Consider the following 57671-nt stretch of genomic DNA (forward strand, 5'->3'; position numbering starts at 1 on the left):
CAAATTATCTATTATAATAGATTTAATATTTTTCTCTATTAAAATATTTTTAACTGCTTTTCTACATAAAGTAGATAATTCACGTTCTAAATTACGTACCCCAGACTCTCTAGTATAAAATCTAATTATGTCTATAATAGCTGTTTTATGTATTGTTAATTCATTTTTCTTTAAAGCATTTCTATTAAATTGTTTTGGTAATAAATATTTTTGAGCTATATTTAATTTTTCATCTTCAGTATATCCTGATAATCTAATAACTTCCATTCTATCTAATAAAGGTGATGGTATATTAATACATGAATTAGAAGTAGCCACAAACATAACATCAGATAAGTCATAATCAACTTCAAGATAATGATCATTAAAAGAAATATTTTGTTCTGGATCTAATACTTCTAATAATGCTGCAGCAGGATCACCTCTCATATCATATGATATTTTATCAATTTCATCTAATAAAAGAAGAGGATTTTTAACACCTGTTCTAGATATTTTTTGAATAATTTTACCAGGCATAGAACCTATATATGTACGTCTATGACCTCTTATTTCTCCTTCATCTCGAATTCCTCCTAATGCCATTCTAATAAATTTTCTTCCAGTTGTTTTAGCAATAGATTTTCCTAATGATGTTTTTCCTACTCCAGGTGGTCCTACTAAACATAAAATAGGTCCTCTTATCTTATTTGATCTATTTTGTACAGCTAAATATTCTAAAATACGTTCTTTTACATTTTCTAACCCAAAATGATCAGCATCTAATGTTTTTTTTGCTTTAGATAAATCTTTTTTTAATCTACTTTTATTATTCCATGGTATTTGTACTAACCATTCTATATAACCTCGAACTACTGTTGCTTCTGCTGACATTGGAGACATCATTTTTAATTTTTGTAATTCTGATTCAGCTTTTTCTTTAGCTTCATTCGGCATTTTAGCTAATTCTATTTTTTTTTTTAATATTTCATTTTCATCAGTACTATCATCCATTTCTCCTAATTCTTTTTGAATAGCTTTTATTTGTTCATTTAAATAATATTCTCTTTGACTTTTCTCCATTTGTTTTTTTACTCTATTACGAATTTTTTTTTCAACTTGTAATAAATCAATTTCTGATTCCATAAGAGCCATAAGATATTCTAATCTTTCATTAATATTAGACATTTCTAAGATTAATTGTTTATCTTTTAATTTTAAAGGCATATGTGAAGCAATAGTATCTGCTAATTTTGCTGCATTATTTATATTATTTAATGATGTTAATACTTCTGGAGGTATTTTTTTATTTAATTTAATATAACTTTCAAATTGATTAATAGCTGTTCTTACTAAAACTTTTTGTTCTTTTTCTTCAATATTTGGAGAAGTTATATAAATTACTTGAGCAGTAAAATAATTTCCATTATCGGAAAGAGTTATTATATGAGCTCTTTGTAATCCTTCTACTAATATTTTTACAGTACCATCTGGTAATTTTAACATTTGTAAAATAGAAGTAATAGTACCAACAGAAAATAAATCATCAATACCAGGATCATCATTTGATGCATCTTTTTGAGCAACTAACATAATTTTTTTATCATTCTCCATAGCAGTAGATAAACAACGAATAGATTTTTTTCTGCCAATAAATAAAGGAATGACCATATGAGGATATACTACAACATCACGTAATGGCAACACAGGTATTACAATACGTTCTGAATGCTCAGAGTTCATAGAGATCTCTCTTTATTTTTCTGATAAATTTTAAATGATATAATTTATAAAAATATTAATTTTACTTAAAAATTAAATAATACTCTTTAATATAGTTAATACTTTTATTATTTATATAAAAGTTATTTAAATATTATTTTTATAATAAATAATTGGTTTAGATAAATTATTAATTACTTTACTATTAATTATTACTTTTTTAATATTATTAACCGAAGGTATATCATACATTATATTTAATAATTTTTTTTCAATTACAGATCTTAATCCTCGAGCGCCAATATTTAATAACATTGCTTTTTTTGCAATAGCTTGAATAGCATTATTTGTAAATTCTAATTTTATATTTTCATATTCAAACAAAGCTTTATATTGCTTAATTAAAGCATTTTTAGGTTTTAATAAAATTTTTATTAATCCATTAATATCTATTTTTTCTAATGGAACAATAATTGGCAATCTTCCTATAAATTCAGGAATTAAACCAAATTTGATTAAATCATTAGAATTAACTTCAATAAAAGATTGTAATTTATCGTTTTTATAATTTATATTTTTTATATTAATATTAAAACCAATTTTATTAGAAATATTTAGTCTATTAGAAATAATTTTATCTAATCCATAAAATGATCCAGCACAAATAAATAATATATCTTTTGTATCTACTTGAATAAATTTTTGTTCTGGATGTTTTCTACCTCCTTTTGGAGGTACTGAAGATATTGTTCCTTCAATTAATTTTAATAAAGCTTGTTGTACTCCTTCACCAGAAACATCTCTAGTTATAGAAAGATTTTCTGATTTTTTTGATATTTTATCAATTTCATCAATATATATTATTCCTTTTTGTGCTTTTATTATATCATAATTAGCTTTTTGTAATAATTTTTGAATAATATTTTCTACATCTTCACCAACATATCCTGCTTCTGTTAAAGTTGTTGCATCAGTTATAACAAAAGGTACATCTAAAAATTTTGCTAATATTTTAGCTAAAAGAGTTTTACCGCATCCAGTAGGACCCAATAATAAAATATTACTTTTTTCTATTTCTATATTTTTATTATTACTATATAATCTTTTATAATGATTATAAACTGCTACTGCAAGAGTTTTTTTTGCTATTATTTGATTTATAACATAATTATCTAAAAAATGAAAAATTTCATGAGGTGTAGGTAATTTTTTATTATGTAAATAAATATTATTTTCTTCACTTTTAAATTCTTCTTTAATTATATTATTACATAAAGAAATACATTCATTACAAATATAAACTGAATTACCAGATATTAATTTATTAACTTCATTTTGATATTTTCCACAAAAAGAACAACATAAAATATTATTTGATTTCTCTTTGTTATTTATCATTAAAAACCTCATCTATAAATAATATAATAAATTTATATTTTAAATAAAATAAATTTTATTTCCGATTATATATAATATTATCTATTAAACCATATTTTACTGCTTCTTCAGCTGATAAAAATCTATCTCTATCAGTATCTTTTTCAATAATATCAATAGTTTGACCAGTATGAAATGACATTAATCTATTTATATGTTTTTTAATTCTTAAAATTTCTTGAGTATGTATTTCAATATCAGTTGCTTGGCCTTGATAACTACCTATTGGTTGATGTATCATCATTCTTGAATTCGGTAGACAAAATCTTTTATTTTTTTTTCCAGATGAAAGTAAAAAAGCAGCCATTGAACATGCTTGTCCTATACATATAGTACTAATATCAGGTTTAACAAATTGCATTGTATCATATATTGACATACCTGATGTTATGGTACCTCCTGGACTATTTATATAAATATAAATATCTTTTTCTGAATTTTCTGATTCTAAAAATAATATTTGCGCAACTATTAAATTTGCCATATTATCTTCAATATTTCCTATAAGAAAAATAATTCTTTCTTTTAATAATCTAGAAAAAATATCATAAGATCTTTCTCCTCTAGGAGTTTGTTCAATAACCATAGGAATCATATTTAATTTATTTTCTTTATATAACAACATTATTAATCCTTGATTTAAATATATATGTTTTCTATAAAGTAATTATATACATTTCATTTAATAGTTATATATATTTTTATAATATTTATTATTTCTTTTATAAAAATATAAATTTAGAAATTTATATTTTTATATTCATGTTTTATATCTTGATAACTATATTGTATTTTATTTATTAACATTGTTTTTATAATAGCTTGAATTGCTTGATATTCTAAAATAGAAAAATATAATTTTTGCATTAATTTTTTATCTGTTTTATAATATTTTATAATTTTATTAAATTGAGTATTATCATAATAATAAATAAAAGAAGATAATTCTTCATTAATAAAATTTGTTATTAAATTTTTATTTAATTTAATTTTAAAATCATTAATAATTTTATTAATTAAAATTTTTGCTAAAGTATATTTTTTAGCTTTATCATATAAATTTTTTGAACTTAATTTTTTAAATTGTTTTTTATTTTTTTTATAAATTTTATTTATAGAATTAAATTCTGAATTAATTAATAGTAATGGTAATTTTATTTGTTTATGTAAATTAATTAAAATATTAATTACTTTATATTTAATAATATAACGAATCATTTTATCTGTTTGAAATTGTAATTGTCTGTTAATAAAATTATATAATTTTTCAAAAGTAAAATTATTAGTTAAATTAGAATTAATTATATTTTTTTTACTTACAAATAGAATTTTATATTTTTCTACTTTTTTAATTAATATAGAAAAATTCTGTTTAGTTCCAATTAATTTTTTATTAGGATAATAATTAGAAATTAATATTGTAATATCAAATTTATCTCCATTTTTTTTTCCAATAATTTCTTTTTCTAAATTAGGTATTATTTTCCATTTATTAGATAATAATAATTTAATATTATTAAATATCTTATTTTTTTTATTATTTACATAAATAAATATATCAATAATTACTCTGTCTACTAAATTAGCTATTTGATTTTTTTTATCTAACCAAATAATATTTTTATTATAAAATTTTGAAATATAGTTATTAATATCATTATCATTAATTTTTACTATAGGTATATCAATTTTTACATTATTAAATTTTAATAAGTTAAATTCAGGATAACTTTGAAATATAACAGTAAATATAAAATCTTTACCTATTTCATATTTATTATAATTATATTGGGGTAATCCTATTATATTAATTTTTTTACATTTAATTTTTTGAAAAAAAATTTTTTCCATTAAATTATTTAATACATTTAATTGTATTGATTTTATATAAAGATTTTTAATAATATTCAAAGGAGCTTTACCTTTACGAAATCCTTTAATTATTTTATTTTTTGATATAAATTTTAATTTTTCTTGAATTTTATTTTCTATATTAATATTATCAAGCTTAAGAATAATTTTGTGATTTATATTTTGTAATGCTAAATTGTACATAATTTTATAACCTTATATATTATTATATGTAATAATTTATATTAGGAATAAATAAATTAAAATTTTTAATTAGTTATTATTTAATAATTTAAAATAGGTATTTATAGTTTTTTCCATTCTTTAATTGTATAAGTATGTAATGATAATGCATGAATATTATTTATTAATTCATCGGCTAAAACATTATATATAGATCTATGACGAGTAATAAAAGGTTGATTAATAAAATTATCACTTACTATTATAATATCAAAATGATATTTTGAAGTATTAAGTATATTATGCATATGATTACTACTATTAATTTTTAAATATACAGGATTAAATATAATTTGTAATTTATTTTTTATTTTAGCTCTTAACATAATTTTTACTCTATTTATTTAAATATAATTTATATTATAATAATTAATATTTTTAATAAAAAATATTATATTATAAAAATAATATTTTAAAATATATAGTTTAATTTTATTTACTAATATTTTGTATCTGAGATATAACAAATTTAATTATGGTAGAATTTCCAGCTAATATATTTTTTGAATATTTATAATTATAATTTCCTATAAGATCAGTTATTAATCCTCCTGATTCTTTTATAAGAAGTTCTCCTGCAATAAATTTATCAAAATTTATATTATTACCTATATAACAATTAATTTTATTAGAAGCTAAATATGCTAAATCTAAAGATAGTGAACCACTAATTCGAAAATTAATTAAATTTTTTATAAATAATTTAATTAAATTAATATTTATATTATTATCTAATATAAAATTTTCATTTATAGCAAATAATAAATTTTTATTATTTAAATAATTATTACAACGTAATCTATATCCATTTAATTGAGCATCTTGTCCTCTAATAGCTGTAAATAAATCATTTTTTAATGGATCATATATTAATGATATTTCTGTTTTACCTTTTATACAAATAGCTATAGAAACTGCAAAATGAGGTAATTTTTTTATAAAATTTATAATTCCATCTAAAGGGTTTATAATCCATTGAGTTTTTTTATATTTAAAAATTAATATTCCTTTTTTATTTAAAATAATAATTTTTGTTGAATATATATTTAAAAAATTTTGAAAAATAATATTTTTTATATTTTGATTTATTTTTTCTATAAAAATAGAAATATTTATTTTTTTATTAAAAATATTTATTGTTTGTATCTCATAATTTTTAATAATAATATCACCAATTAGACGAATTATACGTATAGCAACATTAAGCATTGGACGCATATATATTTCTCATTAATTATTGTATTATATAAATTAATAATTTATTTAATTTTTATTAAAATAAATAATTTAATATTTTTAAAATAGTTATTTAATATATAATATATTGTAATTTTATTTAAAAGATATTATAAAATATCTTTTATCATTAATAAATTTAATTAATTTTATGTTAAAACTTACTATTAAAGCAGAAAAATATCTTTATTATTTATTATCTTTTAGAAAAACAAAACAAATTAGAATTAAAATTCTTAATGATCAAAATAATTCTTTAAAAGGAAATGTTTATTTTTGTGATAAAAAAAAAATAAAAGATACTGATCTTGAAATTAAATTTAAAAATTTTTCTATATTTATTGAAAAAAATAATTCTAAATTATTACACACAGCAACAATAGATTTAATTAGTGATAATTTAAATAAAAAATTAGTATTTACAATAACACAAAATAATATAAATAAAAATAATAGAGATTTGATTTCTTTAAAAGAAAAAATAAATTTATTTTTAAAAGAAAAAATTAATCCTAATTTATTAAATCATGGAGGATATGTAATAGTAAAAAAAATTACTCAAGATTATTTAGTAATGTTAGAATTTTATGGTGGCTGTAAAGGTTGTTCTATGATTAATAATACTTTTAAAAATTGGATTGAAAAAGAATTATTAAGTAATTTTGCTGAATTAAAAGGAGTATTTGATATTACAAAACATGATATTAATAAATTTTCTTTTTATTAATAAATATTAAAATATTTACTAATAAATATATATTTTAAATAAATTTTTTGTCTAAATATTTTTTTAAAATAATTTTATATAAATATAACTTAAAGCTATATATTTTAAATAATTATAATATAAATTATAGTTTATTTTTTTAAAAATTAAAATATTTAGTTTTTTGTATTCAAATATATTAAAATATACAAAAAAAGGAATAAATATGTCAGTAATAGTTCCAGAAAAATTACCTGCTATTAATTTTTTAAAAAAAGAAAATATAATTTTATTAACAAAAACTAAAAATTATAAAAAAAGAACTGTATCTAAAAAAATTATTATTTTAAATCTTATGTTTAAAAAAATAGATACAGAAAATCAACTTATTAGATTATTATCTAATTCTCCTTTATTAATAGATTTATACTTATTAAGTATAAATGATTGTCATTCTAGTAATATAACTTCAATAAAACATATAAAAAAATTTTATTTTACTTTTGAAGAAATTTATAAAGAATATTTTGATGGATTAATTATTACTGGTGCTCCTTTAGGATTGATTAATTTTTCTGAAATTAGATATTGGAAAAAATTTATTCAAATAATAAAATGGGCGCAAAATCATGTTCATTCTATTTTATCTATATGTTGGTCAGTACAAGCAATATTAAATATATTATATGATATGCCTAAAAAAATTAATACATTTAAATTATCAGGAATATTTAAGCATAAAATTTTAATTAAAAATAATTTTTTAACAAAAGGATTTGATGATTATTTTTTTGTTCCACATTCAAGATATGCTGATTTTTCTATAGATATAATAAAAAATTATACAGATTTAAATATTTTATCTGATTCTGAACAAGCAGGAGCTTATATTTTAATGAGTAAAAATAAAAAGTATATTTTTATAACTGGTCATCCAGAATATGATGCTTGTACTATAGCAGAAGAATATACATATGATTATAATATTAATTTAAAACCTTCAATTCCATTTAATTATTTTCCTAATAACGATGTTACATTAATTCCTAAAGTTAATTGGAGATGTCATGGAAATTTATTATTTGCTAATTGGTTACATTATTTTGTTTGTTAATATAGTTTAAATTAAATTATAATAAAATATTCATAAATATTTAAAATTTTTATTAATAGGAAAAACTAATGTTAGCTAGTAAATATTTATTTTTTACATCAAAAATTACAATACCAAATAATAAAATAAATAGTTATTATTTAATGATAAAATCTGGGATGATTAGACAATTATCTTCAGGAATATATACTTGGTTACCAACAGGTTTAAAAGTAATTAAAAATTTTAAAAAAATAATACGTAATGAAATGAAAAAGATAAATTTTTTTGAAATTTTAATGCCTATAATACAACCTAGTAATATATGGGAAACAAGTGGTCGTGTTCATGATTATGGACATGAATTATTTAAAATTATAGATCGAAATCAACGAAATTTTTTTTTAGGACCTACTCATGAAGAAGTTATTTCATTTTTAATTAAAAATGAAATAAAATCTTATAAAAGATTACCTCTAAATTTATATCAAATTCAAGTAAAGTTTAGAGATGAAATTAGATCTCGTTTAGGAGTAGTACGTTCTAAAGAATTTTTAATGAAAGATGGATATTCTTTTCATATTAATGAAAAATCTTTAAAAAAAACATATAATATTATATTAAATACTTATAAAAAAATTTTTGATTTAATTAAATTAAAATATTATATTGTAGAAGGTGATAATAGCCTTATAGGCGGAAAAATTTCTCATGAATTTCATGTATTATCTAATAATGGAGAAGATTCAATTGCATTATCAGAATCTGGGTATGCATATAACATTGAATTAGCAAAATTTTTTATTCCTACAAGATTTAATATTAATGAAAGTATTTTTTTAAAAAAAAAATTATTATCAATTGATAAATCAATTAGTTTTGAATATATTGCTAAGAAATTTAATTCATCAACTAATAATATTATTAGAACAATTATAATTAAAACTACAGAAAAAATAAATCCTCTAATTGCTTTATTAATTAGAAGTGATTATCAAATAAATATTAGTAAAATAGAAAAAATAAATAAAAATATATTAAAACCATTAAATATATTATCTGAAAAAGAAATTACTAATATTTTTAAAGTCAATAGTTATTCTTTAGGACCTATGAACTTAAATATACCAATAATTGCAGATTATTCTATCATAAATATGAATAATTTTATTATAGGTTCAAATATTAAAAATAAATATTATATTAATATGAATTGGGAAAGAGATTTACCTATACCAGAAAATATTCAAGATATTCGAAAAATATGTAATAGAGATTTTACTCCTGATAATAAATATCCAATAACAATTAATAAAAGTATTGAAATAGCTCATATTTTTCAACTTGGTACAAAATATTCTCATTTAATGAATACTTACATACAAAACATAAAAGGAGAAAAAATTCCTTTATATATGGGATGTTATGGTATTGGTATTTCTCGTATAATTGCAGCAATTATTGAACAAAATCATGATATTAATGGTATATATTGGCCTTATTCTCTTGCTCCATTTAAAGTGGCAATAATACCAATTAATATGAATAAATATAGTTTAATTAAAAAAGTATGTTTTGATATTTATCAAAAATTTAATTCTATAGGAGTAGAAGTAATTTTAGATGATAGAAAAGAAAATCCTGGAGTTATGTTTACAGACATAGATCTTATTGGTGTACCACATATAATTATTATTAATAATAATAATATTATTAATAATAATGTTGAATATAAATCTAGAAAAACAGGTAAATATAATATAATTTCTATTAATTCAATTATTGATTTTATTTTAAATAAAGAAAAATTAAATTAAAGTTTTTTTATTAAAATTTTTATCCCAAAAAATAAAATTTTTTTCTTTATTATCGATTCCTTCTAGAGTTACTAAATTATTTTGTAATTCAGCGATAAATATATTATTATAAAACAATAATGGAATATTATCTCTGTTCCATTCAGGAATGTTAAGATTTTTCCATATATCGTGTATGTTAATTTTTTTTTTAATATTGTTAGAAAAATAATATTTACCAGAAATATGAAATTTTATATATACTATTTCTTCCTTTTTTGGTTTTCTTATTTTAAGAGTATTTTTTTTATATTTATTTAAAAAAAATAATTTACCTAAATGATTAGGTAATATTAATGGAAATAAAATATTCCATTTATAAATATTATTTTTTAAAGTAAAAAATTCTTTTATACAATATAAATTAAAATTATATTTTCTAATTTGATAATTCCCTATTTTCACATAAGATTTAAATTTTGATTTAGAACAAATAATATTTTTCCATATTATGGATAATATTTTTCTAGAAGGCATTTTACATTGATTATATTCTATCCATTTTCTAATTATAGCATTTCTTTTTATAATACTATAGTTATATAAAGGAATAAAAGATAAACTATTATCATTTTGTATTAATTCATTCATATTAGAACTTAATAATTCTGTTATTAGTTCTTCTTGTTCACGACAAATAGATGATGTTTTTAATACAGATTTTTTAAAATAAGGCCATCTATAATTTAATTGAGGTAAAATTATATTTCGTAAAAAATTACGATCATATTTATTATTTAAATTACTTTGATCTTCTATCCAATTTAAGTTATTGTTTATTGCATAATTTAATAATTGTTTACGACTTATATCTAATAAAGGACGGAATAATCGTAATTTATTTATAATATTTATTTGAGATATACCTGATAGTCCTTTTGGACCACTACCTCTTTTTAAAAATAATAAGATTGTTTCATATTGATCATCTAAATGATGAGCTGTTACTATAATTTCTTCTTTTTCAATAATTTTATTAAATATTTTATATCTTTCTATACGTGCTTTTTCTTCGATATTTCCTTTTTGATTATTTAAAGTTATATTTTTACATATAAATGGTATATTCCATTTTTGACATTGTAAAAAACATGTTTTAGACCAATGTTTTGAATAGTAATTTAAATTATGATTAATATGAATAGCTCTTAATTGTATACAGGAATATTTTTTACGTAATTTCATTAAATTATATAATAAAACTGTAGAATCTAATCCTCCACTATATGCTATTAATATTTTTTTATATTTATATAAAATTAGCTGTATTTGTTTTTTAAATATCATTTTTTGAATACAATTTTTTATTATATATATTTTATTTATTAAAATTAAAATTTAATTTTAATATATTTTTTCCTAATATATATTTTAATTTAGTTAATAAAATATTATTAATTAATATTTTATATATTTGATTATGATATATTTCAATTTTATTATCTTTATAATAAAAATATATAGGAACTCCTTCAATATTATTATTTTCCAATAAAAAATTTTTTAATTTTGAAAAAAATTTTTTATTAGAAAATATTTTAATTTCTTGAATAATTATTGATATACTAAATATATATTTTTTACGAAATGTTTCAATATTAATTATATTATTTCCTTTAAATTTAAATTTTTTTGTAAAATTATCAAAAAAAACTAATCCTTTTATAATAAGAATATTATCTAATTTTATTAAATAAAAAAATTTATTAAAAAGATCTAATGTCAGATTTACTTCTATTATTTCTGTATAATCATCAATATTAAAAGCTATTATTTTTTTTTTATTATTAATAATATAATGTATATTACTAATAATTCCTGCTATTTGTAATATATAATTATGTTTTTTAAAACATAATGATATATCTTTTATATAATTAATGTTAAAAAAATATTTTATTTCTTTTAAATATTCAGTAATAGGATGACCAGACAAATAAAATCCTAAAGTATTTTTTTCTTTTATAAGTTTTTCTTTTTCTGACCAAATTAAATTGAAATCATTTATAATATTCTGATCTTTATCAATTAATTTAAACATATCTATTTGACCACTTTTTTTTATCTTTAAATATTGTTGAGATATTTTTATAGTTTCATCTAATTTATTATATAAAATACCTCTATTATATTTAAAACAATCCATTGCACCAGAAGTTATTAATTTTTTTATAACACGTTTATTAATTTTTTTAAAATTTGTATTTATACAAAAATCTATTATTGATTTATAAGGACCATATTTTTTTCTAACATTTAAAATATGTTTAACTTGACTTTCTCCTATTCCTTTAATTGCTCCAAAACCATATATAATATTTCCTTTTTTATTTACATGAAATTCATATGTACTAGTATTAATATTAGGTGGTAATAAATTAATTTTAATATTCCAACATTCTTTTACTAAATTAATAATTTTTTCTGTATTATCCATTTCAGATGTTAATACTGAAGCCATAAATGCTTCTGGATAATATACTTTTAACCAAAGAGTTTGATATGATATCAATGCATATCCTACAGAATGAGATTTATTAAATCCATAAGCAGCAAAATTTTCTAGAAAATCAAAAATTTTCATTGATAAATTAGTATCAATATTAAATTTTTTTGATCCTTGTAAAAAATAAGATCTTTGTTTAGACATTTCTTTATGTTGTTTTTTACTAATTACCCTACGTAAAACATCAGCTTTTCCTAAACTATATCCAGCAAGAGTTTGAGCTATTTTCATAACTTGTTCTTGATATAAAATAATACCGTATGTAGGTTTTAATATTGGTTTTAATTTATCATGTTGCCATTTAATATCTGGATAAGAAATAATTTCTTTACCATGTTTTCTATTAATAAAATTATCAACCATTCCTGATTGTAAAGGTCCAGGACGAAAAAGAGCTAATAAAGAAATAATATCTTCAAAATTATCTGGTTTTAATCTTTTTATTAAATCTTTTATTCCTTTAGATTCTAATTGAAATATTGCAGTTGTATTAGCTTTTTTTAAATAAGAATAAACTTTTTTATCATTTAAATTAATAGAGTTAATATCAAGTGGTATTTTATTATTTTGTATATATTGTTTATTAATAATTTTTAATGTGTTATCAATAACAGTTAATGTTCTTAATCCTAAAAAATCAAATTTAACTAATCCAATATCTTCTATATCATTTTTATCAAATTGAGTAACTATATTTTTACCTTCACTATCACAATATATAGGAGTAAATTTTGTTATTTTAGATGGAGATATAACAATACCACCAGCATGTTTACCAACATTACGAATAGTACCTTCTAATTTTAAAGAAGTATTAACTAAATTTTTTACATTATTATCTAATTTATATAAATTAGATAATTTTTTATTTATAATAAAAGCTTTTTTTAAACTAATACCTACATCTAAAGGAATTAATTTTGAAATACGATTAACAAAATCATAAGAATATCCTAATACTCTTCCAACATCTCTAATTACTGCTTTAGCTGTCATAGTACCAAATGTTATAATTTGAGATACTTTTTCATAACCATATATATTTTTTACATGTTCAATAACTAAATCTCTTTTTTCCATACAAAAATCAATGTCAAAATCAGGTAAAGATATTCTTTCAGGATTCAAAAATCTTTCAAAAATTAAATCAAATCTAATAGGATCTATATTAGTAATATTTAAACAATAAGCAACTAGTGATCCAGCTCCTGAACCTCTAGCAGGTCCAATAGGTATATTATTATCTTTAGACCATTGTACAAATTCCATAACTATAAGAAAATAACTAGGAAAACCCATTTTATTAATAACATCTAATTCTTTTAATAATCTTTGTTTATATATATTTTTTTTAACATTTCTTATTTTAATATCAGGAAATAAATTTCTTAAACGTTTTTTTAAGCCATTTTTTGATTTTATAATGAGATAATCTTGATTATTTATACAATTATTAAATATAGGTAAATAATATTTTCCTAATTTTAAAAAAACACTGCATCTTTTTGCTATTTCTATACTATTTTCTAATGATTCAGGAATATCATAAAATAATTTAGACATTTCTTTAGCACTTCGAAAAAATTGTTCAGAACTATAATTAGATTTTTTTTTAAATTGATTTAAAGTATAACCTTTATTAATAGATACACGAATTTCATGAGCAAGAAAATCTTTTTTATCTAAAAAACAAACTTCATTAGTTGCAACAACTGGTAAATTAAAATCACTAGCTATATTTAAAGCTAAATATATATATTTCTCTTCATTAATACGATTTGTACGAGTTAATTCTAAATAAAAATTATTAGGAAAATATTTTTTATAAAAATTAATAATTTTTTTAACTAAATAGATATTATTATTTAAAATATTTTTTCCTATATCTCCTTGAACTCCTCCTGATAATATAATTAATCCTTTATGATATTTTATTAACATATTATATGTTATAAAAGGTCCAATAAAATTATTATAACCATTTTTATAAGCATCAGAAATTAATAATTTCAAATTATGATAACCACTATTATTTTTTGCTAAAATAATTATTTTCGTAAAATAATTATTTAAATGAATACAATTTTTTATTATAAATTCAGATCCAATAATTGCCTTAATTCCTAAATTATGAGATTTTTTATAAAATTTTATTAAACCAAATATATTTGTAATATCAGTAATTGCTATTGCAGGCATATTAAATTCAGAGGTTCTTTTAATTAAATGTTCAATCTTTGCTAATCCATCTTTCATAGAATAATCACTATGAACATGTAAATGAATAAATTTTTTATAGTTCATTTTATATAGAAACTTTAATTAATACTATTTAATATGATTTAATTAATATTAAATTTAATGCTAAAATTTATTTAGCATTAAATAAATAATTATACAAGAATTTTATTATTTAATTAGAAGTTTATCTTGAGATAAAACTTCATTAGTTATATCTTTAACATTCTTTATATAAAGAATAAAAGTAGAATCAAAAACTATATTATAATGTTCTTTTTTTGCAATTATATTTATTAATTTTTGAATATGATTTAGTATTACATTACGTGCTTCAATTTGTCTTTTATTATTTTCTTTTTTAAATTTTTCTACTTTTTTTATTAAAATATTTCTAAGATTTTTTATATCTTTTTCTAGTTTTATTCTTTCTGAAGGTATCATAGATATACCTTGATTTTGTATTTTTTTTATTTTTAAATTTAATTCATTTTGTAATTGTTGAAGTTTAATTAATTGGGGTTTTAAATCATTTTCTAATTGTTTACTACAAAGTTTTTTTAAAGGTATTTGTTCAAAAATTTTTGCAATATTAACTACTGCAATTTTATTGCAACAAAAAGTTTGGGTACTTAATACTGTAAAAAACAATCCTATAAAAATTTTTAAAAAAAATTTCATTTATTGTTACCTTCTATAATATATATGAATGTTATTTAAAACAGAATTAAAATAAATTATTATTGAATTTTTCCTATATTAAATTGAAATTGTTCAATTTGATCTTGATCATATTTTATTAAAGGATATGCATAAGAAAAAATTATTGTTCCAAAAGGGGAATACCATTTAAAAGCAATACCAATAGAAGATCTCATATTAGTTAATATATTAGTTTTAGAAATTTTATATAATTGCATTAAATAATTATTTTTTAGTAAAGTATCCCAAAGATTTCCAATATCAAAAAAAATAGATGTACGTATATTTTTTTTATATTTTTCCTGTATAAAAGGAATAGGAATAATTAATTCAGTACTAAAATTAGTTATAGCATTTCCACCAATATAATCATTAGATGTACAAATTATATGTTTATTAGTACAAAAATATTTAGATGAATTATAATATATTGCTTTTGGACCTATATAATTTATTTTAAAACCACGTAATGTTTCTGCACCACCTAAAAAAAAATTTTTATTAAAAGGAAAAGTTCCATTTTCAAAACTATTACCATATCCAATATTACTTTTTAATAAAAAAATCAATTTTGCAAAATTATTTAAATTATTATTTTTCATAACTGAATATAAAGGAATATATGTAGAATTATTAATATTTATTTTATAATAATAATTTTTAGATATTAGAAGATTAAAACTTGTATTTATAATACTAATATTTCCTTTTGTTGGTAAAAATTTATCATTTAAAGTATTAAAAATAAATAAATTGCTTAAATTTAAACTATTTATAATATAATGATTAGAATTATTTAAATTATAATTATAACCTATTTTTTTTAAAAAATTCCAAACAGATATTTGAGGTTTAATATCTAAAAAATTATTAATATTATATTCAATGTTATTTTGTATTTTTAAATTTTTACTAAAAGGGTAAGTTAATATTCCAGAAATACCCCTACTTTTATTTATAAGATTTGAATCTTTTGTTTTAAAATTATTAAAAAATAATTTTGTACCTAAACTAATATTATTTTTTAAAAAATACGAATTTATTAAAGAAAATTCTAAATAAGTTTCTAATGAATCTGTATTAACTTTTATATTAATATTATTTCCTGTACCAAAAAAATTATCTTCACCTATATCTGATAGTAATGAAAAACCATTATTACTACCATAACCAAAATGAATATTTAAAACTCCACTATCACGTTCATCAACTTTAAATATTAAATCTATTGTATTTTTTAAATCATTATTTTTTTTTAAAAAAACTTCTATATTTTCAAAATAACCTAATAAATTCAAACGTTTTTTAGTTTTTTTAATTAAATTACTATCAAACCAAGTATTTTCCATTTGAATAGTTTCATTACGTAAAATATTATCTTTAGTTAAAAAATTACCTATATATTCTATATTTCTTATAAAATATTTTTTACCTGTATATATGTTAAATTTTATTTTAACAGAACTATTCTTTATATTAAATTTATTAAAAATTTGAATATGAGGATATAAATATCCATAATTTCCTAAAAAATTAATAATTTTATTTTTAGTTTGTATAATTTTTTTATTATTATACAAATCTCCTGATTTAATTTTTGTTATGTTTTTTATTTTATCTAATAATTCTTTTTGATTAATATCATATGATATATTATCAAATATAAATTTTTTATTTTCATCAATATTTAAAGTAATATATATATCTTTTTTATCACTTGAAAAATTATGAGTAATTAATTTTATTTTAAAAAGAGCAAATCCTTTATTTAAATAAAATTTTTTTAAATTTTCTATATTATTATTAATATATTCTATGTAATAATTATTATTTAAAAAAAAATCTATAAAAGATTTTTTAGAATTCCATTTTAAATAATATAATAAATATTCTTTAGTATAAGAATGATTTCCTAAAATATTTATTTGTTTAATTTTTGATCTTTTTCCTTCATATATTAAAAATTTAATAGTAATATAATTATGTGGTTGTCTAATAATTTTAATTTTTACTTTAGAATTAAACATACCATTATTTAAATAAATATGTTCTATCTGTTTTTTAATAAAAAATAATGCTGGATAATCAATAATGATTCCTTTATTTATTCCAACATCATTAATTATATTTTGTAAAATATTATCTTTAATAAATTTATTACCATTAAAAATAATATTAGAAATTACAGGTTTTTCTAATATTTTAATTGCTATGTTATTTTTCTCTCTAAATACATATATATTTTCAAACATACCAATATCAAATAATGCATGTATTAATTTAGTTAAATCTTTATTAGTAATACAATCTCCTATTTTTATAGGTAAATTTTGCATTATATTATTCGTTTTAAACTTATCTAATCCAAATATTGTAATTTTATTTATGCAAAAAATATTTTCTTTATTAGAATCTATAGATATACAATTAATATTAGTACTAATAATTAATATTACACATAAAATAAAATATTTAATTTGTTTTATTTTAAATAAATATTTTTTTTTATAATTGTGAAAAATCATTGATTAATGCAATCCCCATTATTAAAAATAAAAACATTAAACTAATATTATATATTAATTCTTGTGTTGTTTCTGATAATTTATGCCCTGTAATTTTAGTATATAATAAAAAAGATATTTGACCACCATCTAATACAGGAATAGGTAATAAATTTATTATACCAAGATTAATACTAATTAAAGCTAAAAATATAAAATAATATAAATAACTATTATAAGCTAATATTCCAGCGTTACGTGCAATAGAAATAGGTCCATTAATATTATGAAAATTTATATTTCCATGAAACAAATTTAAAATAATTATTAACATTAATTTTATTAATGTATAAGTTTTATTAATTGCTTTAATAAATGATTGAAAAAAATTATATTTATATGTTATAATTGATGTATTATCTTTAATATTAATTATTTTTGGAATTAATCCTATAAATCCAATTTTTATATTTTCTAAATATTCTTTTTCAGGAATTATAGTAAAATTTATATTTTTTTTATTTCTTTCTATAGTAATAAAGATAGATTTATTTATATTATTAGAAATAATTTTTTGAAAATTATACCAATTTGTAAAATTTTTTCCTTGTATTTTTATTATTTTATCTCCTATATTTAATTTTGCTTTTTCTGCAGGTGATTTATTGAAAATTTTAGTAATAATAGGATAAATTATAAAACCTTTTGGTAAAATACCTAAACTTGATATTAAATTATCTTTATTATTTTTAATAAAGAATTTATTAAAAATTATTTTTTTTTTAAATAAAACATTTGAATATATATTTTTTACTTCTAAATTTATATAATTTTTATTTATATTTTGAATTAATATCGTATTAAAAGTATCCCAATCTGGAGTTTTTATTCCATTAATTGTTTTAATTTCTGTATTAGGAGTTAAACCAGAAATATCTGCTAATGAAGAATAATAAATTTCATTAATGATAGGTTTATTAGCAGGAAAACCTATAAAAAAAATACTCCAATAAATTATTGTTGCGAATATTAAATTCGATATAGGTCCTGAAAGTATAATCAAAATTTTTTTTATAAAAGCTACATTATTAAAAAATAATAACTTATATTTATTTATATATGATATTTTATCAATTGTAATTTGATTCTTATCAGGCATTTTTATATAACCACCTAAAGGTATTAATCTAATTACAAAATTAGTTCCATATTTATCACAATATTGTAATATTTTTTTTCCAAAACCAATAGAAAAACATTCAATATATATATTAAAATAACGAGCGATATAAAAATGTCCAAATTCATGTACTATTATTAATGTGCTTAAAGTTATAATAAATATTATTATATCCCAAATAACATTAAACAAAATATTAACTCCTCTAAATTATTAAAATATAGATAGTAATTAAAGTTATAATTATTACTAATTTAATATTTAAAATCAAATTTTTATAATAAAATTTATAAAAAGAAAATATTATATAAATTATATATATTTAAAATTTTTTATAAAATATTATTTTAATATAATTTTATTATTAATATTACCTCCAAAACTTCGTTTCCTTTTAGAAAACTCTTCTAAAGCATCTTTAAAATTTTTTTTATTAAAATCAGGCCATAATATATCAGTAAAATAAAGTTCTGAATAAGCAATTTGCCAAATTAAAAAATTACTAATACGTAATTCTCCTCCAGTTCTTATTACTAAATCTACAGGAATAATATTACTTAAACATAAATATTTAGAAAAAATATATTCATTAATTTTTTTAGGATCTAATAAACCTTCTTTAATTTTTATAGCAATTTTTTTTATTCCTGAAATAATATCCCAACGACCTCCATAATTAATAGCTATATTTAAAATTAATCCATTATTATTTTTAGTTAAGTCTTCAGCTTTAATTATAGATTTTTGTAAATTAATATTAAATTTACTAATGTTACCAATAATTTTTAAACATATATTTTTTTTTTTTAAATTACTTGCTTCATAATTTAATACTGTAGTAAATAAATTCATTAAAAATTTAATTTCATTAATAGATCTTTTCCAATTTTCACTACTAAAAGCATATAATGTTAATACTTTTAATTTATAATATAATGCAGAATTAATAATTTTTTTTATAGTATTTACTCCTTCTTTATGACCTGAAAATTTCCATATATTTCTTTTTTTAGCCCATCTTCTATTACCATCCATAATAATAGCTACATGATTTGGATAACATAATTTTTTAAGACCTAATTTATTTATTATCATTTTAATTTTAATATTAAAATATTAATATATTTTAGTTAATGTTTATTAAATTTATTTTTTAATATATATTTAGTATATTTACGTACATAATTATCTATCCATAATATATCACGAACAGATTTAGGATTATTAAAAGATAATTTATTAATTATAGTATGATTTAAAGGAGAAATATCATCTAATGATATTTCTCCTTTAATAAAAGATTGTATAGCTATTTCATTTGCAGCATTTAATATTATAGATGAAGAAATACTTCCTGAATAACATACTTCCATTGCTAATTTTAAACAAGAATATTTGATTAAATCTGGTTTTAAAAAAGTTAAATATTTTAATTCATGTAAATTAATTTGTTCAACCCCAGAATTTATTCTAATAGGCCAATTTATCATACTAGCAATAGAAATACGTATATCAGAAATACTTAATTGTGTTGAGATAATACTATCTTTAAATTTTATCATAGAATTAATTTTTGATTCAGGATGAATAATAATTTCTATTTGATCTTTTCGTGTATTAAATAAATATTTACTAGCTATATATTCTAATCCTAGATTCATCATTGTCGCTGAATTAATCATTGATTTTTTTTTCATATTACTATCAGTTTTTTTACAAACATCTTTTATATTAATATCTTTAAATTTTTTTTTAGAAATATGTAAAAAAGGACCTCCAGAACTAGTAAGAATAATACTTTGAATATTATTTTGATTTAAATCACAAAATCCTAATTTATTTTGAATATTTATAGGCATCATTTGAAAAATAGCACTATGTTTTTTATTAAGAGGTAAAATTTTTGCTTGAAATTTTTTAGCTTCATACATCAAAATATTACCAGAAATAATTATTAATTCTTTATTTGCTAATAAAACATTTTTTCCTGCTCTAATAGCAGATAATACAGATAAAAATCCTGCTGTTCCATTTATAGCAGCAACAACTTGATCTACATCATCTAAAGATGATATTTGTTCTATTTCTTGTTCACCAAATAATATTTCTGTTTTAATTTCAGTATTAAATAAATTATTTTTTAATTTTTCAGCATCATTTTTTTTTAACATAACTGCATAGTCAGGATTAAACAAAATACACTGTTTAGTCATTAATTCTACATTATTATGAGAAACTAATACTTTTATTTTAAATAATTCAGGATTTGTTAGTACAACTGATAAAACATTTCTTCCTATATATCCAGTTGAACCTAATATAGTTAAGTATTTCATACGATCCAATTATAATATTGAAAATAAAATATTAAATTATATTAATTTTTATTTAAAATTTAATAATTCTTTTTCTTTTTGTTCTAAAAAATCAGATATACATTTTATATAATAAATTGTTTGTTTTTGAATATATTTATATAATTTTTTTTCTTCATTTTCACTCATTTTTTTTTCTTTGAAAAATAATTTAATTTTATTATTTGATTCTCTTCTAATATTACGTATATTAATACGATTTTTTTCAGTTTCTTCTTTTATGATCTTAATCATATTAATTTTTCTAGATTCTGTAAGAGGTGGTATTATAACATAAATATTATTTGATGTTATTCGTTTAATATTTAAATTTAAATTTGATAATAATATAGCTTTTTCAATTTTTTTTAACATTAAAAAATCAAAAGGAGTAATTTTTAAAGTATATGAATTTTCTACTACTATATTAGCTATATGTTTTATTGGTATGAATTTATTAAAAATTTTAATATTTATTTTATCAAGTAAATATGGAGATATTCTACTAACATATATGGTATTAATTTTTTTTTGAAAAATATCTAAACATTTTTTCATATTATCTTCATTATTTTTTAAAATATAATTATACATATTGTTATTTTCCATATATTTAAATTGATTTAAAATTAGAAATTAATCTATAATGATATTATAGTTCCTTCTTTTTCTCCGGTAAGAACACGATATAATGACCCTGATTTATTAATATTAAATATATGAATTGGAATATCATAATCACGAGCTAAAATAAAAGCAGTATAATCCATTACTTGTATTTTTTTTTTCAAAACATAATCATATGTTAATTTTCTATAAAATTTTGCATCATAATTTTCTATAGGATCTTTAGAATATACTCCATTTACCTTTGTTGCTTTTAATATAGCATTAGCTTCTAATTCGATTCCTCTTAAAGATACAGTTGTATCAGTTGTAAATAAAGGATTACCAATTCCTCCTGATAATATAATTATATTATTATTATCAATTAAGTTTCTAGCTTTTATTATATCATATCCATCACAAATTCCATTAATTTTAATAGAGGACATTAAATATATATTTTTTAAATAAAGTTGCATAACATTATATAATGCTAAGCCATTTATTATAGTTGCTAAAATTCCCATTTGATCAGCAATTATACGATCAAGATTATTATTCAATACAATAGATTTACCTCTAAATAAATTTCCTCCTCCTATTACAATTCCAATTTGTATACCTAACGGTAGGATTGTTTTTATTTCTTGAATAATATAATTTAATTGATTTATATTTATAGTTATACTTAAATCATTTTTATCTTGTAAAAATTCACCACTAATTTTAATAATTACTCTTTTATAAATTAATTTATTTTTCATGTTCATAATATTAATTACACATAATTAAAATTTTTTAGCTTTTATTTTAAAATATAATAAATATAAAAATTAATTTTTAAAGTAATTTTTCACCTAATTCGAAACGTATAAACTTAGAAATAGAAATACTATTTTCATTTAAATATTGTAATACTGTTTTATTGGTATCAAATAAAAATTTTTGATTAACTAAAGTAATATCCTTTATGAATTTATTTATACGTCCTTTTACTATTTTTTCTATTATATTTAAAGGTTTATTAAATTGTTTTGCAATTTCTATTTGTAATTTATATTCATTTTGAATAATTTTTTCAGGTACATCTTTTTTACTTATATATTTTGGTTTTAATACAGCTATATGCATAGCTATTTGTTTTATGAGTAATAAATTATTTATATTAGATTGTACTAATACACCAATACGTTTACTATGATGAAGATATTTTCCTATAAAATTACCTTTAATTATACTTAAACGATTAATAATAATATTTTCTTTTAAAATACCAATTAATTCTATTCTTCTTTCTTCAAAAATATTTTTTATTTTAATGAAATTAGTAATTTTTTTTTCAAAAGAATATTTAAGTATATCTTTTGCAAAATTATTTAAATTACTATCTTTAGCTACAAAATCTGTTTGACAATTTATTTCTAATAACATTCCAAAATTATTTTTAATAAGATCTATAATAAAACCTTCTTTTGCTATAAAAATTGATTTTTTAACAGATTGTATTTTTGAATATTTACGAAGATAATCTATAGCTAATTTTATATTTCCTTTTGTTTCTATTAATGCTTTTTTGCATTCCATTATTCCTATACCAGTAATATTTCTTAATTCTTTTACTTTATTAGCAGTAATTTTAATCATTCAATTTCTCTTTTATTTTTTAAATAAATTTTAAAATTTTAAATTTTATTTTCTATTTTTATATTATTATTTATTATTTGACCTTTTAAAATAGCTATTTTTACATAATTTAAATATAATTTTATAGCACGTATAGCATCATCATTTCCAGGAATAACAAAATTAACACCTTCAGGATTAGAATTTGTATCAACAATAGCAAATATTGGAATATTTAATTTACTTGCTTCTTTGATTGCAATTTTTTCATGATTTGCATCTATTATAAATAAAGCATCAGGTAAACCACCCATATTTTTTATTCCGCCTAAACTTTTTTCTAATTTTAATAATTCTTTTGTTCTAATTAATGCTTCTTTTTTTGTTAATTTAATAAATGTACCATCTTTACTTTGAATTTCTAACTCTTTTAATCTTTTAATTGATTGTTTTACAGTTTTCCAATTTGTTAACATTCCTCCTAACCAACGATGATTAACAAAAAATTGATGACAATTATTAGCTGTATCTTTAATAAATTTTGAAGCTGATTTTTTTGTACCTACAAATAAAATTTTACCTTTACGAGAACTAATTTTTTTTAATTCTATTAAAGCAATATTAAACATAGAAAGAGTTTTATCTAAATTAATAATATGTATTTTATTACTATGATGAAAAATAAATTCTTTCATTTTTGGATTCCAATAACGAGTTTGATGTCCAAAATGAACCCCAACATTAAACATTTCATTTATTGATATATTCATTATTAAATTCCTCTTTATTATGTTTATTTATAAATAAATAATTTTTCATTACTAATTATTTTTTAATATAATATTAATTATAATACTAATTATAAAAAAAAATAATATTTTATCAGTTATTTATAATGTAATATTAATTATTATACAATTAATAATTATATGGAAATATTAATGACTGTTCTAATTAAAAATTATGAAGAAATAAAAAAAATAAATAAATCATGTCAATTAGCTGCACAAGTTTTAGAAATGATTAAAAAATATATAAAACCAGGAATTAGTACAGAAAAATTAAATAATATATGCCATGATTATATTGTTAATGTTCAAAAAGCTAAATCAGCCACCTTAGGATATAAGGGATTTCCAAAATCTGTTTGTATTTCTGTTAATGATGTAGTATGTCATGGTATTTCAAATAAAAAAGAATTTTTAAAATATGGTGATATTGTTAATATAGATGTAACTGTTCTCAATAATAATTATTATGGTGATACTTCTAAAATGTTTGTAGTTGGAGATTATGTATCAGAAAAAACAAAATTATTATGTTTAACAGCTCAAAAAAGTTTATATAAAGCTATTAATATAATTAAACCAGGTATTAATTTAAATTTAATTGGTAAAACTATTCAAAAATATGTTGAATCTAAAAATTTTTCTGTTGTAAGAGAATATTGTGGTCATGGAATTGGAAAAAATTTTCATGAAGAACCACAAATTTTACATTATGATTCTGATTATAATAAAATTATATTAAGATCAGGAATGATTTTTACAATTGAACCTATGATTAATTTAGGTAAACATTATGTATATTTAACAAATGATGGATGGACTGTAAAAACACAAGATAAAACTTTATCTGCACAATACGAACATACTATTTTAGTAAATAATAATGGATGTGAAGTATTAACAATAAGAAAAGAAGAATATAATAAAATAATAAAAATTTAATTATTTAAAAATATTTAATATAATCAAGTAATTATTATTAATAATAAATTATTTGATTATATCAAAATAATTAAATAGATTTAATCATCTAAAAAACTTTTAAGTATTTCTGAACGACTTGGATGACGTAGTTTTCGTAATGCTTTAGCTTCTATTTGACGTATTCTTTCTCTAGTTACATCAAATTGTTTACCTACTTCTTCTAATGTATGATCAGTATTCATATCAATACCAAATCTCATTCTTAATACTTTAGCTTCTCGAGGAGTTAAACTAGATAAAATATTATATGTAGCTAAACGTAAACTTTCTGAAGTTGCTGATTCTAATGGTAATTCTAATGTACTATCTTCAATAAAATCACCTAAATGTGAATCTTCATCATCTCCTATAGGAGTTTCCATAGATATGGGTTCTTTTGCTATTTTTAATACTTTTCTAATTTTATCTTCTGGTATCATCATTCTATCTGATAATTCTTCAGGAGTAGGTTCTCTACCAATTTCTTGTAATATTTGCCTAGAAATACGATTTAATTTATTAATAGTTTCAATCATATGTACTGGAATACGTATAGTTCGTGCTTGATCAGCAATAGATCTTGTTATAGCTTGTCTTATCCACCAAGTGGCATATGTAGAAAATTTATAACCTCTTCTATATTCAAATTTATCTACTGCCTTCATAAGGCCAATATTACCTTCTTGAATTAAATCAAGAAATTGAAGACCTCTATTTGTATATTTTTTTGCAATAGAAATAACTAATCTTAAATTAGCTTCAACCATTTCTTTTTTAGCACGTTTAGCTTTAGCTTCTCCTATTGATATTTTTTTATTAATATTTTTTATTTGATTAATTGTTAATCCTGTTTCTTTTTCAATTTCAATTAATTGTATGAAACTATTTTCTATTTTTTGAAATATATTATTAAATTCTATTAATGATAATTTTTTATTTATTTTAAATTGTTTTAATTGATGAATAAAATAATTTTTATTCATTTTATTATTAGAAAATAATAAAATAATATTTTTTTTAGGTATTTTACATTTTTTAATACATAATTCTATTATAGAATGTTCTTGTATACGAATACGTAACATTATAGAACGCATATTATTAACTAAATGATTAAATATTTTAGATACTAAACGAAATTGTTTAAATATCTCTGCAAGATTATGAATTTCATTTATAGAATCGTGATGATCTCTACCTTTTTCTTTTATAAGATAAGATGTAATATGATATTGATTTCTTAATTCTAAAAATTTTTCTTTTGCTAATTTAGGATCTATAATATTTTCATTATTACTTGATTCATCTTCTTCAGACAATTCTGTTTTTATATTAATAATTTTATTAAATATAAATTCTTCATTAATATTCATATTAACAAAACCATTAATTAAATCAGATAAACGAATATTTCCTAATTCTACTTGATTATATTTTTTTAATAAATAAAAAATAGCATTTGGATATTCAGCAAAAGAACATTGTACTTGATTAATACCTTCTTCTATTCTTTTGGCGATATCAATTTCACCTTTTCTTGTTAATAATTCCACTGTTCCCATTTCACGCATATACATACGTACTGGATCTGTTGTTCTACCTATTTCTGAATCTACAGTAGTAGATAATTGTACAACAGCTTCTTCTGCTTCATCATTTGTATTATTATTTTGACTTAATATTAAATCATCTGCATCAGGAGCTTCTTCCATTACTTGAATTCCCATATCATTTATCATTTGAATAATATCTTGAATTTGATCGGAACCAATAATATCATCCGGTAGATGATCATTAACTTCTGAATAAGTTAAATATCCTTGTTCTTTACCACGTATAACAAGAAGTTTAAACTGTAATTGTGAGTTATGCTCCATAAAAAATTCCATACTTCTATTATCATATTTTATAAGATTATAATTTTATAAAAATAAATAGAATTTATTATTCTATTAGTAATTAAACTATATTACAATCTAAAGTTTGATAAAAAAGTAAAATTTAATATATTTTAAAATTTGGTTTTAATTTCAGCTAAATTTTTATTTAATAACCATAATTCTTTTCTTTTTTGAATATCTAATCCTTCTTTTCTGTCTAAAAAAATTAAATATTCTATTCTTTCTTCTAAAAGATGCATTTCTAATTTATTTATTAAATGTATAAAAAATTTTTCTATGTCTTCTTCTGGAATCATATGGTTCCATATTGCTAATGTTTCAAGAGGTGTCTTCAGTTTTGTTCCTCTATATTTTTCTATTATTTGTGCTGTTGTAATTTTTTTTTTATCACAAATATTAATTAATTCAATAAAAAAATTTAATCCATTAATACTAGATGTTTTAAATAATTTAAATTTTGGTATAATTTTTATTAATTTAGGTTTTTGTAATAATAAACTAATTAACATTCTTATTGTTGTTTTTTTAAAATTATTTAAGGAATTATTATTTAATAATTTTTTTGTATTTTTTTTATTTAAAATTAACTGATATATTTCAAAAAAATTTAAAATTCCTATTTTTTCTCCTATTTTTTTTATTAAATTAATTTGAAATATATAATCTGGAATATTATGAATTAACGATAATGCTAAATTAATAAATTTAGCTTTTCCTTCACAATTTTTAATATCTATTTTATTTATTAGCGTTTTAAAAAAAAATTCTGAAAATGATAAACTTTTATTTATGTGTTCTTCAAATACAAGTTTCCCTTTTTTTTTTATTAAACTATCAGGATCTTCCCCATCGGGAAGTAATAAAAATTTTATTTGTTTTCCATATACCATATGAGATAAACTAATTTTTAATGAATTCCAGTTAGCTTCTCTTCCCGCATTATCTCCATCATAACAATAAATTATTTTATTAGTCATTTGAAATAATTTTTTTATATGTTCATTTGTAATTGATATTCCTAAAATTGCCACTACATATTTTATATTACATTGAAATAAACTTATAACATCAGTATATCCCTCTACAACTAAAATTTTTTCTAATAAAATAGATTTTTTCCTTATTTCATATAAACCATATAACTCATTTCTTTTATGGAAAAAAACATTATCAGGTGAATTTAAATATTTTGGTTCTTTATTTTCTAAAGATCTACCACCAAAACCAATAATTTGACCTTGTATATTTTTAATAGGAAATATTATACGATTATAAAAAATATCATAATAATTATTATTTATTTTACTATAAACTAACATTTTTAAATCTTTAATTAAAAAATTTTTTTTTTTTTATTATTACATATTAAATAAATAAAATTTTTATAAGAAAATCCAATAGAAAAATAATCTAAGATTTTTTTATTAAAACCACGATTTAATAAATAATGATAAGCTTTTTTTCCTAGAGAAGAATTAACTAAAAAATTTTTATAAAAATTACTAATGTCAAACATTAAATTATATATATATTTTTTTTTATTTATAATATCTAAATAATTTTTACTATTATTTTCTTGAGGAATTATTAATCCAAAAAAATTTGATATTAATTTAATACTTTCAATAAAATTAATATTATCATATTTCATGATAAAATCAATTATATTACCATGCACCCCACAACCAAAACAATGATATAATTGCTTTTCTTCACTTACAACAAATGAAGGATGTTTTTCCAAATGAAACGGACAAATACCAAAAAAATTTTTACCTCTTTTTTTTAATTTTATTCTATTTTGTATTAAAAATATAATATTACATTTATGAAGTAAATCATTTATATATGTATGTGGAATATATGTTATCATCGATAAAATATCTATCTTAAATTCATAAAAAATTATTTATATTTAAAATAATTTAAAATTTTTTAATATAAACGAATTCTTTTTAAATTTTCTCTTGTTATTTTTTTAGCATGCCTTTTAGCAGCTGATGCTTTAGCTCTTTTTCTTTCTGTTGTAGGTTTTTCATAAAATTCTCTACGTCTAACTTCAGATAAAATACCTGCTTTTTCACAAGAACGTTTAAATCTTCTTAAAACTAAATCAAATGGTTCATTTTCACGAACTTTAATTACTGGCATTGTCTAATTTCTCTATTATTAATATAAAATTACTAATAATAAATTATATCATATTTTATATAATATACTATACAAATTATTTTTTATTAATTATATTAATTTATATTTACTCAAATTTTTATAAGAAAATGTTAATAATGGGAATAGAAACATCATGTGATGATACAGCTATATCTATTTATGACAGTATATATGGATTATTATCTAATAATGTTTATAGTCAAAAAATACATACAAAATATGGAGGAATTGTTCCTGAATTAGCTGCAAGACAACATTTAAAAAAAATTATTCCATTAATTAAAAAAACATTATTCATTAATAAAAAAAAAATAAATGATATTGATGGAATTGCTTATACTGCAGGTCCAGGATTAATTAATTCTTTAATGATAGGTGCTATTGTTGCACATACATTAGGATTTTCTTTAAAAATACCAGTTCTTCCTATTAATCATATTGAAGGGCATTTATTATCAATAATGTTAGAAAAAAAACACCCAAATTTTCCTTTCATTGTTTTAATAGCTTCAGGAGGTAATACACAATTAATTTATGCTTATAAATTTGGAAAATATAAAATATTAGGAAATAATATTGATGATGCAGCTGGAGAAGCTTTAGATAAAATAGCAATTATTTTAGGTTTAAAATTTCCTGGAGGAAAAAATTTATCTAAAATTGCTCAATTTGGAATCTCAAAACGTTTTATTTTTCCTAGACCAATGATAAAAAATAAGAATAATTTGAATTTTAGTTTTTCTGGATTAAAAACGTTTGCTAAAAATTTTATAAAAAAACATAAATTTTTAGATTTTCAAACAAAAGCAGACATTGCATGTGCATTTGAAGATGCTCTTGTAGATACTCTTTTTATTAAAAGTTTATTGGCTTTAAAAAAATATAATATAAGTAAATTAGTAATTGCTGGAGGAGTTAGTGCTAATAAAAAATTAAGAAAATATTTAACTAAAAAATTAAAAAAAAATAATATACAATTATTTTATAATACTAATAAATTATGTACTGATAATGCAGCTATGATAGCATATATTGGTATGAAAAAATTTAATCAAAAAAATAAATATAAATTATATGATATTTTTATTAATTCAAAATTATTATTAAATAATGATAAATAATTTAATAAAATTATATAAAAATAAAGAAAATATTTTCATTAAGTAAATTTTTATTATGATACAATTAAAATATTCTACAATTATTTTATTAAGTATAGTTGAAGGATTAACTGAGTTTTTACCTATATCATCTACAGGACATATGATTATATTTAATCATATATTTAATATAATTGAAAATGAAAAAATAAAAATTTTTGAAATAATAGTACAATTAGGATCTATAATCTCAGTCTGTATTATTTTTTGGTCAAGAATAATAAAAATTATAAAAAATTCACTATCATATGATATTTTTTATAAAAAAAAAATAACATTATTACACATAATAATATGTATATTGCCAATAATTATTCTTGGATTATTATTTTATAATAAAATTAAACTTTTTATGAATATAATTACAGTTTTTTATGGATTAATATTTGGTAGTATATTACTATATTTATCTGAAGTATTTAAACCAAACATATCTAATATTAATAATATTAATTCTTTAACATATACTCAAGCATGTTTAATTGGATTATTTCAATGTTTATCATTGTTTCCTGGAATATCTAGATCTGGTTCTACTTTATCAATTAGTTTATTATTAGGAATAAATCGTTTAGTATCATCAGAATTTTGTTTTATTATAGCAGTACCTATAGTTTTTGGTGCTAGTTTTTTAGAATTATATAAAAATTTTCATATATTATCTATAGAAGATATTAAGTTTATTTGTTTAGGTTTTATTATATCATTCATTGTTAGTTTAATTACTATTAAATTTTTTTTATATTTTATAAATAATATTTCTTTAAAATGGTTTGCTATATATCGTTTTTTTATAATAATATTTTTATATATAAAATTTATTTAATTTTTTTAGAAGAAATAAATAATTTTAATAATTTTAATCTACGTTTATTTATAATATTAGCAATATCTAATCCTTTAATACCATTTTTTATTATATCTTTATTATTAATTTTAAATATATGTTTATATATATCAATAAAATATTTTCCTTGTTTATAACAAACAGAATCTAATGTAGCTCTTCCTCTAGCATCAGATTCACTAATTAATGCAATTTGTTTAACTCTATAAGGTTTTCTCCATGCGTCAATAATATTATATATATTAAGTATATTTTCTGCCTTTTGATTATAAATATCATGTATTATATCATGTACTTTAGCAGATATAATAGCTAAATCACGAATATTATTTGGTATTTTTAATCTTTTACATAATCCTTGTATTAAAGGAATACCAGCAATACCATGTCCATAATGTCTAGGCCATAATTTTTTAGGAGTAATTCCTTTTCCTAAATCATGACATAAAGCAGCAAATCTTACTTCTAAATCAGAAGTTAATTTAGATGCAATAGATAATGTCATCATAGTATGAATTCCAGTATCTATTTCAGGATGCCATTTAGCAGGAGCTGGAATTCCATATAATTTATCAATTTCTGGAAAAAGTATGGATAATGCACCACATTTTTTTAATGTTATAAAAAATATATGAGGATTTAATCCTTTAAGAGCATTTTCGGTTTCTTTCCAAATTCTTTCTGGTTTTAAATAAGATAATTCTCCAGAATCACTCATTATTTTCATTAATTTTAATGTATGTTTATCTATTTTAAAATTTAAATGTGCTAATTTAGCAGCAAACCTAGCTACTCTTAATACTCTTAAAGGATCATCTTTAAAAGAATTAGAAACATGTTTAAGAATTTTATTATGAATATCTTGTATTCCATTATATGGGTCATAAAATTTTCCTGATTGATCTTGAGCAATAGCATTAATTGTAAGATCTCTACGTAATAAATCTTCTTCTAATGTAACATTAGGTGATGAATAATAAATAAATCCTTCATATCCATGACCTGATTTTTTTTCAGTTCTAGCTAAAGCATATTCTTCATGTGTTATTGGATGTAAAAATACAGGAAAATCTTTTCCAACTAACTTAAAACCTAATTTAATCATTAAATCTATATTTGCTCCTACTACTAACCAATCTTTATCTGAAAATTTTAAATTTAAGATAAGATCTCTTATAGCTCCACCTACTAAATAAATTTTCAATTATTATACTCCTTAATTAAATATAATTTATGTTACAATTCGGTTAAAAAATTAATTTTATATATTGCATATTATTTTTATATTAAATCATTATAATAAAACTATTTAATATTATTAATATGATTATAAACTAAGATTATTATAATGGACTATTAAAATGAAATTAATATTACCTGATTTTAATAATACAACAGTTTTAGTAGTAGGTGACGTAATGTTAGATCGTTATTTTTATGGATTAACAAACAAAATGTCATCAGAAGCTGATGTACCAGTAGTAAAAATTACAAATATAAATTATATTCCAGGGGGTGCAGCAAATGTTGCTATGAATATATCTTCAATTGGTGCTAATGTTAAATTATTTGGCTTATTAGGTATAGATAATGCAGCAAATATTATTAAAAAAAAATTAAAAAAAAATAATGTTGATTATAATTTTATTCAAGATATTAACTTTAAAACTATAATTAAAACAAGAGTATTATCTTTAAATAAACAATTAATACGTTTAGACTTTGAAAAAGAATATAAAAATATACATAATAGTAATATTTTATTAGAAAATATTAGAAAAATTATATCTAATATTAATATAATTGTTTTTTCTGATTATAATAAAGGAACTTTATATAATATACAATCTATGATTAAATTAGCAAATTTATCAAAAATACCTGTTATTATTGACCCTAAAGGAGATAATTATGAAAAATATTCAGGAGCTACATTATTAACTCCAAATTTCACTGAATTTGAATCAGTAGTTGGTGAATGTAATTCTGAAAAAAAAATAGTTGATAAAGGTTTGAATTTAATTTCACGTTATAATATAAATTCATTATTAATAACTAGATCAGAACATGGAATGAGTTTAATTCAAAAAAATAAAAAACCTATTCATTTTAAATCTCAAGCATATAAAGTTAATGATGTTACTGGTGCTGGTGATACTGTTATTGGAGTTTTATCTGCATTTTTAGCTCAAGGAAAAATGTCACTTAAAGATTCATGTTTTTTATCTAATATTGCAGCAAGTATAGCAGTGAGTAAATTTGGTACTGCTACTGTTAGTTTTAATGAATTAAAAAGTTTATTACAAAAAAAAATAATAAATAATTAAATTGATATTTAAATCTTTTTAGATTTTCATTTATTATTTATAATAAATATATTAATGTTATTTAAAACGGTAATATATGCATAATATAAATAATCATAATTTACTTGTTTATCAATTTGGTAATTCAATTACTAGAGTGAAAAATGCTATTTTATCTCTTAATAAAGGTAAAGGTGTCTTAATATTAGATAATGAAACACGTGAAAATGAAAGTGATATTGTTTTTTCTGCAGAAAAAATTACTGTACAACAGATAGCTCTAACTATTAGATATGGAAGTGGTATTATTTGTTTATGTATTACTGAAAATTTACGAAAAAAATTAAATTTACCTATGATGGTAAAAAATAATACTAGTTTTTATAAAACAGCTTTTACAGTTACAATTGAAGCAGCTAAAGGTATTACTACTGGTGTATCTGCACAAGATCGATTTACAACTATTAAAACTGCTATAAATATTAATGCAAAACCTAATGATTTAAATCGTCCGGGACATGTATTTCCATTAAGAGCTATTAAAGGAGGAGTTTTAAAAAGAAAAGGACATACAGAAGCTACTATAGATTTATTAAAAATAGCAAAAATGAATCCTACAGGAATATTATGTGAATTAACAAATGAAAATGGTTCAATGGCTCGTACTCAAGATACTATATTATTTGCAAAAAAAAATCATATGCCAGTATTAACTGTAGAAGATATAATTAATTTTAGAATTAAATATGATCTTTATTTTTAAACATAATATTTATCGGCGAGAGAGGATTTGAACCTCCGACCCACTGGTCCCAAACCAGTTGCGCTACCAAACTGCGCTACTCGCCGTTAATTATATGTATATAAAAAACATTGTATTTTTTTATATATGGTATGGGTGGCTAATGGGATTTGAACCCATGACAACTGGAACCACAATCCAGCGCTCTACCAACTGAGCTATAGCCACCATAATAAAAAATTTTATAATTAAAAATGTAAAAAATAATTTTGCACCCGACAGGAATTGAACCTGAATCCTCTGCTTTCGGAAAACAGTGCTCTATCCTACTGAGCTACGGGTGCTATAAATATTACTTACCTACATAATTAATATTACAAATTCATAACTTCAATGTCTAGTAATTTTATTAATAATATCAAAAAAATAATTTTTAATAAATAAAATATTTTTAAAAATAAAAATCTTAGATTTTATCTGTATAATATTTTTTACTTTTATTAATATAATAATTATTTGAACTGTTATAAATAATAAATTAATAAAATTTTAGTTTATGATCTTTTCATCATATCAAAAAATTCATCATTTGTTTTGGTCATTGATAATTTATTTATAAGAAATTCCATAGCATCAATTTCACTCATTGGATGAATAATTTTTCTTAAAATCCACATTTTTTGGAGATCTTCTTGAGAACTTAATAATTCTTCTTTTCTAGTACCAGATCGATTATAATCAATAGCAGGAAAAACTCTTTTTTCAGCTATTTTACGTGATAAATGTAATTCCATATTACCTGTTCCTTTAAATTCTTCATAAATTACATCATCCATTTTAGATCCAGTATCAATCAACGCTGTTGCTATTATAGTTAAACTACCACCTTCTTCAACATTTCTTGCAGCTCCAAAAAAACGTTTAGGACGATGTAAAGCATTAGCATCAACACCACCTGTTAATACTTTTCCTGAAGCAGGAGCAATGGTATTATAAGCTCTAGCTAAACGAGTCATTGAATCTAATAAAATTACAACATCTTTTTTATGTTCAACTAATCTTTTAGCTTTTTCAATAACCATTTCAGATACCTGAACATGTCTAGATGCAGGTTCATCGAAAGTTGATGCAATAACTTCTCCTTTAACTAATCTTTGCATTTCAGTAACTTCTTCAGGACGTTCATCAATTAATAAAACTATTAATACGCATTCTGAATGATTATAAGCTATACTTTGTGCTATGTTTTGTAATAACATAGTTTTTCCTGCTTTAGGAGGAGCTACAATTAAACCTCTTTGTCCTCTTCCTATAGGTGACGCTAAATCTAAAACACGAGCTGTTAAATCTTCTGTAGATCCATTTCCTCTTTCCATACTTAAACGAGAATTAGTATGTAATGGAGTTAAATTTTCAAAAAGAATTTTACTACGAGAACTTTCAGGTTTATCATAATTTACTTCATTAACTTTTAATAAAGCAAAATATCTTTCTCCTTCTTTTGGAGGTCTTATTTTACCTGAAATTGTATCTCCTGTACGTAAATTAAAACGTCTAATTTGACTTGGAGATACATATATATCATCTGGTCCTGCTAAATAAGAACTATCAGATGAACGTAAAAATCCAAAGCCATCTTGTAATATTTCTAATACTCCATCACCAAAAATATCTTCTCCAATTTTGGAATGTTGTTTTAATATAGCAAAAATAATATCTTGTTTACGCATTCTAGCTAAATTTTCTAAATCATTTTTTTTTGCTAAATTAAGTAAATCTGATATTAATTTATTTTTTAATTCGGTAAGATTCATAATGGTGAGGTCTTAATCTTTGAATAAAACTGGAACATTTCTTTTGAAATGATATTTTAAATTAATTTTTATATATTATATTTATTATATTTATAAAAATTTTAATAAAATATTATATAATTGTTATGTAAATAATATACTATTATATAAATTAAAAAAATAAATATTTATAATTAAATATCATAATTAAAATTCTCCTATAATTTATATAAATAAACAAGTTTTAATAAAATTAAATATACTAATTCTTTATAAAATAAAATTTATTATTTTAGATGTTTATCTAAAAATTTTATTAATTGAATTTTATTAATTGAACCAGTAGTTTTATCTATTATAATACCATTATTAAATAATATGATTGTTGGTATACTTCGAATATCATATTTTTGAGCAATTTCTGGATATTCATCAATATTTAATTTAGCAAAAAATAATTTTTTACTGTATGAATCAAAAATATCTTCTAAAACTAAAGAAAACATTTTACATGGATTACACCATTCTGCCCAAAAATCAACTAAAATAAAACTATTAATATTAATTTTTGTTTTAAAATTTATATCAGTTAAATAAATAATAGTTGAATTATTCATAAAATGTATTAATATCCTTTTATTATATTTATATAAAATTAAATAAAATTATAGTAACAAATAATTTTATTTTAAATAAATATTGTTTATGATTATATAATGAATTTAACAAATATACAAATTTAATTATACAGTATTTTTATATAAAATTTTTATATCAAGAATAATTAATATTATTTAAAAAATTTTTTAATGTTTTATTTTTAATTGCTTTATCTTTAATATTATCTAAATATTTTATTTTTTTTTTATTCCACCCCCAATTTTTTACTAAAATACTTATTATATAATGTTTCCAATTATAAATATTTTTATTTATTGATAATTTTTCATGTGTTTTAATATAAAAACATTGTCTAATTAAATCTAATCTTTGAAAATCACCTATGTTATTTAAATAAACTGTAATTTTTTTTAACATCATACAATATGGATCTAATCCAAACGAAATAATATTTCCATTATGTAAACATTTTTTAAAATCAGTAGATAATAATTTTATATTAGGATATTCATATAAATAACTTTCTAATAATAAAATTTTTAATATTGTTTTACAAGGATATAAATTAATTTTATTATAAAAATGCCATAAAATAGAATTAAAACATTCATTAATAGAAATATTTTTTAATTCTCCTAAATCTAACCATTCATTTTTTATTAATATTCTTTTTTTATATAATAAATTAACATAATCATCATAATAATTTTTTTTATTAGTTGGAATAATATTCCATATTATGGGTTTTCCAGCCATACAAACAGCTGTTCTATAAAATTCATCTAATAATATATAATTAATATTATTAATATTATTAAAAAATGATTTTTGTATTAAAATATTATTTGTACGAAAATAATTTTCATTTATTAAAAAAAAATTAACTTGTACTCCTATTAAATTACACCATTTTTTTAAAAGAGAAAATTTTTTTTTTAAAAATAAACATTTTTTTTTACTTAACCATATTTGTCGAAACACCCAAATATCAAAATCAGAATTTTGATTCTGACAAATAGATGATGTACTACCCATAGAATATATTCCTGTAATTGGATTATTATATTTAGAATATTTTTTTTTAAAAAAAATGTTATTATTAAATGTTAATAAAGATAAATATTTTGTACTAGGATAAAAATTATCTATTCCATGTGGAACATCATCTGAAATATATCCTGGAATTAATGGATGATTATAATGTAATAATATAGGTAATAAAATATATATTTTTTTACAAATATAATTCATTGAGTTTATAGCTCGATAAATTCTTAACCGATTTAATATATTTATTCGTTCTATAATTTTTTTTATACAAAAATAAAAATCTTTTTTCATAAAAATATCTATAGTAAATAAAAATATTATTAATTAAATTAAATATCTATTAATTTATATATAATATATTTTAATTGAAAAAATTATATTTTAATTATATTATATTTTTTATAAAATTAATATTTAAATATGTTTTATAAAAATATTTATAATAAAAATATGTTTTTAATTAATAATAAATAATTAATCTTAGATTAATATTTTAATATTTATATGATAAAAAATATATTTTAAATAAAGTTAACATATATTTTTTCAGATATATTAAGTAATAAAAATTAATATTTTAAATAAATATAAAAAATCTAATAAAAAAATAATGTTTTTAAATAAGTAATTTATCTAAATAAACATATTAATGAATTATTATAAATTAATAATAATTATATTCATATATTAAATAATAGAATAAAAAGCTAGTATAAAGAAAATTTATTTATATATTTTAAGTAAATAAATTTTAAAAATTTTTAAAAATATATTTTCTTTATATTTTAATGTTTAATCATTCAAAAATAATTTAAATTAATATTGGAATTAAAATGAAAAAAAAAAATAAAATTTTATCTTCTTTAAATATTTTATCTATTGCAGGAGTTTCTCCATATGAAATAGAACCAAAAGAAGAATATATGAATAAAAAACAATTATTACACTTTAAAAAAATATTACAATCTTGGCGTGAACAATTAATAAATAAAGATAATCATAATATTTCTTATATACAAGATGAAGTATCAAAATTTCCTGATCCAATAGATAGAGCTACACAAGAAGAAGAATTTAATTTTGAATTAAGAAATAGAGATAGAGAAAGAAAATTAATAAAAAAAATTGAAATGACTTTAATAAAAATTAAAAAAAATAATTTTGGTTATTGTCAATCTTGTGATATAGAAATTGGTCTAAAAAGATTAGAAGCTCGTCCTACTGCAAATTTATGTATTGATTGTAAAACATTAGCTGAAATACGTGAAAAACAAATAGCAGGATAAGAAGAAAATAATTTATAGATACATATATGTAATCTACAAATTATTTATTTAATTTATATTAAATATAATATTTTTAAAAAAATATTTCTTTACCATTTTTTATGAAAAACCAAGATAATGAGTATAATATAATTATACCAAATATTAAAATTAAAATAGTAATTAATAAAGAATTATAATGAATACCTAAAAAACTATAACGAAATCCAGAAATAATATAATAAATTGGATTAATTTTTAATATTTTTTTCCAAAATGATGGTAATAAAGAAGTTGAATAAAAAACTCCTCCTAAATAAGTTAAAGGAGTTAAGAAAAATGTAGGAATTAAACTTATATCATCAAAATCTTTAGCAAAAATAGCATTTAATAGACCAGCTAAAGAAAATAATATAGCAGTTAAAATAGTTATAAAAATAAAAAAATACCAAGAATATATATGTAAAGGTACAAAAAATGTTGATATTAAAGTAACTAATATACAAATAGTAATACTACGTGCTATACCTCCACCAATATAACCAATAATAATAATATGAATTGGTACAGGAGCAATTAATAATTCTTCAATATTATGTTGAAATTTTGATCTAAAAAATGATGAAGCAACATTGGAATATGCATTATTAATAATATTCATCATAATTAATCCTGGTATTATAAATTGTATATAACTAAACCCTAAAATATTTTTTATTTGTAATCCAATAATGTTACCAAATATTATAAAATATAATGTTATTGTTATAATAGGAGGTATTATAGTTTGTATCCAAATACGAATAAAACGATCTATTTCTTTTTTCCATATAGTTTTTAATGCAATTAAATAACAATTAATCATACATATATCCTTATAATTTTATTTAATACAATCTAAAAATAATTTTTCAAGTCTATTATATTTATTATTAATACTTATAATTTTAATATTTTGTTTCGTTAATTGTTCAAAAATATTATTTAATACTTGTTCTTTTAATACTTCTATTTCTAAAATATTATTATCAATTAATTTATATTTAAATTCTTTAAGAATAGGAATAATTTTATTATCAGAATTATAATTTAATATTAATGTTTCATATTTTAATTGAGATAATAATTTTTTTATAGAAAAATTTTTTATTAATATACCTTTATTCATAATACCTATATTACGACATAATATTTCAGCTTCTTCTAAATAATGAGTAGTTAAAATTATTGTAATACCTTTTTTATAATTTAAATCTTTTAAAAAAGACCATATATTATGTCTTAATTCAATATCAATTCCAACCGTTGGTTCATCTAAAATTAATAGTTTTGGATCATGAATAAGAGATTTTATTATCATTAAACGTCTTTTCATTCCTCCTGATAATATTTGAGCTTTGTTATTTCTTTGTTTCCATAAATTTAATTTATTAAGATATTTTTCAATTTTTATTAAAGCATATTTTTTTCTTATTCCGTAATAACCTGCCTGATTGATTAATATTTGGATAACAGTTTCAAATGGATTAAAATTAAATTCTTGAGGTACTAATCCTATTAATTTTTTAACTTGAAATGTATTTTTTATTAAATCATAATTAAATATATTAATCTTACCTGAAGATTTATTTATTAATGAACTAATAATTTTTATAACAGTTGTTTTTCCCGCACCATTAGGTCCAAGTAAAGCATAAAAATCACCTTTTTTAATATTTAAATTAAAATTTTTTAATGCTTGAATTTTATTTGAATAAATTTTAGATAAATTATTAATTTTTAATGCATATAATGACATTATATTTATAACTCTTAATTAAATTTTATATAAATTGAAAATTTAAAACGATATGTTATATTTTATATAATAAAACATATCGTTTATAAAAAATTATATTTCTTTTTTTAAAAATAAATTTTGTACCTTATCCCAATTTAATACATTCCAAAAAGCTTTAATATATAAAGATCTTTGATTTTGATATTTTAAATAATATGCATGTTCCCATAAATCTAAAGCTATAATAGGATAACCAAAAAACCCATTAATATTTTTACCCATTAATGGATGATATTGATTTTGAGTAGTAACTATACTTAAAATATTATTTCTTTTTATTAACCAAACCCATCCTGATCCAAAAAAATTTATAGCTATTTTTTCAAATTTCTTTTGAAATTGTTTGAAACTACCAAAAGATTTTACTATAGCATCTTTTATAATATCATTAGGTTGAGTATTTTTTTTTAAAATTTTCCAAAAAAAACTATGGTTTGCATGACCTCCTGCATTATTACGTAAAAAATTTCTTTGTATAGTTGATAATGGAATAACATCTATCATAGACAATAATTCATTTATTGAAATATCTTTTAAATCAATTTTATTAAGAATTAAATTAGTATTATTTACATAATTTTGATGATGTTTTGTATGATGAATTTCCATTGTTTCTTTATCAAAGAATGGTTCTAATGCAGAATAATTATACGATAAAGATGGTAATTTATAAACCATATAAATAATTCCTTTATAAAATATATTATTTAAAAATAATTATTTGTTTTAAATTTTTTTAATATTAATGTAGTATTAGGCATAATTCCATGCCATAAAAAAAATGAATAAGCTGCTTGTTCTATTAACATACCTAAACCATCAGATATTTTTTTTGCCCCATGATATAAACACCAATCTAAAAATGGTGTAATTTTATTACTATAAAATAAATCATAACAAAAAACATTAGAATGAATAATACTAGAAGAAATATTTGGAATAACACCTTTAATACTACTAGATGTTGCATTTATTATTAAATCATAATTTATTTTTTTATTATTAATATCCTCTATTTTAATAATATTAATATTTTTTTTATTATTAAAATATTTTAAAAGATGACAAGATTTTTTATAAGTACGATTAGTTATCATAATTGTACAACCAAAATTAATAAGAGGATATATAATTCCTTGAGCAGCTCCTCCAGCACCTATTAATAATATATTACTATTTTTATAAATAAAATTAATTCTTTTTAAATCTTTTAATAAACCAATACCATCAGTATTATCTCCTAATATTTGATTTTTTTTAGTAATTTTTAACGTATTAACTACACCACTATTAATTCCCCTTTGTGTTAATAAATCACATATATTATACGCCATTTTTTTAAATGGAACAGTAATATTAGCTCCTAAACCACCATTTTTAAAAAAATGATTAATTACATTATTAAAATTATTAATGGGAACATATATTTTTTCATATTGTTGTACAATATTTAATTGATTAGCAAATAATTTATGTATTATAGGAGATTTACTATGTTTTATAGGATTGCCAAAAATAGCAAATATTTTCATATTTATATTACTTCTTCTTGTTCTATCCTTTACGAATAATTTTATTTGTTAGACTATCTCTAATTTCAGATGGTTTTTTATATCCTCCAGTAGTACCATTTAAAATTAATATTTTTTTTTTAAAATAATAGTTAATTTCATGAGGATATAAACATGGTTTATAACCAGTTATGTTTGCACTAGTAGAAATAATTGGTTTACCATAAAAATAACATAACTTATTAATAGGATAATAATTAGTTATACGAATGGCTATTGAATTAAAATTCCCAGTTAACCAATAAGGAGTTTTTAATGATACAGGTATAGTCCATGTTATAAATTTTGAACATGTTGATAAAATCATATTAATTTGTTTTAAAGATAATTTTGTTTCATCTATATAAGATAATATTTGTTTGTAATTTGAAGCAAGTAAAATAAATCCTTTATTAACATTTCGTTTTTTAATAGATAATAATTTATATACTGCATTTTTATTATCAGGATCACACCCTAAACCGAATGAAGATTCAGTCGGATAAGCAATTATTTTACCTGATTTTAATGCATTAATAAATATATTAAGATTCATAAGTTAATTAAATTTATAAATTATAATTAATAATTATATACAATTATTAATTGTATAAAATTTCATTTTATCATATAATTATCTTTTAATAAAAAACATATTTATAAAATAAGTAAAATAAATTCAAAATAAAATAATTAAATAATTTTTTATATAAGATTATTATGCCAATATTAAAATTATTATATTTTCCAAATGATGAATTACGTATTATAGCTAAACCCGTAAAAACAATAGATAATAAAATAAAATTATTAATTAATAATATGATTCAAATTATGTATAAAAAAGGAGGTATAGGATTAGCAGCAACACAATTAGGAATACATAAACGTATTATAATAATAGATTTATCAAATAAAAAAAATAGTCCCTTAATTTTTATTAACCCAAAATTAACTATACAAAATAAAATTAAAATTAGTAATGAAGAAGGATGTTTATCTATTCCTAAACAAAAATATTCTATTTATAGATATAAAACAATAAAAGTAAAAGCAAAAAATTTAGTTAATAAAAACTTTGAAATAGAAGCTAATGATTTACTATCTTATTGTTTACAACATGAAATTGATCATTTAAATGGAATTTTATTCATTGATTATTTATCAAATTTTAAATATCAAAGAATATATCAAAAAATGGAAAAATTATATCAAAAGAAAATACGTTATAAAAAAAATACAATTACATTATAATTTTAATGAATAAAAATGAAAATTATTTTTATGGGTACATCTAATTTTGCTGTTTTTCATTTAAAAGAATTATTAAAATATTATCAAATAGTTTGTGTTATTACTAAACCAGATAGTTATTCTAATAGAGGACATAAATTAACTTTTAATCCAATTAAAAATTTTCTTTTAAAATATAAAATTAATATTTTACAACCTTTATCCTTAAATACTAAAGATTTTCTTAATAAAATATTAAAATATCATTTTGATATAATTATTGTAGTAGATTACGGATTATTAATACCTTCTACTATTTTAAAAATACCAAAATTAGGATGTATTAATGTACATGCATCATTATTACCTAGATGGAGGGGTGCGGCTCCAATACAAAGAGCATTATATGAAAATGACTCTAAAACTGGAATTAGTATTATTAAAATGAATAATTTTTTAGATAAAGGAGATATCATATATCAAAAAAAATGTAATATTAATTCAAATGATACATATGGTACTTTATACAAAAAATTATCCATATTAGGTATAAAAAGCCTTTTATATGTTTTAAATATATTTATTTGTAAAAAACATATAAAATTAAAACCTCAAAATGAATATAATATTCAAGCAACATATGCTAATAAAATTTTAAAAAAAGAAAGTAAAATAAATTGGTATTTACCAGCAAAAAAAATTGAGTGTATGATTCGTGCTTTTAATCCATATCCAGGAACATATTTTTTTTTAAATAATGAAAGATTTAAAATATGGCATGCAGAAATAATAAATTATAACATTAATAATAATAATATTATTCCAGGTGAAATATTATTTATCAATGATAATAGTATTAATATAAGTACAATAAATAAAATTTTAAAAATTAAAATAATTCAACCAAGTGGTAGAGTACCAATGAATATTAAAGATTTTTTAAATAATACAAAATATGTTAAACTTTTTTCTAAAGGTAAAATTTTACAATAGTTTAAATAATTATTTATTATTTTCATTAACTATTATCTTTCTTTGCATTAATTCTATATATGACATAGGAGCTTTATCACCATTACGAAATCCACATTTTATTATACGTGTATATCCTCCTAATCTATTTTTAAATCTTGGTGCTATAAAATTAAATAATTTTATTAAATTTTTTTTATTATTTATACGTGTACGAATTAATCTTTTATTAGATACATTATTATTTTTTGCTATTGTTATTAATGGTTCTATTGTTCTTCTTAATTCTTTTGCTTTCACAGTTGTAGTTTTAATAATTTCATATTGTATTAAAGAATTAGTCATGTTTCGTAACATAGATTTACGATGACTACTAGTTCTATTTAAATGACGACCTATTTTACGATGACGCATATAATATTACCTTTAATATTGAAAAAAATTAAAATATAAAAAATTATTACTTATCAATTATAATTGGTGGCCAATTTTTTAAACGCATACCTAATGATAAACCTTTAGAAGCTAAAATATCTTTAATTTCTGTTAAAGATTTTTTTCCTAAATTCGGAGTTTTGAGTAATTCAACTTCAGTACGTTGTACTAAATCACCTATAAATTGTATAGATTCTGTTTTTAAACAATTAGCAGATCTTACAGTTAATTCTAAATCATCTACAGGACGTAATAAAATAGGATCAAATTCAGGTTTTTCTTCTTTAACTTCTTGTTGATGTATATCACGTAAATAAACAAAAGCTTCTAATTGTTCTGAAAGAATTGTAGCAGCTTTTCTTATTGCTTCTTCTGGGTCTATAGTACCATTAGTTTCCATTTCTATTATTAATTTATCTAAATCTGTTCTTTGTTCTACTCTTGCAGCTTCAACATTATATATTATTCGTTCAATTGGACTATAACATGCATCGACTAATAGTCGTCCTATTGGACGATTATCATATTCTTCACAATGAATTTTAGTATATGCAGCAACATATCCTCGACCTAATTCAATTTTAATTTTCATATTTATTGAAACATTTTTATCTGTTAAATTACAAATAATATATTCTGGATTAATTAATTCAATATCATTTCCATAATTTAAATCAGCTGCTATAACAGGACCTATTCCTGATTTATTTAAAGTTAAAATCACTTCATTTTTATTACTCTTAACTTTAATAGCTAATTTTTTTAAATTTAATAAAATTTCAATAATATCCTCTTGTACTCCTTCTTTAGTACTATATTCATGTAATATTCCTTCAATTTCTACTTCAGTAACTGCATATCCTGGCATGGAAGATAATAAAATACGTCTTAATGCATTGCCAAGTGTATGTCCAAAACCTCTTTCTAAAGGTTCAAGAGTAACACTAATAGTGTTTTTATTAATTTTTTTAATATCAACTAAACGAGGTTTTAAAAATTCAGTTACAGAGTTATGCATTTATAATCTCTCAATTTTATAAAATTATTTTGAATATAATTCAATTATTAAATGTTCATTAATATCTGATGATAAATCAGAACGTTTTGGAATATATTTAAATATACCTTCCATTTTATTAATATCAACCTCTAACCAATTTGATTTTTCACGTTGGTTATAAAGTTCTATAGCAGCTTTTATTCTTATTTGTTTTTTTGATTTTTCACATATTTTTATTTTATCATTAATATTTAATTGATAAGAAGGTATTGTAACAATACGATTATTAATTTTTATTGATTTATGAGATATAAGCTGTCTTGCTTCTGATCTAGTAACACTAAATCCCATTCTATATAAAATATTATCAAATCTTTTTTCTAATAAACATAATAAATTAAACCCTGTGTTTCCTTTTAATCTTAATGCTTTTTTGTAATAATTACGAAATTGTTTTTCTAATATACCATATATACGACGAACTTTTTGTTTTTCTCTTAATTGAATTCCATAATCGGACAATCTAGATTTTTTCATACCATGTTGTCCAGGAGTTTGTTCTATTTTACATTTTGAATCAATATTGCGAATATTAGATTTTAAAAATAAATCTGTACCTTCTCTTCTACTTAATTTTAATTTAGGTCCTAAATATTTAGCCATTTTAATCTCTTTAATATATTATACTCTTCTTCTTTTTGGAGGACGACAACCATTATGAGGTATTGGTGTAATATCAGTAATATTTGTAATACGAAAACCAGCATTATTTAATGCTCTAATTGTTGATTCTCTTCCTGGACCTGGTCCTTTTACCATAACTTCAAGATTTTTTATACCATAATCTTTTACAAATTCAGCACAACGTTCTGCTGCTACTTGTGCAGCAAATGGTGTTGATTTACGAGAACCTCTAAATCCAGAACCTCCTGCTGTAGCACAACCTAATGAATTTCCTTGTCTATCTGTAATAGTAACGATAGTATTATTAAAAGATGCATGTATATGAGCAATACCATCTATTATTTGTTTTTTAATATTTTTTTTAAATTTAGAAACTTGTTTTTTTTTCATTTTAATATCTCAATAAAATTATTATTTTTTAAAAATTTTACGAAATTTTTTTCTAGTATGTGCATTTGTTTTAGTACGTTGTCCCCTTACTGGTAAACCTTTACGATGTCTTAATCCTCGATAACATCCTAAATCAATTAATCTCTTAATATTTAAATTAATTTCTCTTCTTAAATCTCCCTCTATAGTAAATTTAGATACTTCTTCTCGTAATAAATCTATTTGTTTTTCTGATAATAAACTTACTTTAGTATACTGACTAATATTCATCATTTTACAAATATGTATAGAATGAGAATTTCCAATACCATAAATATATTGTAATGCTATTCTAATATGTTTATTATTAGGAATATTAATTCCGGCTATACGAGCCACATTTACTCCTTTAATTTATAAAAAAATAGTTATATTCTAATTTATATAATATAATTAATAATTATTAAAATTTAACCTTGACGTTGTTTATGTTTAGGATCTTTTTTACAAAAAACACGAATTACCCTATTACGACGAATAATTTTACAATCACGACATAATCTTTTAACAGAAGCACGTACTTTCATAGTATAATACATATCCTTTTTATAAAAATAAATTTTAAATTTAATATTTTATTTTTAAATTTACTATTTTAAATTAATTTTTTTTAACATGGATTCATATTGAGTTGACATAATTAATGTCTGTATTTGAGTTATAAAATCCATAATAACTACCACTACTATTAATAATGATGTACCACCAAAATAAAAAGGAACATTTATTATGTTACGTAAAAATTCAGGTATTAAACATATAAAACTAATATATATTCCTCCTGTTAATGTTAATCTTAAAATAATTTTTTTAATATATTTTGCAGTTTGTTCTCCTGGACGTATACCAGGAATATATGCTCCTGATTTTTTTAAATTATCTGCTGTTTCTTTTGGATTAAATACCAACATAGTATAAAAAAAACAAAAAAACATAATTAGTAAAACATATAATATCATATAAAATATTTGTTTAGGTTGTAAAATAACAGCAATATTTTTAAGCCATTCCCATCCTGTACTACTTCCAAACCAAGATATTATTGTTACAAAAAATAAAATAATGCTAGAAGAAAATATTGCAGGTATTACCCCAGACATATTAATTTTTAATGGTAAATGAGTGGTTTGCTGTTTATATATATTTCTTCCATTATATCTTTTAGCATAATTAACTGTTATTTTTCTTTGGCCTCTTTCCATAAAAACAACAAAAAAAGTAATAATAAATATTATTATTAAAATTATTAATACTATAAAAAAATTTAAATCACCTTCTTTAACTTGTTCTATTGTATGTCCAATAGCAGATGGTAAACTAGAAATAATACCTATAACAATAATCATTGAAATCCCATTACCAATTCCTTTATTTGTAATTTGTTCTCCTAACCACATTAAAAATATAGTTCCTGTAACTAAACTTAACACAGAAATACAAAAAAAGTATAATCCAGGATTTAAAATTAAATTTTGCATTCCTGACATTTTAGGTAATCCTGTTACTATTCCTATAGATTGTATAATTGACAAAACTAATGTAGTATATTTAGTATACATATTAATTTTACGTCTACCAGTCTCCCCTTCTTTTTTTAAAGAAATTAATTTAGGATGAAGAACACTTAATAATTGTAGTATAATAGATGCTGAAATATATGGCATAATTCCTAAAGCTAAAATAGAAGCTCTACTTAAAGCTCCACCAGAAAACATATTAAACATATCAATAATAGTACCATTTTGATTTTTAATTAATTTATTTAATATATTTAAATTTATGCCAGGTATAGGTATAAAAGATCCTATACGAAAAATAATTAAAGCACTAATTAAAAATATGAATCTTTGTTTTAATTCACTAAAACCTTTTTTAGTACTTTGAAAATCTAATTTAGAAAATGGTTTTATCATTGATTTTTTATTCCTCTATTTTTCCACCTAATTTTTCAATAGAAATTTTTGCATTTTTTGTACAACGTAATTTAAAAATTTTTATTGGTATAAAAATTTTTCCAGTATTTATAATTTTAACATATTTAATTTTTTTACTAATAACTTTAAATCGTTTTAAAGTATTTAAATCAATAATATCACTTTTAATTTTATTTAAATCACTTAATTTAATTTCTTTATAAAAAATTTTTTTACGTGATTGAAAACCAAATTTTGGTAATCTTCTATGTAAAGGGGTTTGTCCTCCTTCAAAAGACTTATTTATTTTACAACCAGAACGAGATTTTTGACCTTTATGACCTCTACCACTAGTTTTTCCTAATCCAGAACCTATACCACGTCCTAAACGTTTTTTATAACTTTTAGAACCTAAAGAAGGAGATAAAGTATTTAAATACATTTTAATTACCTATTTTAAGCATATAAAAAATTTTTTTAATCATACCAAGAATTATAGGGGTTTTTTTTTTTATTACTGTATGTCCAATATGTTTTAGTCCTAAACTAGTTAAAATTGCTTTATGTTTTGGTATTCTTCCTATGGAACTTTTAATTTGTGTAATTTTAATATTTTCTAACATTTTTCATATTCCTTTCTATTTCTTCTATAGATTTATCTCTTTTAGCTGCAATCATTTTTAATGATTTCATACTAGATAAACCTTTTATAGTAGCTTTAACTATATTAATTGGATTAGTAGAACCATAAGCTTTAGCTAGAACATTATAAATACCAGTAACTTCTAATACAGCTCTCATAGCTCCTCCAGCTATAATTCCTGTTCCTTCATGTGCTGGTCTCATAAATATATAAGAACCTGTATGATTTCCTTTAACAGGATATTGTAATGTATTATTATTTAATACTATATTAATCATATTTTTTCTTGCTTTTTCCATCGCTTTTTGTATTGCACTAGGAACTTCTCTAGATTTTCCGTATCCAAAACCAACACGACCTTTACCGTTACCAACAACAGTTAACGCTGTAAATGAAAATATTCGACCTCCTTTAACAGTTTTAGATACTCTATTTACAGAAATAAGTTTTTCTTTTAATTCATTATTTTGATTTTTATTATCATAAATAGGCATTATCATTCCTTTAAAATTAAACAATTAAAATTGGAGACCTAAATTGCGAGCAGCATTTGCTAATGCTTTAATACGACCATGATATTTAAATCCTGAACGATCAAATGAAACATTCATAATACCTTTATTAATTGATCTTTTGGCAATTTTTTTTCCTATTATAATAGCAGCTTCTATATTACCCGTATACGCTAATTTTTTTTTGATATTTTTTTCTAAAGTAGATGCTGTTATTAAAACTTTATTTTGAGGAGATATTATTTGAGCATAGATATGACGTGAAGTACGATGTATAACTAAACGTGTAGCTTTTAATTTATAAAAAATTTTTCGTGATTTAGTTATTCTTCTAATACGAATATTTTTTTTTTTATTCATAATATTTAATTTATTTCTCCTTATTTTTTCTTTATTTCTTTGATTTTTATTTTTTCATAACTATATCTAATACCTTTTCCTTTATAAGGTTCAGGAACTCTATAAGATCTAATATCAGCAGCTACTTGACCTAATAATTGTTTATCTGATCCTTTTAAAATAATTTCATTTTGATTAATACAATTTGCTGTTATTCCTTTAGGCAAAGTATAGTAAATTGAATGAGAATATCCTAACATTAAATCTAAAATGTTTTTATTAATAGAAACTTTATATCCTATACCAAATAAAATAAGTTTTTTAGAAAAACCTTGAGTTACTCCTATAATCATAGAATTTAATATAGATCTTGAAGTTCCGGCATATGACCAAGAATTATTATTATTTATTTTAGGTATAAATAATAATTGTTTATTATGTATTTTAATATTTATTAATGAATTAATTATATTTTTTAATATACCGTTTTCTCCTTGAACAATTATTTGTTGTTTATTTATAATTATTTTTACATTTTCAGGAATACAAATAGGATTTTTAGCTATTCGAGACATTTTAATACCTTATTTAATTATTTATGAAATATAACAAATTATTTCTCCACCTATTCCATAATTACGTGCATTATAATCCGTCATTATTCCTTTTGATGTAGAAATAATAGCAATACCTAATCCAGCCATAACCTGAGGTAAATTATTTTTTCTTTGGTAAATTCTTAATCCAGGACGACTTACACATTGTATTTTTTCTATAACAGCTTTACCTTTAAAATATTTTAAATAAATTTCTAACTTAGAAATATTATTCTTTATAATTTTATAATTTTTTATATATCCTTCATTTTTTAAAACAATTGCAATTGATTGTTTAATTTTTGAATATTGCATTATAATTTTTAGTTTTTTTGATAATTGACCATTACGAATTCTTGTTAACATATCAGCAATAGGATTTTGTATACTCATATTTTATAACCTATAATATATTTTAAAATAATATTTTATTACCAACTAGCTTTTTTTAATCCAGGTATTTCTCCCTTCATTGCAGATTCACGTACTTTAATTCTACTTAATCCAAATTTTCTTAAGAAAGCATGTGGTCTTCCTGTTTGTTTACATCTATTTCGTTGTCTAGAAATACTAGAATCTCTTGGTAAAGATTGTAATTTAAAAATTGCATCCCAACGAATTTTATCTGATACTTTTGTGTCAGATATTATTTGTTTAAGTTTTTTTCTTTTTATAAAAAATTTTTTTGCTAATTTTATTCTTTTAATTTCACGAGCTTTTATAGATTCTTTTGCCATAATTAAAAATCCTTAATTTCGAAATGGAAAATTTAATGCATGAAGTAAAGCATAACCTTCTTTATTAGAATGAGCGGTAGTAGTTATAGAAATATCTAAACCACGAATATAATCAATTTTATCAAAGTTGATTTCAGGAAAAATAATTTGTTCTTTTATTCCTATATTATAATTACCATAACTATCAAATGATTTTTTAGATAATCCTCTAAAATCTCTAATTCTAGGTATTGCAATAAATAATAAACGTTCAAAAAAATACCACATTCTTTTACCACGTAAAGTAACTTTACATCCTATAGGATAACCTTGTCTAATTTTAAATCCTGATATTGATTTATGAACTTTAGTAATTAAAGGTTTTTGTCCGCTAATAACAGTTAAATCATTTATCGCATTATCTAAATGTTTTTTATCAGAAATAGCTTTTCCTACACCCATATTTAAAGTAATTTTACTTATACGAGGAACTTGCATAATAGAGTAGTATTTAAAACTATATATTAATTTTTTTACTATTTCATTTTTATAGTAATTATATAATTTTGACATAATATATATTACCTATTTATTAAATAATTTCATTATTAGATTTTAAAAAACGTAATTTTTTACCTTTTACTATTTTAAATCCTATACGATCAGGTTTTCCAGTTTTAGTATTTAATATAGCTATGTTAGAAATATGAATAAAATTTTCTTTTTCTATTATTCCTCCTACATTAGAATTAGAAGGATTAGGTTTTATATGTTTTTTTATTAAATTTATACCTTCTATTATTACTAAATTAGAATTTAAAAAATATTTTATCTTTCCTTTTTTACCTTTATCTTTTCCTTTTAAAATAATCACTTCATCATTACAACGTATTTTAGAGGCCATAATTTTTTATTATCCTATTTAAATTACTTCTGGAGCTAATGAAATGATTTTCATAAATTTTTCATTTCTTAATTCTCTAGTAACAGGACCAAAAACTCTGGTTCCTATTAATTGCTCATTAGTATCATTTAATAATACACATGCATTATTATCAAAACGAATAACTGAACCGTCAAGACGACGTATTCCTTTTTTAGTTCTTACTATAACAGCTTTTAATACATCACCTTTTTTTACTTTTCCTTTTGGAATAGCTTCTTTTATAGTAATTTTAACTATATCACCAATATTAGCATAACGACGACGTGAACCTCCTAATACTTTTATACACATTACACTACGAGCTCCTGAATTATCTGCAACACTTAATATAGTATGTTCTTGTATCATAATTTTAATTATCTCTTTATTAAAACAATACATTTTTTATTAACAATTATAAAAATTAATTAATTTATTAAAATTTATAAAAAAATATTTTATATTATTAATTTTTTAATAATATTTACTAATGTCCAAGATTTAGTTTTTGATAAAGGTCTACATTCTTTTATTTCAACAAAATCTCCTATATTACATTTATTTTTTTCATCATGAACATGTAATTTTGTTGTTCTTTTTATAAATTTTCCATAAATTGGATGTTTTATAAATCTATTAATATGTACGACAATAGATTTATTCATTTTATTACTTACTACTTTTCCTTTTAAAATTTTAATTTTATTTTGCATTATTTATTATCTTTTTTGTGATAAAATAGTTTTAATTCTTGCTATATTTTTTTTAGATTTTTTTAATAAATGAGTTTGTTTAAGATTACCTGATTTTAATTGTATTTTTAAATTAAATTGTTCTTTAAATAAATCAAGTAATTCTTTTTTTAATTCTTGATTATTTTTTTTTAATAATATTTTTATATTCATAATATTTTTATTATATTTTTTTTATTTAAAAAAATAGTTTTTACTGGTAATTTTGCTGATCCTAATTTAAAAGCTTCTCGAGCTAATTTTTCTGATATACCATCTATTTCATACAATATTCTTCCTGGTTGTACTAATGCTACCCAATATTCAACATTTCCTTTACCTTTACCCATACGAACTTCTAATGGTTTTTCTGTTATCGGTTTATCAGGAAAAATTCTAATCCATATTTTTCCTTGTCTTTTCATAGCTCTACTAATAGCTCTTCTTGCAGATTCTATTTGTCTTGCAGTAATTCTTCCTCTATGAATTGCTTTTAATGCATAAGATCCGAAATCAATATTCATTCCTACGACTACTCCCCTATTTCTTCCTTTATGCATTTTCCTGAATTTGGTTTTTTTGGGTTGTAACATATAAAAGTCCTCTTTTATTTTCGTCTTTTATTACGTTTTTTTTTAGGTTGTAAAATTAATTTATTTATTTTTTGATTTTGATTAATAATATTACCTAATATTTCTCCTTTAAAAATCCAAACTTTAATACCAATTACTCCATAAGTTGTATTAGCTTCAGCTAAACTAAAATCTATATCAGCACGTAAAGTATGTAATGGTACTCTACCTTCTCTATACCATTCTGTACGAGCTATTTCAGTACCACCTAAACGACCACTAACTTCTATTTTTACTCCTAATGCTCCTAACCTCATTGAATTTTGTACAGCTCTTTTTATAGCTCTTCTAAACATAACTCTTTTTTCTAATTGAATTGAAATATTATCAGCAACTAATTTAGCTTCTAATTCTGGTTTACGAATTTCAGTAATATTAATCTGAGTAGGTACTCCAGATATTTGAGAAATAATTTTTCTAAGTTTTTCTACATCTTCTCCTTTTTTTCCTATTACTATTCCAGGTCTAGCTGTATGTATTGTTACCCTAATACTTTTAGATGGTCTTTCAATGGTAATACGAGATACTGATGCTTTAATTAATTTTTTATTTAAAAACTTTCTTACTTTAAAATCACTATATAAATTATTAGCAAAATCTTTTGTATTAGCAAACCAAGTAGAATTCCATGTTTTAATAATACCTAATCTTAAACCATTAGGATGTGTTTTTTGACCCATTATGTATATTTCCTTAATTAATATTATTATCAGATACAATTATAGTAATATGACTTGTATATTTTAAAATACGATCTGAACGTCCTTTAGCACGAGGCATAATACGTTTCATATTAGATCCTACATCAATAAAAATTTTTGATATGATTAAATTATCAATATCCATTCCATTATTATGTTCTGCATTAGATATAGCAGAATTTAATACTTTTTTAATAAGAATAGCTGCTTTTTTATTAGAAAAATTTAAAATATCAAAAGCTTTTGATACTTTTTCCCCTCTTATAAGATCAGCAATTAATCTTAATTTTTGAGCAGAAGATCGTGAATATAAATGTTTTGCTAAAACTTCCATTTTTATCCTTTATAAACTTATATATTTATTTTTTTACTGTTTTTTTTATTTTTTTATCAGCACTATGTCCTCTATAAGTACGAGTTGGAGAAAATTCACCTAATTTATGTCCTACCATTTCATCTGAAATAAAAATAGGAATATGTTGACGTCCGTTATAAACAGCTATTGTTAATCCAATCATATTAGGAAATATAGTAGATCTTCTAGACCAAGTTTTTAATGGTTTTTTATTACCTTGTTCTATTGCTTTTTCTACTTTTTTTAACAAATGATGATCAATAAAAGGACCTTTTTTTAAAGAACGGGGCATAATTAAAATTACCTCTTATTATTTACTTATTACGATGACGAATAATATATTTATCTGTTCTTTTATTATTTCTTGTCTTTTTACCTTTAGTTTGTATTCCCCATGGGGTTACAGGGTGTTTACCAAAATTTTTTCCTTCTCCTCCACCATGTGGATGATCTATAGGATTCATTGCAGTACCTCTTACAGTAGGTCTAATTCCTCTCCATCTTTTTGCTCCTGCTTTACCTAAAGATTTTAACATATGTTCATTATTTCCAATTTCTCCTAATGTTGCTCTACAATTAGATTTAATTTTCCTTATTTCTCCAGATCTTAAACGTAAAGTAACATATAAACCTTCTTTTGCTATTAATTGTACATATGTTCCAGCAGCTCTAGCTATCTGTCCTCCTTTACCTGGTTTCATTTCTATATTATGTAAAATAGATCCTACAGGAATATTATTCATTGGTAATGAATTTCCTATTTTTATTTCAGCATTAATTCCTGACTGAATAACATCACCTATTTTTAAATTTTTAGGTGATAGTATATAACGTTTTTCTCCATCATTATATTTAATTAATGCAATATTTGCAGAACGATTAGGATCATATTCAATACGTTCAATAATTCCTGGAATTGCATCTTTATTTCTTTTAAAATCTATAATCCGATATAATTTTTTATGTCCTCCTCCAATATGTCTAGTTGTTATATGTCCATGATTATTACGTCCACCAGATTTATTTTTTTTTTTTATTTTTGATTTAAGTGGTTTTCCTTTATATAAAAAAGGATTTACAACTTTAATCATATGTCTTCTACCAGGAGAAGTGGGTTTACATTTAATAATTGTCATATTTATACTTTTTATTAATTTTTGTTTATATTAAAATCTATATTTTGACCTTTTTTTAAAGAAATATATGCTTTTTTCCAATTATTACGATGATATGTATGATTTTTATTTTTTTTTGTTTTTCCTTTAACTATTAAAGTATTAATATTTTTAATTCTAATATTAAAAATTTTTTGAATAGCTATTTTTATATCTTTTTTATTTGCTTTTTTTGATACTTTAATAGTAAAAGTATTTGTTTTTTCTATTGCTAGAGAAGATTTTTCAGATATATGAGGAGATTGTAAAATCTTAAAAGAACGTTCCGTTAAAATCATGTTAATATTTCCTCTATATGTTTAATTGCGTTTATAGTTATAATAACTTTATCAACATTAATTAAACTCACTGGATTAATATTCATTGAATTTTTTATTTGTATATTATGTAAATTACGTGATGCTAAAGATAAATTTTTATCTATATATATAGTAATAATCATTGTTTTTTTGAAAATAAAATTTTTTAATTTTTCTATTAATATTTTAGTTTTAGGTTTTTTTATAGTAAAATTACTTAATAAAATTATTCTATTTTCTCTAATAAGTTCTGAAAAAATACTTTTTAATGCATTACGATACATTTTTTTATTAATTTTTTTATAATATATTTTATTTTTAGAAGCAAAAGTTACACCACCAGAACGCCAAAGAGGACTTTTTACTGAACCGGCTCTAGCTTTACCAGTACCTTTTTGTCTCCACGGTTTTTTACCAGATCCTTTAACTTCACCTCTTGTTTTTTGTGCTTTTGTTCCTTGTCTACCAATTGTTCTATAAGATTCTAATACTTGATGTATTAAAGATTTATTATAATGTTTATTAAAAATATTATCTGATAGCGTCA

67 protein-coding genes and 3 tRNA genes (1 of these 70 only partly in view) are annotated in these 57671 nt (G+C 20.0%); 11 read left to right on the forward strand and 59 right to left on the reverse strand.

Annotation, left to right across the window (positions count from 1 at the left end):
* The 6 genes from lon to GJT84_RS01185 all read right to left on the reverse strand — a co-directional run.
* On the reverse strand, positions 1-1722 hold a 1722-nt coding region (gene lon / locus GJT84_RS01160), incomplete at its 3' end, for an endopeptidase La (RefSeq protein WP_168867115.1).
* Positions 1723-1848: 126 nt separating this feature from the next.
* Positions 1849-3099, reverse strand: coding sequence for an ATP-dependent Clp protease ATP-binding subunit ClpX (gene clpX, locus GJT84_RS01165; RefSeq protein WP_246208504.1), 1251 nt, complete (start codon positions 3097-3099; stop codon positions 1849-1851).
* A 55-nt stretch (positions 3100-3154) separates the two neighbouring features.
* Positions 3155-3763 (reverse strand): ATP-dependent Clp endopeptidase proteolytic subunit ClpP, encoded by a 609-nt coding sequence (gene clpP, locus GJT84_RS01170; RefSeq protein WP_281348992.1) that lies wholly within the window; start codon positions 3761-3763, stop codon positions 3155-3157.
* Positions 3764-3876: 113 nt separating this feature from the next.
* Complete coding sequence (gene tig, locus GJT84_RS01175; protein WP_168867117.1) at positions 3877-5193, reverse strand: trigger factor; 1317 nt, start codon at positions 5191-5193, stop codon at positions 3877-3879.
* A gap of 101 nt (positions 5194-5294) precedes the next feature.
* On the reverse strand, positions 5295-5558 hold the full coding sequence (locus tag GJT84_RS01180; protein ID WP_168867118.1) for a BolA/IbaG family iron-sulfur metabolism protein: 264 nt from the start codon (positions 5556-5558) through the stop codon (positions 5295-5297).
* A 106-nt stretch (positions 5559-5664) separates the two neighbouring features.
* A complete protein-coding gene (locus GJT84_RS01185) occupies positions 5665-6450 on the reverse strand; it encodes an inositol monophosphatase family protein (RefSeq protein ID WP_168867119.1) in 786 nt (261 codons plus the stop codon).
* Positions 6451-6619: 169 nt separating this feature from the next.
* Here GJT84_RS01185 and GJT84_RS01190 point away from each other — a divergent pair, with 169 nt between their 5' ends.
* From GJT84_RS01190 to GJT84_RS01200, 3 genes are all read left to right on the forward strand, one after another.
* Positions 6620-7195: a NifU family protein gene (locus GJT84_RS01190; RefSeq protein ID WP_168867120.1), complete on the forward strand. Its 576-nt coding sequence runs from the start codon at positions 6620-6622 to the stop codon at positions 7193-7195.
* A gap of 205 nt (positions 7196-7400) precedes the next feature.
* The gene (locus GJT84_RS01195) at positions 7401-8288 is read left to right on the forward strand and encodes a homoserine O-succinyltransferase (RefSeq protein ID WP_168867121.1); all 888 of its coding nucleotides are present in this window, start codon (positions 7401-7403) and stop codon (positions 8286-8288) included.
* Positions 8289-8356: 68 nt separating this feature from the next.
* On the forward strand, positions 8357-10084 hold the full coding sequence (locus tag GJT84_RS01200) for a proline--tRNA ligase (protein WP_168867122.1): 1728 nt from the start codon (positions 8357-8359) through the stop codon (positions 10082-10084).
* Here GJT84_RS01200 and tilS read toward each other — a convergent pair.
* From tilS to rpsB, 11 genes are all read right to left on the reverse strand, one after another.
* Positions 10076-11410 (reverse strand): tRNA lysidine(34) synthetase TilS, encoded by a 1335-nt coding sequence (gene tilS, locus GJT84_RS01205; protein WP_168867123.1) that lies wholly within the window; start codon positions 11408-11410, stop codon positions 10076-10078. The genes GJT84_RS01200 and tilS overlap by 9 nt on opposite strands.
* A gap of 31 nt (positions 11411-11441) precedes the next feature.
* The gene (gene dnaE / locus GJT84_RS01210; RefSeq protein WP_168867124.1) at positions 11442-14933 is read right to left on the reverse strand and encodes a DNA polymerase III subunit alpha; all 3492 of its coding nucleotides are present in this window, start codon (positions 14931-14933) and stop codon (positions 11442-11444) included.
* A 105-nt stretch (positions 14934-15038) separates the two neighbouring features.
* The gene (locus tag GJT84_RS01215; RefSeq protein WP_168867125.1) at positions 15039-15548 is read right to left on the reverse strand and encodes an OmpH family outer membrane protein; all 510 of its coding nucleotides are present in this window, start codon (positions 15546-15548) and stop codon (positions 15039-15041) included.
* Between the two features lie 59 nt (positions 15549-15607).
* Positions 15608-18094: an outer membrane protein assembly factor BamA gene (gene bamA, locus GJT84_RS01220; RefSeq protein ID WP_168867126.1), complete on the reverse strand. Its 2487-nt coding sequence runs from the start codon at positions 18092-18094 to the stop codon at positions 15608-15610.
* Complete coding sequence (gene rseP, locus GJT84_RS01225; RefSeq protein WP_168867127.1) at positions 18075-19445, reverse strand: RIP metalloprotease RseP; 1371 nt, start codon at positions 19443-19445, stop codon at positions 18075-18077. The genes bamA and rseP overlap by 20 nt, the downstream gene beginning before the upstream one ends.
* A 150-nt stretch (positions 19446-19595) precedes the next feature.
* Positions 19596-20348, reverse strand: a complete 753-nt coding sequence (gene uppS / locus GJT84_RS01230) for a polyprenyl diphosphate synthase (protein WP_168867128.1) — start codon at positions 20346-20348, stop codon at positions 19596-19598.
* 35 nt (positions 20349-20383) lie between these two features.
* A complete protein-coding gene (dxr, locus tag GJT84_RS01235) occupies positions 20384-21589 on the reverse strand; it encodes a 1-deoxy-D-xylulose-5-phosphate reductoisomerase (protein ID WP_168867129.1) in 1206 nt (401 codons plus the stop codon).
* 48 nt (positions 21590-21637) lie between these two features.
* Complete coding sequence (locus tag GJT84_RS01240) at positions 21638-22201, reverse strand: ribosome-recycling factor (protein WP_168867130.1); 564 nt, start codon at positions 22199-22201, stop codon at positions 21638-21640.
* Positions 22202-22248: 47 nt separating this feature from the next.
* The gene (gene pyrH, locus GJT84_RS01245) at positions 22249-22983 is read right to left on the reverse strand and encodes a UMP kinase (RefSeq protein WP_168867131.1); all 735 of its coding nucleotides are present in this window, start codon (positions 22981-22983) and stop codon (positions 22249-22251) included.
* A 70-nt stretch (positions 22984-23053) separates the two neighbouring features.
* Positions 23054-23857 (reverse strand): translation elongation factor Ts, encoded by an 804-nt coding sequence (gene tsf, locus GJT84_RS01250; RefSeq protein WP_168867132.1) that lies wholly within the window; start codon positions 23855-23857, stop codon positions 23054-23056.
* Between the two features lie 38 nt (positions 23858-23895).
* Positions 23896-24606, reverse strand: coding sequence for a 30S ribosomal protein S2 (rpsB, locus tag GJT84_RS01255; protein ID WP_425483708.1), 711 nt, complete (start codon positions 24604-24606; stop codon positions 23896-23898).
* Positions 24607-24777: 171 nt separating this feature from the next.
* Between rpsB and map the strand changes: the two genes are divergently transcribed.
* Positions 24778-25566 carry a type I methionyl aminopeptidase gene (gene map / locus GJT84_RS01260; protein ID WP_168867133.1) on the forward strand — a complete coding sequence of 263 codons (789 nt, stop codon included), beginning with the start codon at positions 24778-24780 and terminating at the stop codon, positions 25564-25566.
* An 80-nt stretch (positions 25567-25646) separates the two neighbouring features.
* Here map and rpoD read toward each other — a convergent pair whose 3' ends face one another.
* The 4 genes from rpoD to rpsU form a co-directional block, all read right to left on the reverse strand.
* Positions 25647-27464: an RNA polymerase sigma factor RpoD gene (gene rpoD, locus GJT84_RS01265; protein ID WP_168867134.1), complete on the reverse strand. Its 1818-nt coding sequence runs from the start codon at positions 27462-27464 to the stop codon at positions 25647-25649.
* A 134-nt stretch (positions 27465-27598) separates the two neighbouring features.
* A complete protein-coding gene (locus tag GJT84_RS01270; RefSeq protein ID WP_168867135.1) occupies positions 27599-28807 on the reverse strand; it encodes a DNA primase in 1209 nt (402 codons plus the stop codon).
* Positions 28808-28821: 14 nt separating this feature from the next.
* Positions 28822-29361: a CHC2 zinc finger domain-containing protein gene (locus GJT84_RS01275; RefSeq protein ID WP_168867136.1), complete on the reverse strand. Its 540-nt coding sequence runs from the start codon at positions 29359-29361 to the stop codon at positions 28822-28824.
* 62 nt (positions 29362-29423) lie between these two features.
* Positions 29424-29639 carry a 30S ribosomal protein S21 gene (gene rpsU, locus GJT84_RS01280; RefSeq protein ID WP_168867137.1) on the reverse strand — a complete coding sequence of 72 codons (216 nt, stop codon included), beginning with the start codon at positions 29637-29639 and terminating at the stop codon, positions 29424-29426.
* Positions 29640-29767: 128 nt separating this feature from the next.
* Between rpsU and tsaD the strand changes: the two genes are divergently transcribed.
* Entirely contained in the window at positions 29768-30781 is a 1014-nt protein-coding gene (gene tsaD / locus GJT84_RS01285; protein WP_168867138.1) for a tRNA (adenosine(37)-N6)-threonylcarbamoyltransferase complex transferase subunit TsaD, read from the forward strand.
* A 55-nt stretch (positions 30782-30836) separates the two neighbouring features.
* Entirely contained in the window at positions 30837-31646 is an 810-nt protein-coding gene (locus GJT84_RS01290; protein ID WP_168867139.1) for an undecaprenyl-diphosphate phosphatase, read from the forward strand.
* Here the strand turns inward: GJT84_RS01290 and GJT84_RS01295 are convergent.
* Positions 31639-32871 (reverse strand): multifunctional CCA addition/repair protein, encoded by a 1233-nt coding sequence (locus GJT84_RS01295; protein ID WP_168867140.1) that lies wholly within the window; start codon positions 32869-32871, stop codon positions 31639-31641. The genes GJT84_RS01290 and GJT84_RS01295 overlap by 8 nt on opposite strands.
* A 157-nt stretch (positions 32872-33028) precedes the next feature.
* Here GJT84_RS01295 and rfaE1 point away from each other — a divergent pair, with 157 nt between their 5' ends.
* Entirely contained in the window at positions 33029-33994 is a 966-nt protein-coding gene (rfaE1, locus tag GJT84_RS01300; RefSeq protein ID WP_168867141.1) for a D-glycero-beta-D-manno-heptose-7-phosphate kinase, read from the forward strand.
* A gap of 76 nt (positions 33995-34070) precedes the next feature.
* Positions 34071-34736, forward strand: coding sequence for a 3,4-dihydroxy-2-butanone-4-phosphate synthase (ribB, locus tag GJT84_RS01305; protein WP_168867142.1), 666 nt, complete (start codon positions 34071-34073; stop codon positions 34734-34736).
* Positions 34737-34748: 12 nt separating this feature from the next.
* Here ribB and GJT84_RS01310 read toward each other — a convergent pair.
* From GJT84_RS01310 to GJT84_RS01335, 6 genes are all read right to left on the reverse strand, one after another.
* Positions 34749-34822 (reverse strand) — tRNA-Pro (locus GJT84_RS01310).
* Positions 34823-34870: 48 nt separating this feature from the next.
* A tRNA-His gene (locus GJT84_RS01315) sits at positions 34871-34943 on the reverse strand.
* A 42-nt stretch (positions 34944-34985) separates the two neighbouring features.
* Positions 34986-35059 (reverse strand) — tRNA-Arg (locus GJT84_RS01320).
* 210 nt (positions 35060-35269) lie between these two features.
* On the reverse strand, positions 35270-36529 hold the full coding sequence (gene rho, locus GJT84_RS01325) for a transcription termination factor Rho (RefSeq protein ID WP_168867143.1): 1260 nt from the start codon (positions 36527-36529) through the stop codon (positions 35270-35272).
* A 266-nt stretch (positions 36530-36795) separates the two neighbouring features.
* Positions 36796-37125, reverse strand: a complete 330-nt coding sequence (gene trxA, locus GJT84_RS01330; protein ID WP_168867144.1) for a thioredoxin — start codon at positions 37123-37125, stop codon at positions 36796-36798.
* A 157-nt stretch (positions 37126-37282) separates the two neighbouring features.
* A complete protein-coding gene (locus GJT84_RS01335; protein ID WP_168867145.1) occupies positions 37283-38470 on the reverse strand; it encodes a class I adenylate cyclase in 1188 nt (395 codons plus the stop codon).
* Between the two features lie 542 nt (positions 38471-39012).
* Here GJT84_RS01335 and dksA point away from each other — a divergent pair.
* Positions 39013-39465, forward strand: a complete 453-nt coding sequence (gene dksA / locus GJT84_RS01340; RefSeq protein ID WP_168867146.1) for an RNA polymerase-binding protein DksA — start codon at positions 39013-39015, stop codon at positions 39463-39465.
* 73 nt (positions 39466-39538) lie between these two features.
* On the opposite strand, the gene GJT84_RS01345 is transcribed toward dksA, so the two are convergent.
* The 5 genes from GJT84_RS01345 to tsaC all read right to left on the reverse strand — a co-directional run bounded on the left by GJT84_RS01345 (position 39539) and on the right by tsaC (position 43390).
* Positions 39539-40309 (reverse strand): ABC transporter permease, encoded by a 771-nt coding sequence (locus tag GJT84_RS01345; protein ID WP_168867147.1) that lies wholly within the window; start codon positions 40307-40309, stop codon positions 39539-39541.
* Positions 40310-40327: 18 nt separating this feature from the next.
* Positions 40328-41242 carry an ABC transporter ATP-binding protein gene (locus GJT84_RS01350; protein ID WP_168867148.1) on the reverse strand — a complete coding sequence of 305 codons (915 nt, stop codon included), beginning with the start codon at positions 41240-41242 and terminating at the stop codon, positions 40328-40330.
* Between the two features lie 93 nt (positions 41243-41335).
* On the reverse strand, positions 41336-41962 hold the full coding sequence (locus GJT84_RS01355) for a Fe-Mn family superoxide dismutase (RefSeq protein ID WP_168867149.1): 627 nt from the start codon (positions 41960-41962) through the stop codon (positions 41336-41338).
* A gap of 29 nt (positions 41963-41991) precedes the next feature.
* Positions 41992-42816 carry a shikimate dehydrogenase gene (aroE, locus tag GJT84_RS01360; RefSeq protein ID WP_168867150.1) on the reverse strand — a complete coding sequence of 275 codons (825 nt, stop codon included), beginning with the start codon at positions 42814-42816 and terminating at the stop codon, positions 41992-41994.
* Positions 42817-42838: 22 nt separating this feature from the next.
* Positions 42839-43390: an L-threonylcarbamoyladenylate synthase type 1 TsaC gene (gene tsaC, locus GJT84_RS01365; RefSeq protein WP_168867151.1), complete on the reverse strand. Its 552-nt coding sequence runs from the start codon at positions 43388-43390 to the stop codon at positions 42839-42841.
* Positions 43391-43554: 164 nt separating this feature from the next.
* Here tsaC and def point away from each other — a divergent pair, with 164 nt between their 5' ends.
* Both def and fmt read left to right on the forward strand, forming a co-directional pair.
* A complete protein-coding gene (def, locus tag GJT84_RS01370; protein ID WP_168867152.1) occupies positions 43555-44088 on the forward strand; it encodes a peptide deformylase in 534 nt (177 codons plus the stop codon).
* 15 nt (positions 44089-44103) lie between these two features.
* Positions 44104-45060: a methionyl-tRNA formyltransferase gene (fmt, locus tag GJT84_RS01375; RefSeq protein ID WP_168867153.1), complete on the forward strand. Its 957-nt coding sequence runs from the start codon at positions 44104-44106 to the stop codon at positions 45058-45060.
* Positions 45061-45069: 9 nt separating this feature from the next.
* Here the strand turns inward: fmt and rplQ are convergent, their stop codons facing one another.
* The 26 genes from rplQ to rplD all read right to left on the reverse strand — a co-directional run.
* Positions 45070-45453 carry a 50S ribosomal protein L17 gene (gene rplQ / locus GJT84_RS01380; protein WP_168867154.1) on the reverse strand — a complete coding sequence of 128 codons (384 nt, stop codon included), beginning with the start codon at positions 45451-45453 and terminating at the stop codon, positions 45070-45072.
* A 46-nt stretch (positions 45454-45499) separates the two neighbouring features.
* Positions 45500-46492, reverse strand: coding sequence for a DNA-directed RNA polymerase subunit alpha (locus GJT84_RS01385; protein WP_168867155.1), 993 nt, complete (start codon positions 46490-46492; stop codon positions 45500-45502).
* A 24-nt stretch (positions 46493-46516) separates the two neighbouring features.
* The gene (rpsD, locus tag GJT84_RS01390) at positions 46517-47137 is read right to left on the reverse strand and encodes a 30S ribosomal protein S4 (protein ID WP_168867156.1); all 621 of its coding nucleotides are present in this window, start codon (positions 47135-47137) and stop codon (positions 46517-46519) included.
* Positions 47138-47155: 18 nt separating this feature from the next.
* A complete protein-coding gene (gene rpsK, locus GJT84_RS01395) occupies positions 47156-47548 on the reverse strand; it encodes a 30S ribosomal protein S11 (protein WP_168867157.1) in 393 nt (130 codons plus the stop codon).
* Between the two features lie 21 nt (positions 47549-47569).
* Positions 47570-47926, reverse strand: coding sequence for a 30S ribosomal protein S13 (rpsM, locus tag GJT84_RS01400; RefSeq protein ID WP_168867158.1), 357 nt, complete (start codon positions 47924-47926; stop codon positions 47570-47572).
* A 71-nt stretch (positions 47927-47997) separates the two neighbouring features.
* The gene (gene rpmJ / locus GJT84_RS01405; protein ID WP_168867362.1) at positions 47998-48114 is read right to left on the reverse strand and encodes a 50S ribosomal protein L36; all 117 of its coding nucleotides are present in this window, start codon (positions 48112-48114) and stop codon (positions 47998-48000) included.
* Positions 48115-48177: 63 nt separating this feature from the next.
* A complete protein-coding gene (gene secY, locus GJT84_RS01410; protein WP_168867159.1) occupies positions 48178-49500 on the reverse strand; it encodes a preprotein translocase subunit SecY in 1323 nt (440 codons plus the stop codon).
* 7 nt (positions 49501-49507) lie between these two features.
* Entirely contained in the window at positions 49508-49942 is a 435-nt protein-coding gene (gene rplO, locus GJT84_RS01415; RefSeq protein WP_168867160.1) for a 50S ribosomal protein L15, read from the reverse strand.
* A 1-nt stretch (position 49943) separates the two neighbouring features.
* Positions 49944-50123: a 50S ribosomal protein L30 gene (rpmD, locus tag GJT84_RS01420; protein WP_168867161.1), complete on the reverse strand. Its 180-nt coding sequence runs from the start codon at positions 50121-50123 to the stop codon at positions 49944-49946.
* Positions 50107-50637: a 30S ribosomal protein S5 gene (gene rpsE, locus GJT84_RS01425; RefSeq protein WP_168867162.1), complete on the reverse strand. Its 531-nt coding sequence runs from the start codon at positions 50635-50637 to the stop codon at positions 50107-50109. The genes rpmD and rpsE overlap by 17 nt, the downstream gene beginning before the upstream one ends.
* A 24-nt stretch (positions 50638-50661) precedes the next feature.
* Positions 50662-51015 (reverse strand): 50S ribosomal protein L18, encoded by a 354-nt coding sequence (rplR, locus tag GJT84_RS01430; protein ID WP_168867163.1) that lies wholly within the window; start codon positions 51013-51015, stop codon positions 50662-50664.
* Positions 51016-51035: 20 nt separating this feature from the next.
* Positions 51036-51569, reverse strand: coding sequence for a 50S ribosomal protein L6 (gene rplF / locus GJT84_RS01435; RefSeq protein ID WP_168867164.1), 534 nt, complete (start codon positions 51567-51569; stop codon positions 51036-51038).
* 21 nt (positions 51570-51590) lie between these two features.
* On the reverse strand, positions 51591-51983 hold the full coding sequence (rpsH, locus tag GJT84_RS01440; RefSeq protein ID WP_168867165.1) for a 30S ribosomal protein S8: 393 nt from the start codon (positions 51981-51983) through the stop codon (positions 51591-51593).
* Positions 51984-52021: 38 nt separating this feature from the next.
* Complete coding sequence (rpsN, locus tag GJT84_RS01445) at positions 52022-52327, reverse strand: 30S ribosomal protein S14 (protein WP_168867166.1); 306 nt, start codon at positions 52325-52327, stop codon at positions 52022-52024.
* Positions 52328-52339: 12 nt separating this feature from the next.
* On the reverse strand, positions 52340-52879 hold the full coding sequence (gene rplE / locus GJT84_RS01450) for a 50S ribosomal protein L5 (RefSeq protein WP_168867167.1): 540 nt from the start codon (positions 52877-52879) through the stop codon (positions 52340-52342).
* Positions 52880-52898: 19 nt separating this feature from the next.
* Complete coding sequence (rplX, locus tag GJT84_RS01455) at positions 52899-53210, reverse strand: 50S ribosomal protein L24 (RefSeq protein ID WP_168867168.1); 312 nt, start codon at positions 53208-53210, stop codon at positions 52899-52901.
* Positions 53211-53228: 18 nt separating this feature from the next.
* Positions 53229-53600: a 50S ribosomal protein L14 gene (gene rplN / locus GJT84_RS01460; protein WP_168867363.1), complete on the reverse strand. Its 372-nt coding sequence runs from the start codon at positions 53598-53600 to the stop codon at positions 53229-53231.
* Between the two features lie 89 nt (positions 53601-53689).
* Positions 53690-53944, reverse strand: coding sequence for a 30S ribosomal protein S17 (rpsQ, locus tag GJT84_RS01465; protein WP_168867169.1), 255 nt, complete (start codon positions 53942-53944; stop codon positions 53690-53692).
* A 6-nt stretch (positions 53945-53950) separates the two neighbouring features.
* Positions 53951-54136, reverse strand: a complete 186-nt coding sequence (gene rpmC / locus GJT84_RS01470) for a 50S ribosomal protein L29 (protein WP_168867170.1) — start codon at positions 54134-54136, stop codon at positions 53951-53953.
* Positions 54133-54555 carry a 50S ribosomal protein L16 gene (gene rplP / locus GJT84_RS01475; protein ID WP_168867171.1) on the reverse strand — a complete coding sequence of 141 codons (423 nt, stop codon included), beginning with the start codon at positions 54553-54555 and terminating at the stop codon, positions 54133-54135. The genes rpmC and rplP overlap by 4 nt, the downstream gene beginning before the upstream one ends.
* Before the next feature lie 14 nt (positions 54556-54569).
* A complete protein-coding gene (gene rpsC / locus GJT84_RS01480) occupies positions 54570-55274 on the reverse strand; it encodes a 30S ribosomal protein S3 (RefSeq protein ID WP_168867172.1) in 705 nt (234 codons plus the stop codon).
* Between the two features lie 13 nt (positions 55275-55287).
* On the reverse strand, positions 55288-55629 hold the full coding sequence (rplV, locus tag GJT84_RS01485; protein ID WP_168867173.1) for a 50S ribosomal protein L22: 342 nt from the start codon (positions 55627-55629) through the stop codon (positions 55288-55290).
* 25 nt (positions 55630-55654) lie between these two features.
* A complete protein-coding gene (gene rpsS / locus GJT84_RS01490; protein WP_168867174.1) occupies positions 55655-55942 on the reverse strand; it encodes a 30S ribosomal protein S19 in 288 nt (95 codons plus the stop codon).
* 22 nt (positions 55943-55964) lie between these two features.
* Positions 55965-56786 carry a 50S ribosomal protein L2 gene (gene rplB, locus GJT84_RS01495; RefSeq protein WP_168867175.1) on the reverse strand — a complete coding sequence of 274 codons (822 nt, stop codon included), beginning with the start codon at positions 56784-56786 and terminating at the stop codon, positions 55965-55967.
* A 14-nt stretch (positions 56787-56800) separates the two neighbouring features.
* The gene (rplW, locus tag GJT84_RS01500; RefSeq protein WP_168867176.1) at positions 56801-57103 is read right to left on the reverse strand and encodes a 50S ribosomal protein L23; all 303 of its coding nucleotides are present in this window, start codon (positions 57101-57103) and stop codon (positions 56801-56803) included.
* Positions 57100-57671, reverse strand: the 3' portion of a protein-coding gene (gene rplD, locus GJT84_RS01505) for a 50S ribosomal protein L4 (RefSeq protein WP_168867177.1). It continues 34 nt past the right edge of the window; 572 of the gene's 606 nt are visible here — the last part of the coding sequence; its start codon lies beyond the right edge, outside the window; its stop codon occupies positions 57100-57102. Before rplD ends, rplW begins: the two co-directional genes overlap by 4 nt.

The sequence above is a fragment of the Enterobacteriaceae endosymbiont of Plateumaris sericea genome, assembly GCF_012562605.1.
GTDB lineage: Bacteria > Pseudomonadota > Gammaproteobacteria > Enterobacterales > Enterobacteriaceae.

What these genes read in the sequence shown, in the direction of transcription:
- clpX (WP_246208504.1), bottom strand. Translation starts at nt 3,099, where the DNA reads ATGATAAATAACAAAGAGAAATCAAATAATATTTTATGTTGTTCTTTT.
- clpP (WP_281348992.1), bottom strand. Translation starts at nt 3,763, where the DNA reads ATGTTGTTATATAAAGAAAATAAATTAAATATGATTCCTATGGTTATT.
- tig (WP_168867117.1), bottom strand. Translation starts at nt 5,193, where the DNA reads ATGTACAATTTAGCATTACAAAATATAAATCACAAAATTATTCTTAAG.
- GJT84_RS01180 (WP_168867118.1), bottom strand. Translation starts at nt 5,558, where the DNA reads ATGTTAAGAGCTAAAATAAAAAATAAATTACAAATTATATTTAATCCT.
- GJT84_RS01185 (WP_168867119.1), bottom strand. Translation starts at nt 6,450, where the DNA reads ATGCGTCCAATGCTTAATGTTGCTATACGTATAATTCGTCTAATTGGT.
- GJT84_RS01190 (WP_168867120.1), top strand. Translation starts at nt 6,620, where the DNA reads ATGTTAAAACTTACTATTAAAGCAGAAAAATATCTTTATTATTTATTA.
- GJT84_RS01195 (WP_168867121.1), top strand. Translation starts at nt 7,401, where the DNA reads ATGTCAGTAATAGTTCCAGAAAAATTACCTGCTATTAATTTTTTAAAA.
- GJT84_RS01200 (WP_168867122.1), top strand. Translation starts at nt 8,357, where the DNA reads ATGTTAGCTAGTAAATATTTATTTTTTACATCAAAAATTACAATACCA.
- tilS (WP_168867123.1), bottom strand. Translation starts at nt 11,410, where the DNA reads ATGATATTTAAAAAACAAATACAGCTAATTTTATATAAATATAAAAAA.
- dnaE (WP_168867124.1), bottom strand. Translation starts at nt 14,933, where the DNA reads ATGAACTATAAAAAATTTATTCATTTACATGTTCATAGTGATTATTCT.
- GJT84_RS01215 (WP_168867125.1), bottom strand. Translation starts at nt 15,548, where the DNA reads ATGAAATTTTTTTTAAAAATTTTTATAGGATTGTTTTTTACAGTATTA.
- bamA (WP_168867126.1), bottom strand. Translation starts at nt 18,094, where the DNA reads ATGATTTTTCACAATTATAAAAAAAAATATTTATTTAAAATAAAACAA.
- uppS (WP_168867128.1), bottom strand. Translation starts at nt 20,348, where the DNA reads ATGATAATAAATAAATTAGGTCTTAAAAAATTATGTTATCCAAATCAT.
- dxr (WP_168867129.1), bottom strand. Translation starts at nt 21,589, where the DNA reads ATGAAATACTTAACTATATTAGGTTCAACTGGATATATAGGAAGAAAT.
- GJT84_RS01240 (WP_168867130.1), bottom strand. Translation starts at nt 22,201, where the DNA reads ATGTATAATTATATTTTAAAAAATAATGAAGATAATATGAAAAAATGT.
- pyrH (WP_168867131.1), bottom strand. Translation starts at nt 22,983, where the DNA reads ATGAACATGAAAAATAAATTAATTTATAAAAGAGTAATTATTAAAATT.
- tsf (WP_168867132.1), bottom strand. Translation starts at nt 23,857, where the DNA reads ATGATTAAAATTACTGCTAATAAAGTAAAAGAATTAAGAAATATTACT.
- rpsB (WP_425483708.1), bottom strand. Translation starts at nt 24,606, where the DNA reads ATGAATATATCAATAAATGAAATGTTTAATGTTGGGGTTCATTTTGGA.
- map (WP_168867133.1), top strand. Translation starts at nt 24,778, where the DNA reads ATGACTGTTCTAATTAAAAATTATGAAGAAATAAAAAAAATAAATAAA.
- rpoD (WP_168867134.1), bottom strand. Translation starts at nt 27,464, where the DNA reads ATGGAGCATAACTCACAATTACAGTTTAAACTTCTTGTTATACGTGGT.
- GJT84_RS01270 (WP_168867135.1), bottom strand. Translation starts at nt 28,807, where the DNA reads ATGTTAGTTTATAGTAAAATAAATAATAATTATTATGATATTTTTTAT.
- GJT84_RS01275 (WP_168867136.1), bottom strand. Translation starts at nt 29,361, where the DNA reads ATGATAACATATATTCCACATACATATATAAATGATTTACTTCATAAA.
- rpsU (WP_168867137.1), bottom strand. Translation starts at nt 29,639, where the DNA reads ATGCCAGTAATTAAAGTTCGTGAAAATGAACCATTTGATTTAGTTTTA.
- tsaD (WP_168867138.1), top strand. Translation starts at nt 29,768, where the DNA reads ATGTTAATAATGGGAATAGAAACATCATGTGATGATACAGCTATATCT.
- GJT84_RS01290 (WP_168867139.1), top strand. Translation starts at nt 30,837, where the DNA reads ATGATACAATTAAAATATTCTACAATTATTTTATTAAGTATAGTTGAA.
- rfaE1 (WP_168867141.1), top strand. Translation starts at nt 33,029, where the DNA reads ATGAAATTAATATTACCTGATTTTAATAATACAACAGTTTTAGTAGTA.
- ribB (WP_168867142.1), top strand. Translation starts at nt 34,071, where the DNA reads ATGCATAATATAAATAATCATAATTTACTTGTTTATCAATTTGGTAAT.
- rho (WP_168867143.1), bottom strand. Translation starts at nt 36,529, where the DNA reads ATGAATCTTACCGAATTAAAAAATAAATTAATATCAGATTTACTTAAT.
- trxA (WP_168867144.1), bottom strand. Translation starts at nt 37,125, where the DNA reads ATGAATAATTCAACTATTATTTATTTAACTGATATAAATTTTAAAACA.
- GJT84_RS01335 (WP_168867145.1), bottom strand. Translation starts at nt 38,470, where the DNA reads ATGAAAAAAGATTTTTATTTTTGTATAAAAAAAATTATAGAACGAATA.
- dksA (WP_168867146.1), top strand. Translation starts at nt 39,013, where the DNA reads ATGAAAAAAAAAAATAAAATTTTATCTTCTTTAAATATTTTATCTATT.
- GJT84_RS01345 (WP_168867147.1), bottom strand. Translation starts at nt 40,309, where the DNA reads ATGATTAATTGTTATTTAATTGCATTAAAAACTATATGGAAAAAAGAA.
- GJT84_RS01350 (WP_168867148.1), bottom strand. Translation starts at nt 41,242, where the DNA reads ATGTCATTATATGCATTAAAAATTAATAATTTATCTAAAATTTATTCA.
- GJT84_RS01355 (WP_168867149.1), bottom strand. Translation starts at nt 41,962, where the DNA reads ATGGTTTATAAATTACCATCTTTATCGTATAATTATTCTGCATTAGAA.
- aroE (WP_168867150.1), bottom strand. Translation starts at nt 42,816, where the DNA reads ATGAAAATATTTGCTATTTTTGGCAATCCTATAAAACATAGTAAATCT.
- tsaC (WP_168867151.1), bottom strand. Translation starts at nt 43,390, where the DNA reads ATGAATCTTAATATATTTATTAATGCATTAAAATCAGGTAAAATAATT.
- def (WP_168867152.1), top strand. Translation starts at nt 43,555, where the DNA reads ATGCCAATATTAAAATTATTATATTTTCCAAATGATGAATTACGTATT.
- fmt (WP_168867153.1), top strand. Translation starts at nt 44,104, where the DNA reads ATGAAAATTATTTTTATGGGTACATCTAATTTTGCTGTTTTTCATTTA.
- rplQ (WP_168867154.1), bottom strand. Translation starts at nt 45,453, where the DNA reads ATGCGTCATCGTAAAATAGGTCGTCATTTAAATAGAACTAGTAGTCAT.
- GJT84_RS01385 (WP_168867155.1), bottom strand. Translation starts at nt 46,492, where the DNA reads ATGCATAACTCTGTAACTGAATTTTTAAAACCTCGTTTAGTTGATATT.
- rpsD (WP_168867156.1), bottom strand. Translation starts at nt 47,137, where the DNA reads ATGGCTAAATATTTAGGACCTAAATTAAAATTAAGTAGAAGAGAAGGT.
- rpsK (WP_168867157.1), bottom strand. Translation starts at nt 47,548, where the DNA reads ATGAAAAAAAAACAAGTTTCTAAATTTAAAAAAAATATTAAAAAACAA.
- rpmJ (WP_168867362.1), bottom strand. Translation starts at nt 48,114, where the DNA reads ATGAAAGTACGTGCTTCTGTTAAAAGATTATGTCGTGATTGTAAAATT.
- secY (WP_168867159.1), bottom strand. Translation starts at nt 49,500, where the DNA reads ATGATAAAACCATTTTCTAAATTAGATTTTCAAAGTACTAAAAAAGGT.
- rplO (WP_168867160.1), bottom strand. Translation starts at nt 49,942, where the DNA reads ATGTATTTAAATACTTTATCTCCTTCTTTAGGTTCTAAAAGTTATAAA.
- rpmD (WP_168867161.1), bottom strand. Translation starts at nt 50,123, where the DNA reads ATGTTAGAAAATATTAAAATTACACAAATTAAAAGTTCCATAGGAAGA.
- rpsE (WP_168867162.1), bottom strand. Translation starts at nt 50,637, where the DNA reads ATGCCTATTTATGATAATAAAAATCAAAATAATGAATTAAAAGAAAAA.
- rplR (WP_168867163.1), bottom strand. Translation starts at nt 51,015, where the DNA reads ATGAATAAAAAAAAAAATATTCGTATTAGAAGAATAACTAAATCACGA.
- rplF (WP_168867164.1), bottom strand. Translation starts at nt 51,569, where the DNA reads ATGTCTCGAATAGCTAAAAATCCTATTTGTATTCCTGAAAATGTAAAA.
- rpsH (WP_168867165.1), bottom strand. Translation starts at nt 51,983, where the DNA reads ATGAGTATACAAAATCCTATTGCTGATATGTTAACAAGAATTCGTAAT.
- rpsN (WP_168867166.1), bottom strand. Translation starts at nt 52,327, where the DNA reads ATGGCAAAAGAATCTATAAAAGCTCGTGAAATTAAAAGAATAAAATTA.
- rplE (WP_168867167.1), bottom strand. Translation starts at nt 52,879, where the DNA reads ATGTCAAAATTATATAATTACTATAAAAATGAAATAGTAAAAAAATTA.
- rplX (WP_168867168.1), bottom strand. Translation starts at nt 53,210, where the DNA reads ATGGCCTCTAAAATACGTTGTAATGATGAAGTGATTATTTTAAAAGGA.
- rplN (WP_168867363.1), bottom strand. Translation starts at nt 53,600, where the DNA reads ATGATACAAGAACATACTATATTAAGTGTTGCAGATAATTCAGGAGCT.
- rpsQ (WP_168867169.1), bottom strand. Translation starts at nt 53,944, where the DNA reads ATGCAAAATAAAATTAAAATTTTAAAAGGAAAAGTAGTAAGTAATAAA.
- rpmC (WP_168867170.1), bottom strand. Translation starts at nt 54,136, where the DNA reads ATGAATATAAAAATATTATTAAAAAAAAATAATCAAGAATTAAAAAAA.
- rplP (WP_168867171.1), bottom strand. Translation starts at nt 54,555, where the DNA reads ATGTTACAACCCAAAAAAACCAAATTCAGGAAAATGCATAAAGGAAGA.
- rpsC (WP_168867172.1), bottom strand. Translation starts at nt 55,274, where the DNA reads ATGGGTCAAAAAACACATCCTAATGGTTTAAGATTAGGTATTATTAAA.
- rplV (WP_168867173.1), bottom strand. Translation starts at nt 55,629, where the DNA reads ATGGAAGTTTTAGCAAAACATTTATATTCACGATCTTCTGCTCAAAAA.
- rpsS (WP_168867174.1), bottom strand. Translation starts at nt 55,942, where the DNA reads ATGCCCCGTTCTTTAAAAAAAGGTCCTTTTATTGATCATCATTTGTTA.
- rplB (WP_168867175.1), bottom strand. Translation starts at nt 56,786, where the DNA reads ATGACAATTATTAAATGTAAACCCACTTCTCCTGGTAGAAGACATATG.
- rplW (WP_168867176.1), bottom strand. Translation starts at nt 57,103, where the DNA reads ATGATTTTAACGGAACGTTCTTTTAAGATTTTACAATCTCCTCATATA.